This is a genomic window from Streptomyces sp. CB03238 (assembly GCF_002099185.1).
Classification (GTDB): Bacteria; Actinomycetota; Actinomycetes; order Streptomycetales; family Streptomycetaceae; genus Streptomyces.
Window position 1 is genome coordinate 172297 of record NZ_NBCN01000011.1, and the last position, 56154, is coordinate 228450.

The following is a 56154-nucleotide window of genomic DNA, read 5'->3' on the forward strand; positions in this document are numbered from 1 at the left end:
ACGTACTGAGCGGCAAGGAGGACGTCTTCGCACTCAGCTTCATCGAGAACGCCCTCACCTCCCACCCGGACCTCGCGCCACTGGCCGGACGGGACCGCGCCGACCTCGACCTGCTGGTACGCCTCGCCGCCCAGGACCCGACCGCCCGAAGCGACCGGCTCATCCACCTCTACGCCCCCGCCGAACTCGACCGCGTCCTCGCGGTACTGCGCCACCTGCTCGTCGCCCGCGACACGGTCCTCGCCGTCAACGCGGCCTACATCGCCTCCGCCGCCCAGAGCGACGCCACCCGCACCGAGCCGCCCTTCCAGCTGCAGGGCTCCTACCGCAACATGAACAAGATCGCCGCCCGCGTCTCCTCGGTCATGACCGATGACGAGCTCGCTGCCGTGATCGACGACCACTACACGGGCGAAGCCCAGACCCTCACCACCGGAGCCGAGACCAACCTGCTCAAGCTGGCCGCGTTGCGCGGCACACTCACTCAGGCACAGGCGGCGCGCTGGGCGGAGATCACCGCCGCGTACGTCCGTACCCAGTCCCTCGGCGACTCCGGGGACGACGCCCTCGGCCGGGCGGTGGCCGCGCTCGGGCTGCTGGCCGACCGGATAGCGGCCGTAGAAACGGCCATCACCCGCGCCACGGACCCTCGCCACCTGCTGAGCCGCCCGCCCGGCCGACATGCGGCCCGCCCGGGAGGCGGACCGGACTGGTGACACCAGGACAAGACCACCTACAGCAGGACCTCCACCCACTTCAGGTTCAGTGAGACCTCCTGGTGGACGACCGCGTACCGCAGGGGCTACGTCTACTCCTCGAAGTTCTACTGGGGATACTGACCGACCCGCGTCATCAGCACGGGACGGCGTGACCGGCACAACGCCTCAATGCCGTCCGCACATTGCCCGGGCCGCGTGTGAAGGCGGCTCGGGCTCCGCCTGCCCCACCCTTCAGCCACCAGCCAGGAGGGCTGTTGTCCACTTCCACCGTCGGTCTCCCTCTCCAGGCCCTCGGCGCCGCTCTCGCGTTGCTCGGAGCGGCCAGGTACGTGCTCCCCGGCCCTGGTCTACCCGTACTGAGCCTCGGAACCGACGACGGCCGAGCCGACGCCGGAAGGCGCAAGCCAGAACATGAACTTCAGTTGAGGTCAACGGCCCGCCGCGCGAGTCCTGTACGGCGCTCTCACCAGCAGTGGTGCGCCGATGCGAGACGCTCATCCAGCGTGGCGGCGAACTCCTCCGCCCGTGCCAGCTGAGTCCGCAGGTCCGCCATCCGCTGCTGCGCAGCCTCCTGGAACCCGCGCATACGCTCCAGTAGGGCCTCCCGCTCACCGGGTGGCAACTGTGCACCGGAGTCGAGTCGGTCGGTGGCTTCCAGCAGGTCGCGCATCTGCTCCAGGGTGAAACCGAGCGGCTTCATGCGGCGGATCACCATATCGTCACCGGATTCTTCGGCGGCATGGGCGGCTGCGCCATGATCGGCCAGACGATGATCAACGTGAAGGTCTCCGGCGCCCGCACCCGCCTGTCGACCTTCCTCGCCGGCGCGTTCCTGATGGTGCTGTGCATCGTCTTCGGCCCGGTTGTCTCCGACATTCCGATGGCCGCCCTGGTCGCCGTCATGATCATGGTGTCCGTGGCGACCTTCGACTGGCATTCCCTCGCCCCCACGACGCTGAAGCGAATGCCCGCCGGGGAGATCGCCGTCATGGTGATCACCGTCGCCTGCGTGGTCGCCGCCCACAACCTCGCCGTCGGCGTCGTGGTCGGCTCGATCACCGCCGTGGTCATCTTCGCCAAGCGCGTCGCTCACCTCGCGGAGGTCACCGCAGTCACGGATCCCGACCACACCACGGTCGTCTACCGGGTGACCGGCGAACTGTTCTTCGCCTCCTCCAACGACCTCGTCGGCCAGTTCAACTACGCCACCGACCCGAAGAAGGTCGTCATCGACCTGTCGTCTGCCCGCATCTGGGACGCCTCCTCCGTCGCCGTCCTCGACGCGATCGAGAAGAAATACGCCCAGCGCGGCAAGACCGTCGAGATCACCGGCCTCAACGACGACAGCGCCCTCCTTCATGGCAAGCTCACCGGCGAACTCGCAGCCTGCCACTGACGATCAACGCACGCGTAGTTCAGGGGCCCTGGTCATCATCCGGGCCTGTGCGCCTGTGTGCCTGTGTGCCTGTGCGCCTGTGTGCCTGTGTGCCTGTGCGCCTGTGCGGCTCGTGCGGTCCATGCGGCTGTGCGGCTCGTGCGGTCCATGCGGCTGTGCGGCTCGTGCGGCCCGTGTGAGCAAGGTCTCAGGGGCGTACGAGGCCGTCGCGGCGCCGGACCGCCGCGACGGCGAGCAGGGCGCCGACCAGGAAGGCCGCTGCCGCGATACCCGCCGACAGCCGGAGCCCCGAGGTGAAGTCGCCGGCCGAGGCGGTGAGGGTGCCGAACAGTGCGACACCGACCGCGCTGCCGACCTGACGGAAGACGTTGAAGACCGCGGAGGCGATCCCGGCGCTGTCCTCGGGAGCCGCCTCGATGATCGCGGCGGTGGCGGAGAGCGCGGTCATGGTCTGACCCAGTCCGGTGGCGATCAGCGCGAACAGCAGCGTCGTGTACGGGGTGTCCGGCGCGGCGACCAGCCAGCCCAGGAACCCGGTGGTGCCCAGCACGAGGCCGCCGGCCATCGGGACGTACGGGCCGGTGCGCGCGGCGGTCCGGGCCAGCAGCGGGGCGGCGATGAGGCCCATGCACACCGAGGGCAGCAGGGCCAGCCCGGTGGCGAGGGCGTCGAGGCCGCGCTCCTGCTGGAAGTAGAGCGTGGTCAGGAACAGCATGCCGTAGTAGCCGAGGCTGATGAGGAGGCCGATCGCGGCGGCCCCGGCGAAGGCGCTGTTGCGGAACAGCGACGGCGGCATCAGCGGGGCGCGGGTGGGGCTGGTTCCGGTGGCGGTGCGGGTTTCCAGGCGCCGTTCGACCCGTACGAAGGTGACGAGCGCGACCACGCCGACGCCGAGGGCGCCCAGCACCGGTGGGGACGTCCAGCCCTTGGAGCCGGCTTCGTTGAGGGCGCCCGCCAGGGCGATCAGGCCGACGACGCCCAGGACGTGTCCGAGCGGGTCCATCCGGTGGCGCGCGACGCCGCGTGCGGGCGCCGGGACGTGGCGGAGCGTCAGGGCAACGGCCAGGGCGCCCACCGGGAGGTTGAGCCAGAACACCGCCCGCCAGTCGAGCCCGGCCACCAGGAGCCCGCCGACCGCGGGACCGGCACCGAACGCGAGGGACGCCACCGCGCCCCAGACTGCGATCGCCCGCGCCCTTGCGGCACGGTCCGGATACGTCGCCTGGAGCAGCGCCAGCGAGGCCGGCACCAGGAAGGCGGCACCCGCGCCCTGGGCCAGCCGGCCCGCGACCAGGGCGCCGACCGAGGGCGCGATGCCGCACGCGGCGGAGGCGCCGGTGAACACGGCCAGGCCCGCCAGGAACGTCCGGCGGTGGCCGAGCCGGTCTCCGAGACCGCCGCCGAGCAGGAGCAGGCCGGCGAAGGCGGTGCTGTAACCGTCGACGATCCACTGGAGCGCGGAGGTCCCGGTGCGCAGCGCGTCCCGGATGTCGGGGACGGCGACATTGACGACGGTGACGTCCAGCATCACGAGGAAGTAGCCGAGGCTCAGGGCGATGAGGGGCAGCGGGGCGGGCCGGCGCGCGGGCGCGTGAGGTGTGGCGGGCATGGCAGGAGTCTCGGCGCCGGACACTTCGCCGATCGTCGAAGTGTCGTGGTCGTACGATCCGGTCATGGCGAAGGAGACCAGGGGGCGTACGGGCCCGGCGCGGGGCGGGCGTGCGGAGGAGTCGCGCGGGGGCGTGGGGGAGCCGCGCGGGGGAGGTGCGGGGGAGGCGCGCGGGGGCGTGGGGGAGCCGCGCGGGGGAGGTGCGGGCGAGCCGCGCCGGGGCGCGGGCGAGTCGTGCGGGGGTGCGGGCGAGCCGCTCAAGTACCAGACCGACATCGCGCGGGCCGCGGCCCTCATCGCCGACCCGTCGCGCGCCACGATCCTCAAGTGCCTCGCCGACGGCCGGGCCCTGCCCGCGAGCGCGCTCGCCGCGGAGGCGGGCGTCGGCGCCGCCACCGCCAGCGCGCACCTGGCCAGGCTTGTCGCGGGCGAGCTGGTGACGGTGGAACGGCGCGGCCGGCACCGCTACTACCGGTTGGCCGGTCCCGACATCGGCGCCGCGCTCGAAGCCCTCGCCCTGATCGCCCCGCCCCTGCCCCTCACCTCGCTGCGGGACAGCAACCGCACCAACGCCCTGCACCGGTCCCGTACCTGTTACGACCACCTGGCGGGCCGGCTCGGCGTCGCCCTCATGGGCGCCCTCCTGGAACGGGATGTGCTCACCGGCCATGACGGGGTCCACCGCGCCCGGGAGGCGGTCCGGGACCGGCCGGCCTCGTACGGGCGGGACGTGACGTACGTACTCACCGACGCCGGTCGCGAGGAGCTGGCCGCCTTCGGGGTCGACGCCGACCGGTTGCCGCCGCGTCGCCCCGCGATCCGTTACTGCGTGGACTGGAGCGAGCACCAGCACCACCTCGCCGGTGGCCTCGGCGCGGCCCTCACCGCCCGGCTGTTCGGCCTGGACTGGGTACGGAGGGGCACCGGGCCCCGCGTGGTGCATGTGACGGAGGCCGGGGCCGCGGGGCTGGAGCGGGCCTTCGGTGTGGACGCTCAGGCGTTGCGGTTGTAGCGGAGCAGGTAGGCGGCGAAGCGGTCGAGGTCCTCGGTGGACCAGTCGGCGAGGCGTTCCTGGTAGGCGGCGCGGCGGCTGGCGTGGGTGGAGGACAGGACCCGGGTGCCGGCCTCCGTGGGGTGCAGCACCTGGACGCGGTGGTCCGCGGGGTCGGGGCGGCGCTCGACGAGGCCCAGCTTCTCGAGGGTGGCGACCTGCCGGCTGACGGTGGACTTGTCGAGCAGGTAGTGGGCGGCGAGGTCGGTGGCCCGGCAGCCGTGCTGCTCGTCGATGTGCGACAGCAGCGTGTACGAGACGAGCGACAGCTCGGGGTGGAGCCGCGCGGCCGTGGCGCGGGCGCGGCGGGCGAACGCCGTCAGCTCGCGCTGGATGGTGTCGACCGACTCGTCGCGTCCGGCTGGCATGTGTGGGTCACCTTCTTCTTCCGGCTTCAGTTGTATAGTACAACGACAGAGAATGTTGTAAAAGCCAACTGCTGGAGGTTGTCCGTCATGCCGTCCTCGCCGTCCTCACCACCGGCCCCGGCGCGGAGGGCGCACGCCGGTCCCGGCGCCGGTACGGGTACCGCGGGTGCGCTGCGTCATGTGCTCGGTCATCTGCTGACGCCCCTGCTGATGTGCGTGGGCATGGGACTCGCGTACCTCGGGGCCTTCCACGCACCCGAACCGCACGATCTGCGGGTCGATGTGGTCGGATCGGGATCCAGCGCCCAGGTGCTGGCGCAGACGCTGCAGGACAAGGGTGACGGCACCCTGGACGTGCGTACCGTCCCGGGTCGTGACGAGGCGGTCGAGGCGCTGGAGGGGCAGGAGGCCTTCGGGGCGTATGTGCCGGGTCCGAAGCCTGAGTTGCTGGTCGCGTCGGCCGCCTCGGACACCAGCGCCACGGTCGTGGAGAAGGTCTTCACCGGGGTCGCGGCGGAGCAGGGCGCGCCGCTGAAGGTGACGGATGTGGTGCCGGTGTCGGAGGGCGATCCGACGGGGCAGGGCATCTTCTTCCTGCTCGTGGCGTTGTCGATCGGCTCGTACGCGTCGGTGGCGGTGATCGGCGGGGCCGGTGCCGTGCTGCCGCTGCGTCTGCGGGCGCTGCTGGCGGCCGGGATGTCGCTGGTGGTGAGCGTGATCGGCGCGGTGTTCGCCGGGCCGCTGTTCCACCTGGTGGATGAGGGCCTGGGCGGTGTCTGGGCGATGGCCTGGCTGTACTCGGCGGGCATCCTGCTGATCGGTGTCGGACTGCACACGTTCCTGAAGCGGTGGACGACGCTGGGCGTGATGGTGCTGTTCGTGATGCTGAACTTCACCAGCTCGGGCGGGATCTTCCGGCCGGAGCTCCAGCCCGGGTTCTTCGCGTCGCTGCACGCCTTCTGGAACGGCGCCGGGTTCGTCGAGGGCGTACGGGCCCATGTGTACTTCGGCGGGCAGGGCCTCGGCCGCGATGTGCTGGTGCTGGCCCTGTGGCTGCTCGCGGGTGTCGTCGCGGTAGCCGTGGCGGGGGTGGCGGAGGCCGGACGGCGCTCGGTGGAGTCGGGGTCCGGTGCGGAGGAGGAGATGGAGGAGGCGGTCGCCGTCTGAGGGCGGCTCGCGTGGTTGTCCACAGGCCGGGACGGGGCGGCGGTGGCGGAGGTACCTTCTTGGTCAACTGAGCGGCTGAGCGGCTGAGCGGCTGAGCGGCTGGGCAGTTGGGCAGTTGGGCAGTTGGGCGAGGGTGACGGTGAACGGGGGCGGGGCTCATGGGTGACATCCGGACGGGCGACATCCGGGCGGCGGTGCCGGCGCAGCGCGGGGCCGGCGGTGGCGGGCGCATACCGGTGGTGCCGGGGTTCGCCGTCGTGGACCGCGGAGAGGGTTCGCCGAAGGGGCGGGGCAAGGCGCTGCGCGAGCGGGTGCCCCGGTCGTCGCACGGGGTGCTGGAGCTCCCCGAGGGGCGGCCGGATGCCGTGCGGGCGGTGGAGGAGTCGAGCCGGGGCCGGGTGCCGGGGCTGGCGCCGATACGGGTGGGCAGGATGACCGCCACACCGTTCGCGTTCCTGCGCGGCGCCGCCGGGCTGATGGCGTACGACCTTGCGGGTACGCCGGTCACCGGCATCGGCGCGCAGATATGCGGGGACGCGCACGCGGCGAACTTCGGGCTGTACGGCGATGCGCGCGGCCGGCTCGTCATCGACCTGAACGACTTCGACGAGACGGCGGTCGGCCCCTGGGAGTGGGACGTCAAGCGGCTCGCGACGTCTCTGGTGCTCGCCGGGCGGGAGGCGGGTGCGGACGAGGACGTGTGCCGGGCGGCGGCGTTCGACGCGGTGGGCGCCTACCGGCGGACCATGCGGCTGCTCGCGAAGATGCCCGTGCTGGACGCCTGGAACGCGATCGCCGACGAGGAACTGGTCTCGCACACCGACGCCCGGGATCTGCTGGGCACGCTGGAGCGGGTGTCGGAGAAGGCACGGGCCAACACCAGTGCCCGGTTCGCCGCCAAGGCGACGGAGGAGTGCCCGGACGGCGGCCGGCGGTTCGTGGACGCCTCGCCGGTGCTGCGCCGGGTGCCGGATGCGGAGGCGGCGGCGGTCGCCGCGTCGCTGGGCGCGTACGTGGAGACACTGCCGGAGGACCGGCTGCCGCTGCTCGCGCGGTACGCGATCCACGACGTGGCGTTCCGGGTGGTGGGCACCGGGAGCGTGGGGACGCGTTCGTACGTGGTGCTGCTGCTGGACCACCGGGGCGAGCCGCTGGTGCTCCAGGTCAAGGAGGCGCGGCCGTCCGCGCTGCTGCCGTACCTGCCGAGGGTGGGCTTCCCCGTGGGGGAGGTGGCGCACGAGGGGCGGCGCGTGGTCCTCGGGCAGAAGCGCATGCAGGTCGTCAGCGACAACCTGCTGGGCTGGACGACGGTCGAGGGCAGGCCGTATCAGGTGCGGCAGTTCCGCAACCGCAAGGGGAGCGTGGACCCGGCGGCACTGTCGGCCGACCAGGTCGACGACTACGGGCGGATGACCGGGGCACTGCTGGCCCGGGCGCACGCCCACAGCGCCGACCCCCGGATCATCGCCGGATACTGCGGCAAGAACGACGAGCTGGACGAGGCGGTGGCCCGGTTCGCCGTGGCGTACGCGGACCGGACGGAGGCGGATCACGCCGATCTGCTCGCGGCGGTCAGGAGCGGGCGCGTGGCCGCCGAGCTGGGGGTGTGACGGGCCGGGGCCTCTCGCCCGTACGCTGGTCGGGTGACGACCCCGAACGACGACGTGACCGGTGCCCCGACCGCCGACGAGACCGCTCGGACCGCTGAGGCCGCCGAGGCCGCCGAGGCCGCCGAGGCCGCTGAGGCTGCTGAAGCCGCCGATACGGCCGAGCGGCCCGAGGCGCGGCTGGAGCGAGCGGTGCGCGCGGCGGAACAGGCGCTGATCGAGTTCGAGATCGCGGTGGAGACGTTCCGGGTGGAGGTGGAGAACTTCTCCCGGCTGCACCACCAGAAGCTCGGCCCGATGTACGCGCGGCTGGACGAGCTGGACGCGCTGATCGCGGAGGCGAAGGCGGCCCGTACCGGTGATCCGGAGGATGCGCGCAAGGCCCAGTCGGCGCGGGCGCTGGTGATGCCGATGCCGGGCGTCGACGAGCTGTTCAACGACTGGGTGGACTCCGACGGCCTGTCCCCCGAGGCCGCCGCGATGCTCACCGATCAGCCGGTGCAGCCGCCCAGGCGGGTGCGGCCGAGCGACGAGGCGCGCAAGCTCTACCGCGAGCTGGCCCGCAGGGCGCACCCGGACCTGGCGCGCGACGAGAAGGAGCGGCAGCGGCGCGAGGAGTTCATCACCCGGGTCAATGCCGCGTACGGGCGCGGGGACGAGGCGCTGCTGCGGGAGCTGTCCGAGGAGTGGGCGGCGGGCCCGGCGCCTGCGGCCGCAGCGCTCAGCGAGAGCGAGGAGCTGTACGCCAGGCTCGAATGGCTGGCCCGGCGCAAGGAGCTGCTGACCGTGGTGGCGCGGGACCTGGAGGACAGCGCGATCGGCGCGATGCTGCGGATGGCGCCCGACGACCCCGACCGGCTGCTGGAGGAGATCGCCGAGCAGCTGCTGGCACAGGTCGCCGAGCGCGAGGCGGAGCTGGCGGCGCTGGCACGGTAGCGTCGGAGGTATCCGTACCGGCGAGCTCACCGACGAGAGAAGGCCTGACCCATGAACTTCGCACCACTGCCCACCGTGGACGCCGCCTCCGTACCGGCCGACGGGCTGGTGCTGGACGTCCGTGAGGACGACGAGTGGGCGGCCGGGCATGTCGAGGGCGCGCTGCACGTGCCGATGAGCGACTTCGTGGCCCGGTTCGGTGAGGTGACCGAGGCGGTCGCCGACGGGCGCCGTGCCTATGTGATGTGCCGGGTCGGCGGCCGTTCGGCACAGGTCACCCAGTACCTGGTGCAGCAGGGCATCGACGCCGTGAACATCGACGGCGGCATGCTCGCCTGGGAAGGCGCCGGCCGCCCCATGGTCACCGACAGCGGCAGCCCCGCCGTCGTTCTGTAGGCCGTGACCGGCCCGGTTTCAGCCCAGGGGGTGCGCGGCCAGCAGGTCGCCGAGTGCTTCCTCGTGGGCCGCCGCCGGGCCCAGTGACAGTTCCAGCTGCTTGGCCCAGGCGTGGTAGCGGTGCAGCGGGTAGTCGGTGTCGGCGCCGAAGCCGCCGTGCAGGTGCTGAGCCGTCTGCACGACCCGCCGTACGCCCTCGGAGGCCCAGATCTTCGCCACGGCGATGTCCCCGGTGGCGGGCAGCGCCCCGCCGGTGCCCGAGCCGATCCGCCAGGCGGCCTGCCAGAGCGTGGCCTCCATGGCGCGCAGGTCGATGTAACGGTCGGCGGCCTGGACGGCGACGGCCTGGAACGTCGCGATGGGGAACCCGAACTGTTCGCGCTTGCCGGTGTACGCCGACGTCATCGCGAGCACGGCCTCCCCGACGCCGAGTGCCAGCGCACACGTCCCGGTGGCGAGCAGCCCGCGCAGCCACTCCCAGGCGCCCTCGCCGTCGATCACCTCGCGGCCGGTGACCCGCACGGCGTCGAGCCGTACCTCGGCGAGCGGTTCACCGCTCGTGGAGACCTGGTCGGCAAGGGTGAGGCCCGCGTGGCCGCGGGGCACCAGGGCGAGGACCGCACGGCCCTCGGGGGTGTGCGCCGGTATGGCGATACGGTCCGCGCACCGCGCCCACGGGACGCCCGTGTGCATCCCCTCGAGCACCCAGCGGTCGCCGTCCCGGCGGGCCGTCACCGCCAGCTCGGCCGGATCGTGGCCGCTGCGGCCGTTGGCGCCGACCGTGAACACCAGGTCGCCGCGGCCGGCCCGCGGGAGTAGTTCGGCGGCCAACTCCTCGTCGCCGTACCGCTCCAGGGCCATCGCGACCGCGCTGGTCTCCAGCAGCGGCACCCGGGCCAGCACTTTGGCCGACTCGCGCAGCACCAGGCAGAGCGCGATGGGATCCAGGCCGGCGCCGCCGTACCCGGGCGCCAGCACGAGGCTCAGCAGGTCCGCCGCCGCGAGCTTCGCCCACAGCGGCCGGTCGAACTCCTCGGCCACCGCGCCCGGCGTGAGCGCGGGGCTCGGTACGCCGTCGGGTGCGACGCCCGAGAAGACCGCCTTCGCCGCCTCGACGGCCGCCTGCTGCTCCTCGCTGAAGGTGAAGTCCACAGCCCTTTGCCTCCCCGCGCGCCTGCCTCATCTGACGGACCGTCAAGATAGAACAGGTTCTAGGCGAAGGGAATGGGCTTTCAGCGGTCGAAGTCGAGCTCCACCGCCGGCGTCACGGGGTGCGACTGGCACGCCAGTACGTAACCCGCGTCGGTCTCCTCGCTCTCCAGGGCGTAGTTGCGGTCCATCCGTACCTCGCCGGTGACCAGGAACGCGCGGCAGGTGCCGCAGACGCCGCCCTTGCAGGCGTACGGCGCGTCCGCGCGGCTGCGCAGCACCGTCTCCAGCAGCGACTCGCCTTCCCGCACCGGCCAGGTGCCCGACCGGCCGTCCAGGGTCGCGGTGAGCGTGGCGTGCGCGGGTATCGCGGCCGCCCGTACGGCGGCGGGCGCCGAACCGTCGTCCACGTGGAAGATCTCCTGGTGGATCCGGCCACGGTCCACGCCAAGGCCCCGCAGTGCCCGTTCGGCGCCCATGACCAGACCGAACGGCCCGCACAGGAACCAGCCGTCCACCTCGTCGACCGGCACCAACCGCGGTAGTAGCGCGGTCAGCCGCTCCCGGTCCAGCCGCCCGGACGGCAGCCCTGACTGCTGCTCCTCCCGCGACAGGACGGTCACCAGCTGGAAGCGGTCGGGGAACCGGTCCTTCAGGTCGGCGACCTCCTCCAGGAACATCGTCGAGGCGGCCGTACGGTCACTGCGTACCAGGCAGAACCGGGCCTCCGGTTCACGGGCCAGCAGCGTCGAGGCCATGGAGAGCACGGGGGTGATCCCGCTGCCGCCCACGATCGCCGCGAAGTGCCCGGGGCGCGGGGGCAGGAGAAACCGGCCCATCGGTTCCATGACCTCCACCGTGTCGCCGACCGCGAGCTCCTTGAGCGCATATGTCGAGAACTCGCCACCGTCCACCAGCCGGATGCCGACCCGCAGCACCGGGTTCTCGCCCTCGGGGGCGGCGGGGGAGCAGATCGAGTACGTACGCCGGATCTCGTCGCCCGTCGTGCTCCGGCGTCGCAGGGCGAGGTGCTGGCCGGGGGTGTGGCGGAAGGTCTCGCGCAGCTCGGGCGGCACCGTGAAGGTGACGGCGACAGAGTCGTCCGTGAGCCGCTCGACCTCGCTCACCCGGAGCGGATGGAACATCTACAACTCCTTGAAGTGGTCGAACGGTTCACGGCAGGCGGTGCAGCGGCGCAGCGCCTTGCAGGCGGTGGAGGAGAAGCGGCTGAGCAACTCGGTGTCGGTCGAGCCGCAGTGCGGGCAGCGGATGGCCAGTGAGACCGGCACCGGCCCACCGCCGGTGCCCTGGTGGCGGGGCGGCGCTATGCCGAACTCGGCGAGCTTGCGGCGCCCTTCGGCGGTGATGTCGTCCGTCGACCAGGCGGGCGAGAGGACCGTGACGACCGAGACCTCGGCCATGCCGTGGTCGTGCAGCACGCGCTCGATGTCCGAGGACATCGCCTCGACGGCGGGGCAGCCGGTGTACGTCGGGGTCAGCTCGACCCGGACCCGGCCGGGGGCGAGGACGTGCACCCCGCGCAGAACACCCAGCTCCTCCAGCGTCAGTACGGGCAGCTCCGGGTCGGGGACCGAGCCGGCCAGCCGGCCCAGCTCCTCCTCCAGCGCCGTCATCCGCGCCGTGCCGGTCACCATGACGCCCCCGGGTGGCTGCGGTGCAGGTGCTGCATCTCGGCCAGCATCCGGCCGAAGCTCTCCGTGTGCAGGCCCTGGCGGCCCGCACCGGCGCTCCACGCTCCTGTGCGCGGGCCGTCCGGCACGGTGAGCGTGGCCCGCTCCAGGACCGCCGTCACCGACGCCAGCCAGTCGGACTCCAGCTCCTGCCAGTCGACGTCCAGCCCCGCCACCGGATGGAACAGCTCGCCCGTGAAGCGCCACAGCGCCGTGCAGGCCCGCTGCGTCCGCTGATGGCTCTCGGCGGTGCCGTCACCCAGCCGCAGCGTCCACTGCTCGGCGTGGTCCTGGTGGTACGCGACCTCCTTGACCGCCTTCGCCGCGAGCCCGGTGAGCTGACCGGCACCGGCACCGGCACCCTCGCCGGCCGCGGCCAGCCGTCCGTACAGCAGCCGCTGGTAGGTGGAGAAGTACAGCTGCCGGACGATGGTGTGGGCGAAGTCGCCGTTCGGCTGCTCGACCAGCTGGACGTTGCGGAACGCCCGCTCCTCGCGCAGATACGCCAGCTCGTCCTCGTCACCGACGAGGGACAGCAGCACCCGCGCCTGGCCGAGCAGGTCCAGCGCGATGTTGGCGAGCGCGACCTCCTCCTCCAGGACGGGGGCGTGGCCCGCCCACTCCCCCAGCCGGTGCGACAGCACCAGCGCGTCGTCGCCGAGGGCGAGTGCCGCGGCGGTGCTCACGGCGGGCACAGGCTCTGTGGCGGTCACAGGTTCTTCACCCCCTCCGGGACCTCGTAGAAGGTCGGGTGCCGGTAGGGCTTGTCCGCGGACGACTCGAAGAACGGGTCCTTCTCGTCCGGGGACGATGCGGTGATCACCGCGGACGGCACCACCCAGATCGAGACGCCCTCATTGCGGCGGGTGTACAGGTCGCGGGCGTTGCGCAGCGCCATCTGGGCGTCCGGCGCGTGCAGGCTCCCCGCGTGGGTGTGGGACAGCCCGCGACGCGAGCGCACGAACACCTCCCACAGCGGCCAGTCGCTGGTCGTCATGGAGTCGCCTCCCCGTGCTTCGCCGCGTACGCCGCCGCGGCCTCCCTGACCCAGGCGCCTTCCTCGTGGGCGCGGCGGCGCTGGGTGATGCGCTGTTCGTTGCAGGGCCCGTTGCCCTTGAGGACGTCCCAGAACTCGGTCCAGTCGATCGGGCCGAAGTCGTAGTGCCCCCGCTCCTCGTTCCACCGGAGGTCCGGGTCGGGGAGGGTGAGGCCCAGCGTCTCCGCCTGGGGGACGCAGATGTCCACGAACCGCTGGCGCAGCTCGTCGTTCGAGTGCCGCTTGATCTTCCAGGCCATGGACTGCGCCGAGTGCGACGACTCGTCGTCCGGCGGGCCGAACATCATCAGCGACGGCCACCACCAGCGGTTCACCGCGTCCTGCGCCATGGCGTGCTGCTCGGGCGTCCCGCGCGAGAGGGCGAGGAGCGACTCGTACCCCTGGCGCTGGTGGAACGACTCCTCCTTGCAGATCCGGACCATCGCGCGGGCGTACGGGCCGTAGGAGCAGCGGCACAGCGGCACCTGGTTGGTGATCGCCGCGCCGTCCACGAGCCAGCCGATGGCGCCGACGTCGGCCCAGGTCAGCGTGGGGTAGTTGAAGATCGAGGAGTACTTCTGGCGGCCGGTGTGGAGCTTGTCGAGCAGCTCGTCGCGGCTGGTGCCGAGGGTCTCGGCGGCGCTGTAGAGATACAGGCCGTGTCCGGCCTCGTCCTGCACCTTGGCGATCAGGATCGCCTTGCGCCGGAGGGAGGGCGCGCGCGTGATCCAGTTCGCCTCGGGCTGCATGCCGATGATCTCGGAGTGGGCGTGCTGGGCGATCTGCCGGACGAGCGTGGCGCGATATGCCTCCGGCATCCAGTCGCGCGGCTCGATCCGCTCGTCGGCGGCCACGGCGGCGTCGAACACCGCCTCGTATGCCTCCTGCGTGTCCGCAGTCACTGCCGTCATCGGGCCCCCTACCGACCGATCGTTCGGTTGAATGACTTCAATGGTGAGTCGACGGCCCGTATGGTGTCAACCCTGTGGATAACCCGGTGGATCGATGGGGAACGGGAACGGGGCGGGATGGACTCGTACGACAAGGAGGCCGGAGGCCGCGCCCGGCGCGCCACCGGCACGGAAGGCCCCGGCCCGATGACCCCTCCGCCCCCGCCCGGCTCCGAACCGGAATCCGCCCCACAACCAGGCCCCGCGCCCGCGCCGCCGCCCGCCGGCACATCCGCCGCCCCCGACTACGCCACCCGAGCGACCCCCGCGGCCCCCGCACCGGGCTCCGGTTCCGCACCGGGCTCCGGTTCCGTGCCGGGTGCCGCCCCCGCGTCGGACGCCGCCCCCGCGTCGGGTGCGGTGCGCGCGGCGGGGAGTGGGCGGGGTTCGTCCGAGGGAGCGACCGTGTGGGGGGCGGGCCGTGGAAGCGGAGGGGACGATCCGGTGGTCGCGGTGGGGTTCGCCGATGGGCCGCAGGCGGGGCCCGCGTGGGCTGCCGCGGCCGGTGAGCGGGAGGACGCGTCGGGGGGGCCGCCCGGTGGCCGGCCGGGACCGGGGGCGGGGATAGCCGCGTTGTCACTGCCGTATCAGGTCGTGGCGGCCGTTTCGCTCGCTGTCGTCGGGATGTTCGCGTGCGTGCATCTGGCCATGGCGTTCCTGCACGCCGCGCCGTCGAACACGCTCACCAAACAGCACGGCAAGGCCGTGGACGACTGGGTCTTCCCCGAGTTCGAGCAGAACTGGAAGCTCTTCGCGCCCAATCCCCTCCAGCAGAACATCGCCGTCCACGCCCGCGCCGAGGTCGTCGACGGCGACGGCGGGCGCAGGACCACCGGATGGATCGACCTCTCCGGCGACGACGGGGAAGCGATCCGCGGCAATCTCCTCCCCAGTCATGTGAACCAGAACGAGCTGCGCCGGGGCTGGGACTTCTACGTGAACTCGCACACCAACGACAACCGCCCCAACGGTCTGCGCGGGCAGCTCTCCGAGCGCTACATCCGGCGCATCGCCATGCTGCGGCTCGAAGCACACCACCTCGGCGGCAGGATCGAACGGATACAGCTCCGCTCCGCCACGCAGGGCGTCGAGGCTCCGGTGTGGAGCGACGAGAAGACCGACACCCGGCCCTACTACCGGGTGCTTCCTTGGTGGACCGTGACCGCCGCCGACCTGCCAGGTGGCGTCAGCGGCGGCCGTACGGAGGCGGGCCAGTGACGACCCGTACGCGTACCGAGCCGCTCGACCGCCGGCTCGCCCGTGCCATCCAGCGCGTCACCGGCACGGCCCTCGGCCCGTACCAGACCGCCGTCGTACGCATCGGCTTCGCCGGCGCCTGGCTGCTGTTCCTGCTGCGCGAGTTCCCCCACCGCCACGAGCTGTACGGGCCCGACGGCCCCTGGTCCTGGGACATGGGCCAGCAGCTCATCGCGAACAACCACGCGTTCACGGTCCTGATGTGGTCCGACAGCACCCTCTGGTTCGAGACGGTGTACGCCCTCGCCGTGCTGTCCAGCGTCCTGCTGCTGATCGGCTGGCGCACCCGCACCATGTCGGTGCTGTTCATGGTGGGCGTGCTGTCGCTGCAGAATCGCTCCATCTTCATGGGCGACGGCGGCGACAATGTCGTCCACCTGATGGCGATCTACCTCGTCCTGACCCGTTGCAGCCAGGTCTGGTCCGTGGATGCCCGCCGAGCCGCCCGCCCCGGACCGCGGCGCGATGTGCTGGGGCCGGTGATGTGGGCGGTTCTCGCCTTCGGGCTGGTGGCGGCCACACTGTTCATCGACCGGACCGGCGAGACATGGCTCCTGGTGCTGCTGTGGCTGCTGTGGGCCGCGCAGGGCGTGTGGTGGCTGGTGTGCCGGTACGCGCCCGGCGAGCCGCGTGTCCTGGCCGACGTGCTCGCCAACCTCGTCCACAACGCCACGCTCGCCGTCATCATGGCCGAGGTGTGCCTGATCTACGCCACGGCCGGCTGGTACAAGATCCAGGGCTCGCGCTGGCAGGACGGCACCGCGCTGTACTACCCGCTCAAACTGGACTACTTCACCCCCTGGCCGTTCCTCTCCGACCTCCTCGCCGCCAGCGGTGTGATGGTCATGGTGCTGACCTACGGCACGGTCATCGTGCAGGTCGCCTTCCCCTTCACGCTGTTCAACCGCAAGGTCAAGAACGTCCTGCTGGTGGCGATGATGCTGGAGCACGCGGGCATCGCGCTGCTGCTCGGGCTGCCGTTCTTCTCGCTCGCCATGATCGCCGCCGATGCCGTCTTCCTGCCGACCGTCTTCCTGGTCTGGCTGGGCACCCGCGTCCGGCGCGGCCGGGACCGGCTGCTGCCGGGCACCGGGAAGGTGCCGCGGCCGGCGCCCGCCGCCGAGGAGGAGGCGCCCCGTACCCTCGTGGGGTGAGCAGCGAGACCCCCCTGGAGACGCCCCTCCAGTACGACGACGGTTACGGCCCCGAGATCGGTGTCGGCCCGCACCCCCGGCCCTGGCCGGAGGACGAGCGGTACGACCCCGAGCTGCTGGCGGACGGCGACCGGCGCAATGTCGTCGACCGGTACCGGTACTGGAGGCGGGAGGCGATCGTCGCCGACCTGGACACCCGGCGCCATGACTTCCATGTGGCCGTGGAGAACTGGGGCCACGACTTCAACATCGGCTCCGTCGTACGGACCGCCAACGCCTTCCTGGCGCAGCAGGTCCACATCGTGGGCCGGCGGCGCTGGAACCGGCGCGGCGCCATGGTCACCGACCGGTACCAGCATGTGCGCCACCACTCCGACACCGAGTCGCTGACCGCCTGGGCGGCCGCCGAGGGGTTGCCGATCATCGGGATCGACAACCTCCCCGGCGCCGTGCCGCTGGAGCGGACGGAGCTGCCGCGCCGCTGTGTGCTGCTGTTCGGGCAGGAGGGCCCGGGCCTCACAGAGGAGGCCCGCAAGCACGCGGCGATGGTCTGCTCGATCGCCCAGTTCGGCTCCACCCGGTCGATCAACGCGGGCGCGGCCGCGGCGATCGCCATGCACGCCTGGGTGCAGCGGTACGCGGAGATTTCCGGGCCGGAGGCCTGACCCGGAGCCTTACGCCGGGCGGCGCACCTCGACCACTCGGAAGCGGTTCGCCACGAACGCGCTGTCGCACAGGGCGGCGTTCGCCGCCGGGTTGCCGCCCGATCCGTGGAAGTCGGAGAACGCCGCCGTCTGGTTGACGTACACCCCGCCCGTCAGGTTCAGCGAGAGCTGCGCCGACTCCTCCAGGCAGACCTCCTCGACCGCGCGCTCGACGTCCGGCGAGGTCGTGTACGCGCCGACCGTCATCGCGCCCTTCTCGCGCACCGTGCGCCGCAGCAGCTCCAGCGCGTCGGCGGTCGACTCGACCGAGACGGCGAAGGCGACCGGGCCGAAGCACTCCGACATGTACGCCGCTTCCGCGTCCGGCTTGGAGCCGTCCAGCTTGACGAGGACGGGCGTGCGGACCACGGCTTCGGGGAAGTCCGGGTTGGCGACCTCGCGCGAGGCCAGGGCGACCTCGCCGAGCCCGGCGGCCGCCTCCAGGCGGGCCTTCACGTCCGGGTTGACGATGGCGCCCAGCAGGGCGTTGGCCCGGGCGTCGTCGCCCAGCAGCCCGCCGACCGCGGCAGCGAGGTCGGCGACCACCTCGTCGTACGGCTTGGGCCCGGCGTCCGTGGTGATGCCGTCGCGGGGGATCAGCAGGTTCTGCGGGGTGGTGCACATCTGGCCGCTGTAGAGGGACAGCGAGAAGGCCAGGTTGGACAGCATGCCCTTGTAGTCGTCGGTCGAGTCGACGACGACGGTGTTGACGCCCGCTTTCTCCGTGTAGACCTGCGCCTGCCGGGCGTTGGCCTCCAGCCAGTCACCGAACGACGTCGAACCGGTGTAGTCGATGATCCGGATCTCCGGGCGGACGGCCAGGTCCTTGGCGATGCCCTCGCCCGGCCGCTCCACGGCCAGCGCCACCAGGTTCGGGTCGAAGCCCGCCTCCGCCAGCACCTCGCGCGCCACCCGTACCGTCAGCGCCAGGGGGAGCACCGCGCGCGGGTGGGGCTTGACCAGGACCGGGTTGCCGGTGGCCAGGGAGGCGAACAGGCCCGGGTAGCCGTTCCACGTCGGGAAGGTGTTGCAGCCGATCAGCAGCGCGATGCCGCGGGCCACCGGCGTGAACGCCTTGCGCAGCTCCAGCGGGTCCCGCTTGCCCTGCGGCTTGGACCAGTCGGCGACCAGCGGGGTGCGGACCTGCTCCGCGTACGCGTACGCCACCGCCTCAAGGCCGCGGTCCTGGGCGTGCGGCCCGCCCGCCTGGAACGCCATCATGAACGCCTGCCCGCTGGTGTGCATCACCGCGTGCGCGAACTCGTGCGTACGGGCGTTGATGCGGGCCAGGATCTCCAGGCAGACCAAGGCGCGGATCTCGGGACCGGCGTCCCGCCAGGCGCCCATGCCGGCGCGCATGGCGGGCAGCAGGACGTCCACGTCGGCGTGCGGATACTCCACGCCCAGCTCCGGTCCGTACGGCGAGACCTCCCCGCCCGTCCAGCCGTCCGTGCCCGGCTGGTCCAGCTCGAAGCGGGTGCCCAGCGCGGCCTTGTGGGCTTCGAGGCCGTCGGCGGCGCTCAGCGAGCCGTTCTCCCCGTACGCCTTCGGGTGCTCGGGGTGCGGGGACCAGTAGGCCCGTGTGCGGATGGCTTCGAGGGCCTGTTCCAGCGTGGAGCGGTGCCTCTCGGTCAGGTGGTCGGTGGTGAGCTGAGCGGCGGCCATGGCGGACCAACTCCTCGTCGAGCTGGGCAGGGACAGGCGGACAGAGCTAGAGTAACCGAACGATCGGTCGGGACAAGGGGGCCTCCCGAACCTGTGGACAACTCATCGGGGAGGATCACTGTCATGACCGACACCAAGGCCATCGAGCGGAGCCGTACCGTCGCCGTCGTCGGCACCGGAACCATGGGCCAGGGCATCGCCCAGGTCGCCCTCGTCGCCGGCCACCCCGTACGCCTCTACGACGCCGGGCCCGGCCGCGCCCAGCAGGCCGCCGCGGCCATCACCGCACGACTCGACCGACTGGCGGAAAAGGGCCGCCTCGCCGCCGAGGAGCGGGACGCGGCAGCCGGCCGGCTCCACGTGGCCGAGACCCTCGACGACCTCGCCGACGCCGCGCTCGTCATCGAGGCGATCGTCGAGCAGCTCGCGGTCAAGCAGGAGCTCTTCGCCGAGCTGGAGCAGACCGTCGCAGACGACTGCCTGCTCGCCACCAACACCTCCTCCCTCTCCGTCACCGCCATCGCCGGAGCGCTGCGGGTGCCCGGCCGCTTCGTCGGACTGCACTTCTTCAACCCCGCGCCCCTGCTCCCGCTCGTCGAGGTCGTCAGCGGCTTCGCCACCGACGAAACCGCCGCCACGCGCGCGTACGCCACCGCCAAGGAGTGGGGCAAGACGCCGGTGCGCTGCGCCGACACCCCCGGCTTCATCGTCAACCGCATCGCCCGCCCCTTCTACGCCGAGGCGCTGCGCCTGTACGAGGAGCGGGCCGCCGACCCGGCCACCATCGACGCCGTCCTCCGCGAGTGCGGCGGCTTCAGGATGGGCCCCTTCGAGCTGACCGACCTGATCGGGCAGGACGTCAACGAGGCCGTCACCCGGTCCGTCTGGGAGGCCTTCCACCATGACCCCAAGTTCACCCCGTCGCTCGCCCAGCGGCGGCTGGTCGAGTCCGGGCGCCTGGGCCGCAAGACGGGCCAGGGCTGGTACGCGTACGGCGAAGGCGCCGAGCGGCCCGCCGTGCCCACCGAGGCGCCCGCACCCGCGCCCGCGGCGGTCACCGTCCACGGCCGCCTCGGCCACGCCGAGCCCCTGGTCGGCATGGCCGAGCGGGCAGGGATCAAGGTCCGCCGCCGCAAGCACGGCCACCACCTCACCCTTCCGGGCGGCGGCCGGCTGATGCTCGCCCACGGCGAGGCCCTCTTCGAGTACGCGGACCAGGAGGTCGTCTTCTTCGACCTCGCCCACGACTACACGACCGCCACCCGCATCGCCCTCTCCACCTCCCCCGCCGCCTCGCCCGAAACGCTCCAGGAGGCCGTCGGCCTCTTCCAGGCGCTCGGCAAGGACGTCACGGTGATCGGCGATGTCCCCGGCATGATCGTCGCCCGTACGGTCGCCATGCTGGTCGACCTCGCCGTGGACGCCGTCGAGCGCGGTGTGGCCTCCGCCGAGGACATCGACACGGCCATGCGCCTGGGCGTCAACTACCCGGCCGGGCCCCTGGAGTGGGGCGTGCTGCTCGGCTACGAGTACGTGGCCGACGTGCTGCGCGCCCTGCACGAGCGCTACCCGACCGGCCGCTACGCCCCGTGCCTCGGCGTCGTCCGCAAGGACCACGAGGAGGCGGCCGCACTGAAGGACCAGGACGACCGATGACCACCGCCAAGCGCGATACGTACACCCCCGAGACGCTGCTCTCCGTCGCCGTCCGCGTCTTCAACGAACGCGGCTACGACGGCACCTCCATGGAGCACCTCTCCAAGGCGGCCGGTATCTCCAAGTCCTCGATCTACCACCATGTCGCGGGCAAGGAGGAACTGCTGCGGCGCGCCGTCAGCCGGGCGCTCGACGGCCTGTTCGCGGTCCTCGACGAGCCCGGAGCCCTGCGCGGAAGGGCCATCGAACGGGTCGAGTACGTGACCCGGCGCACCGTCGAGGTCCTGATGGACGAACTGCCCTACGTGACGCTCCTGCTGCGCGTACGCGGCAACACCAAGACCGAGCGGTGGGCACTGGAGCGGCGCCGAGAGTTCGACCACCGGGTCGCCGACCTGCTCAAAGCGGCCGCCGCCGACGGTGACCTGCGCGCCGACGTGGACATACGGCTGGCCACCCGGCTGCTCTTCGGCATGATCAACTCGCTGGTGGAGTGGTACCGGCCCCAGCCGGGTGGCGACGCCGAGCGCCGACAGGTCGTCGACACCGTCGTCCACCTGGCGTTCGACGGCCTGCGTACGGCCCCTTAGGTGCCGTCTAGATCTCGTCCGGCGCGATCCGCCGGTTGAGGTCCGTTTCCTCGAAGACCAGCAGCGTGCGCGTGGAGAGCACCTCCGGGATCGCCTGGAGCCTGGTCAGGACCAGCTCGCGCAAGGTGCGGTTGTCCGGCGTGTGCACCAGCAGCAGCACATCGAAGTCCCCGCTGACCAGGGCGATGTGCGCGGCCCCCGGCAGCGCCTGGAGCTGCTCGCGGACCGTGCGCCAGGAGTTCTGGACGATCTTGAGCGTGATGTACGCGGAGGCGCCCTGTCCCGCCCGCTCGTGGTTGACCCGGGCGCTGAAGCCGCGGATCACCCCGTCCTCGATGAGCCGGTTGATCCGCGCGTAGGCATTGGCGCGTGAGACATGGACCCGGTCGGCCACGGAGCGTATCGAGGCGCGACCGTCCATTTGGAGGATGCGGAGGATGTCGCGGTCGATCGCGTCGAGCGGCCGCGCTGCCTGCTGCTCGCCGCTCGACTGCCCCTGCTCCCTGCCGTCGGCCATTTGTTCAGCTGCCATGTCCCCCCGCCTCTCATCCATGGACGACCTGCCTCTATCCCAGGCTGTGGAGAACCGTTTGTCCACAGGCTGAAGGCGCCTGTAGCCAAAATGCCGCCACGACCGAACAATCGGTAGGTGAGGCGCGTCACAGTCGCGTCCCCCCTCGGGTGTTATGCCCGCTCCCACGAGGAGGTGCTGTCATGACGGTCCAAGAGCTGCCCGGTGCCGCCCCTTACCGGCCCACCCCGCCCCCGGCGTGGAAGCCGCGCACCGACCCCGCACCGCTGCTCCCGGACCCCGAGCCGTACCGGGTGCTGGGCACGGACGCCGCGGCCGGCTTCGCGCCCGAGCTGCTGCGCCGGCTCTACGCCGAGCTGGTGCGCGGCCGCCGCTACAACGCGCAGGCGACGGCCCTCACCAAGCAGGGCAGGCTGGCGGTCTACCCGTCGAGCACCGGCCAGGAGGCGTGCGAGGTCGCCGCCGCCCTGGTGCTGGAGGACCGGGACTGGCTCTTCCCGTCGTACCGCGACACCCTCGCCGCCGTGGCGCGCGGCCTCGACCCCGTCCAGGCGCTGACCCTGCTGCGGGGCGACTGGCACACCGGGTACGACCCGCAGGAGCACCGTGTCGCACCGCTGTGCACACCGCTGGCCACCCAGCTGCCGCACGCCGTGGGCCTGGCGCACGCGGCCCGCCTCAAGGGCGACGACGTGGTGGCCCTCGCCATGGTCGGCGACGGCGGCACCAGCGAGGGCGACTTCCACGAGGCGCTGAACTTCGCGGCCGTCTGGCAGGCCCCCGTCGTCTTCCTCGTACAGAACAACGGCTTCGCCATCTCCGTCCCCCTCGCCAAGCAGACCGCGGCCCCGTCCCTGGCCCACAAGGCCGTCGGGTACGGGATGCCGGGCCGGCTCGTCGACGGCAACGACGCGGCGGCCGTCCACCAGGTGCTGTCCGAGGCGGTCACCCGCGCCCGGCGCGGCGGCGGACCGACGCTCGTGGAGGCCGTGACGTACCGCATCGACGCCCACACCAACGCCGACGACGCCACCCGGTACCGGGGCGACAGCGAGGTCGAGGCGTGGCGCGACCACGACCCGATCCGGCTGCTGGAGCACGAGCTGACCGAGCGCGGCCTCCTCGACGAGGACGGCGTACGGCAGGCGGCCGAGGACGCCGAGGCGATGGCCGCGCGGCTGCGGGAGCGGATGAACGCGGACGCCGAGCTCGACCCGATGGACCTGTTCGCGCACGTGTACGCCGAGCAGACGGCACAACTGCGGGAGCAGGCCGCCCAGCTGCGCGCCGAGCTCGACGCCGAGGGTGATGCCTGATGACGACCGTGGCAAACGCGGCACCCAAGCCCGCGACCAAGCCCGCCACCATGGCGCAGGCGCTCCAGCGCGCCATGCGCGACGCGATGGCCGAGGACCCGTCCGTCCACGTCATGGGAGAGGACGTCGGCACGCTCGGCGGCGTCTTCCGCGTCACTGACGGGCTCGCCAAGGAGTTCGGCGAGGACCGCTGCACGGACACCCCGCTCGCCGAGGCGGGCATCCTGGGCACGGCCGTCGGCATGGCGATGTACGGGCTGCGGCCGGTCGTCGAGATGCAGTTCGACGCCTTCGCCTATCCGGCGTTCGAGCAGCTGATCAGCCATGTCGCGCGGATGCGGAACCGGACCCGGGGCGCGATGCCGCTGCCGATCGTCGTGCGTGTGCCGTACGGCGGCGGAATCGGCGGCGTCGAGCACCACAGCGACTCGTCCGAGGCGTACTACATGGCGACTCCGGGGCTCCATGTCGTCACGCCCGCGACGGTCGCCGACGCGTACGGGCTGCTGCGGGCGGCGATCGCCTCCGACGACCCGGTGGTCTTCCTGGAGCCCAAGCGGCTCTACTGGTCGAAGGCCCCGTGGTCGCCGGACGCACCCGACACCGTGGAGCCGATAGGGCGCGCGGTCGTGCGGCGGGCCGGGCGCAGCGCCACGCTCCTCACGTACGGGCCGTCCCTGCCCGTGTGCCTGGAGGCCGCCGAGGCCGCGCAGGCGGAGGGCTGGGACCTGGAGGTCGTGGACCTGCGGTCGCTGGTGCCGTTCGACGACGAGACGGTCTGCGCGTCGGTGCGGCGCACCGGGCGCGCGGTCGTCGTCCATGAGTCGTCCGGCTTCGGCGGCCCGGGCGGGGAGATCGCCGCCCGGGTCACCGAGCGGTGCTTCCACCACCTGGAGGCGCCGGTGCTGCGGGTGGCCGGGTTCGACATCCCCTACCCGCCGCCAATGCTGGAGCGGCACCACCTGCCGGGCGTGGACCGGATCCTCGACGCCGTGGCGCGGTTGCAGTGGGAGGCGCAGAGCTGATGGCCCAGGTGCTGGAGTTCAAGCTGCCGGACCTCGGCGAGGGCCTCACCGAGGCCGAGATCGTGCGCTGGCTGGTGGACGTCGGGGACGTCGTCTCCGTCGACCAGCCGGTCGTGGAGGTCGAAACCGCCAAGGCGATGGTCGAGGTGCCGTGCCCCTACGGGGGCGTGGTGACCGCGCGGTTCGGCGAGGAGGGTACGGAACTGCCCGTCGGCGCGCCCCTGTTGACCGTCGCTGTGGGCGCCACGTCGGTGCCGGCGTCGGTCCCTTCCTCCGGTGCGGCGGGCTCGTCCCGCTCCTCGGGCTCGTCCGGCTCGTCCGGGGAGGGCTCCGGGAACGTACTCGTCGGGTACGGCACGGCCGCCCCGGCGGCGCGGAGGCGGCGGGTACGACGGGAGCCGGTGACTGCGGCGGCCGCACCGTCCGCTCCGGCACCGGCACCGGTCACCGCCCCGGCGGCGGCCGCACCGTCCGCTCCGGCACCGGCACCGGTCACCGCCCCGGTCACCCCCGCGCCCTCCGCCGGGCCCGTGCCGGTGATCTCGCCGCTCGTACGGAAGCTGGCCCGGGAAAAGGGCATCGACCTGCGGCAGTTGCGCGGCTCCGGGCCCGACGGGCTGATCCTGCGGGCCGACGTGGAACGTGCGGTGGCGGCGGCCACCCCGGCACCCGCTCCCGCTCCGGCCCCCGCGACCGCCGCCTCCCTCGCCCCCGCGACCCCCGCGATCCCGGCCGGCGCCGGTGAAAGGGTGCCGCTGCGCGGCGTACGCGGCGCGGTCGCCGACAAGCTGTCCCGCAGCCGGCACGAGATCCCCGACGCGACCTGCTGGGTGGACGCGGACGCGACCGAGCTGATGGCCGCGCGCGCCGCGATGAACGCGGCCGGGGGCCCCAAGATCTCCCTGCTGGCGCTCCTCGCCCGGATCTGCACCGCCGCGCTCGCGCGCCACCCGGAGCTGAACTCCAGGGTGGACACGGCCGCGCGGGAGATCGTGCGGCTGCCCGAGGTGCACCTGGGCTTCGCGGCGCAGACCGACCGGGGCCTGGTCGTCCCCGTCGTCCGTGACGCGCACAGCCGGACGGCGGAGTCCCTGTCGGCGGAGTTCGCCCGGCTGACGGAGGCCGCCAGGGCCGGGACGCTGACGCCCGCCGAGCTGACGGGCGGGACGTTCACGCTGAACAACTACGGCGTGTTCGGGGTCGACGGCTCCACGCCCATCATCAACCACCCCGAGGCGGCGATGCTGGGCGTCGGCCGGATCGTCCCCAAGCCGTGGGTGCACGAGGGCGAACTGGCCGTCCGGCAGGTCGTCCAGCTGTCGCTGACCTTCGACCACCGGGTGTGCGACGGCGGGACGGCGGGCGGCTTCCTGCGCTACGTCGCGGACTGCGTGGAGCACCCGGCGGTGCTGCTGCGGACGCTCTGACGGCCCGGGTGCCGGGCCGGGGGCGCGCACGTCCCCGCCCCGGCTGCCCCGGGGGTGGGCGGGACAGCGCGCCTGGGGATACTGGTGGCGTGACCCCATATGACGTCGTCGTGCTCGCCGGGGGTGCCGCCAGGCGGCTCGGCGGCGCGGACAAGCCAGGCGTGAGTGTCGGCGGGCGGGCCCTGCTGGATCGCGTGCTGGGGGCCTGCCGCGAGGCCGGACGTACCGTTGTCGTGGGCGGGCGGCGGGCCACCGTGCGCCCCGTGGTGTGGGCGCGGGAGGAGCCGCCCGGGAGCGGGCCGCTGGCCGCGCTCGCGGCCGGGGTCCGGCACGTGGAGGCCGACACCGTGGTCGTCCTGAGCGGCGACCTGCCGTTCCTCCGGGACGGCGGAGTACGGAAGTTGGCCGACGCGCTGGCCGGCGGGAGCGCCGAGGGCGTGCTGTCCGTGGACCCCGACGGGCGGGACCAGCCGCTCGTCGCCGCGTACCGCACCGAGCCGCTGCGCCGCGAACTGGCCCTCCTGGCAACGGAGCACGGAAACCTGACCGGGCTGCCGCTGCGCCTGCTCGTGCAGGAGCTGGACGTCCTGCGGATCCCCGCCGAGCCCCTCGCCTCCTTCGACTGCGACACCTGGGAAGACATCGCCACGGCCCGGGCCACGATCAGGGAGCATGGGAACGTGCTGGACGAATGGATCACCGCAGTCAAGGACGAGCTCGGCATCGAACTGGACGTCGACACCGGCGTCCTGCTCGACCTGGCCCGCGACGCCGCGCACGGCGTGGCCCGGCCCGCCGCGCCGCTCACCACCTTCCTGGTCGGTTACGCGGCGGCCCAGGCCGCCGGGAACGGGCCCGAAGCCGTCTCCCAAGCCGTGGCCGAAGCCGCGCGCAAAGCGGCCGCCCTCGCCGACCGCTGGGCGAACGAGGCCGCCGACGGCACCGGCACCGGCAAGGGAACCGGCACCGGCCCGGGCAAGGGGACCGACAACGGGACCGGCAGCGGGACCGACAACGGGGCCGGCGCGGGATGACCGACCCGGAGGTCGACGGCGTCGACGAAGCCCTCGCCCTGGTCGGGCCACCGGCCCCGAAGCAGGAGCAACACCGGGCCACGCCCTGGACCGAGGCCCGGGCCGTCGCCGCACGCCTGGGCACCGCGCGCCCGACCCGCACGCGGCGGGTGGGTCTCGGACAGGCGCTGGGCGGTGTGCTCGCCGAGCCGCTGGCCGCCCTCACCGACCTGCCCTCGTTCGACACCTCGGCCATGGACGGGTGGGCCGTCGCGGGCCCCGGTCCCTGGCAGATCCGCGAAGGCGACTCCGTCCTGGCCGGGCACGCGCAGACGCCCCCGCTCCCCGACGGCGAGGCGGTACGGATCGCCACCGGCGCCCGCGTGCCGCCCGGCGCCACCGCCGTGATCCGCAGCGAACACTCCCGTACGGACACGACCGGCCATCTGCACGCCCAGCGCGAGGTGACCCACGGGCAGGACATCCGGCCACGCGGCCAGGAGTGCCGCTCGGGCGACCAGCTGCTGCCCGCCGGGACACCCGTCACACCCGCCGTTCTCGGCCTGGCCGCGGCCGCCGGGTACGACGAGCTGCACACCGTCGAGCGTCCGCGGGTCGACGTCCTGGTGCTCGGCGACGAGCTGCTCACTGCGGGCCTCCCGCACGACGGGCTCATCCGGGACGCCCTCGGCCCGATGCTGGCACCCTGGCTGCACGCCCTCGGCGCCGACGTCATCGCCACCCGCCGTATCGGCGACGACGCCGACGCGCTGTACGCGGCGGTCACCGACTCCGAGGCGGACGTGGTGATCACCACCGGAGGCACCGCGGCCGGTCCGGTCGACCACGTCCACCCCGTCCTGCGCAAGGCGGGCGCCGAGCTGCTGGTCGACGGCGTGAAGGTGCGCCCCGGCCACCCGATGCTGCTCGCCCGGCTCAGCCCGGCCACGTACCTGGTCGGCCTGCCCGGCAACCCGCTGGCGGCCGTCTCCGGGCTGCTCACCCTCGCCGAGCCGCTGCTCCGCGGCCTCGCCGGGCGCCGGGCCCGGGCGCCGTACACGGCCGCGGTACGCGACGAGGTGCACGGCCACCCGCACGACACCCGGCTGGTGCCGGTCACCCATGCGGCGGGGCGCGCGGCAGGACACGCCACCGGGCGCGCCAGCGGGCGCGCCAGCGGGCACGTCGGCTCCGGGCACGTCGTACCGCTGCACTACAACGGGCCCGCCATGCTGCGTGGGATCGCGGTCGCGGACGGGCTCGCGGTCGTCCCGCCGGGCGGGGCCCGGTCCGGGGACGTACTGGAGATCCTCGACCTGCCCTGGGCGGCGACCACCGAAGGGTGTTTCACGTGAAACTTCCCGGCCAGGACGCGATGGCCCGCCGCGCCGACGAACATCTCGTGGGCGGCCAGATCAGGCTTCCGAACCCGATCGTCCAAAAACCCCTGCGCCAGGTGGGCAAGCGGGTGCTGATGGCCCTGTTCGTCCTCGCGCTGACCGTCTTCATCGTCTACGTCGACCGCGGCGGCTACCACGACAACGCCGACGAGGGCGTCGACCTCCTCGACGCCATCTACTACGCGACCGTGACCCTGTCGACGACGGGCTACGGCGACATCGTTCCGCACAGCGACAGCGCGCGGCTGGTGAATGTGCTGCTGGTGACCCCGCTGCGCGTGCTGTTCCTGATCATTCTGGTCGGTACCACTCTCGAGGTCCTCACCCAACGGACCCGGGAAGAGTGGCGGCTCAAGCGCTGGAGGTCCACGTTGCGCGACCACACCGTCATCATCGGCTTCGGTACGAAGGGCCGGTCGGCGATCCAGACGCTGTGCGCCACCGGCCTGAAGAGGGACCAGATCGTCATCGTCGACCCGAGCAGCAAGGTCATCGAGACGGCGAACGCCGACGGGTTCACCGGCGTGATCGGCGACGCGACCCGCAGCGATGTGCTGCTGCGTGCCGAAGTGCAGCGCGCCCGGCAGATCGTCATCGCGACCCAGCGCGACGACACCGCCGTCCTGGTCGCGCTGACGGCCCGCCAGCTCAACCGCGGGGCGAAGATCGTCGCGGCGGTACGGGAAGAGGAGAACGCGCCGCTGCTGCGCCAGTCCGGCGCGGACGCCGTGATCACCAGCGCGAGCGCGGCCGGCCGGCTGCTGGGCCTGTCCGTGCTGAGCCCCAGCGCCGGCACGGTGATGGAGGACCTGATCCAGCAGGGCAGCGGTCTCGACCTGATCGAGCGGCCGGTCATAAAGGCCGAGGTGGGCAAGAGCGTCCGCGAGACGGACGACCTGGTGATCAGCGTCCTGCGCGGGCACCGGCTGCTCGGCTACGACGACCCCGCGGCCAGCCCACTGCAGTTGACGGACCGTCTGATCACGATCGTACGGGCAGGGAGTGTGGCGCCGCTGAGCACGCCTCCGGAGTAGCCTCGCGGCCATGCATGCGATCACGATTCCCGAACCCGGTGGTCCCGAGGCGCTCGTCTGGGCAGAGGTGCCCGATCCCGTGCCCGGCGAGGGCGAGGTCCTCGTCGAGGTGGCGGCGAGCGCCGTCAACCGTGCCGATCTCCTGCAGCGGCAGGGCTTCTACGATCCTCCGCCCGGCTCGTCCCCCTACCCCGGCCTCGAGTGCTCCGGCCGTATCGCGGCGCTCGGGCCCGGGGTCGCCGGATGGGCCGTCGGCGACGAGGTGTGCGCGCTGCTGGCGGGAGGCGGATACGCCGAGAAGGTCGCCGTACCGGCTGGGCAGCTGCTGCCCGTGCCGGACGGCGTGGACCTGGTGACGGCGGCGGCGCTGCCCGAGGTCACCGCCACGGTCTGGTCGAACGTGTTCATGGTTGCGCACCTGCGGCCGGGCGAGACGCTGCTGGTGCACGGCGGTGCCAGCGGCATCGGCACCATGGCGATCCAGCTCGCCAAGGCGGTGGGCGCCCGGGTCGCGGTGACGGCGGGCGGCCCGGAGAAGCTGGCGCGCTGCGCCGAGCTGGGCGCGGACATCCTGATCGACTACCGCGAGCAGGACTTCGTCGAGGAGCTGCACAAGGCGACGGACGGGGCGGGCGCGGACGTCATCCTCGACATCATGGGCGCCAAGTACCTGGAGCGGAACGTGAAGGCGCTCGCCGTGAACGGGCGGCTCGCGGTGATCGGCCTCCAGGGCGGCCGGAAGGCCGAGCTGAACCTGGGCGCCCTGCTGAACAAGCGCGCGGCGGTGACGGCGACGTCGCTGCGGAAGCGGCCCCTGGACGAGAAGGCGGCGATCATCGCGGCGGTACGCGAGCACGTCTGGCCGCTGATCGGCGCGGGCACGGTCCGCCCGGTGGTGGACCGCACGTTCCTCATGCCGGAGGCCCCGGAGGCTCACCGGACGCTGGAGTCGAGCTCCCACGTCGGCAAGGTCCTGCTGGTCACGCCGACCACCACCTGAGCCCAGCGCCGGACCGCGCCCGCCCGCCCGGGCCGCAAGCGCCGCGCCCGCCCGCCCGGCGCGGGCCTGCAGTCACCGCACGACCCGGCCCCCCGCCCGCGTGGTCATGACCACGCGGGCGGGGGGCCGGGTATGACGGGCCCGGCACACGCGCCGTGTGCCGGGCCTCGGGCGGGCGCGCCGGGTGGGCCTACAGGTACGGCCCGACAAGGTACGGCTACAGGTACGGCCCCGAACGGATCGCGCCGTGTCCGCGCTCGTCGTCGTCATCGGTCGGCGCGCCCGGGGGCAGCGCCCGGCGCATCTGCTCCAGCTGGGCGCGGGCCGCCATCTGCTGGGCGAACAACGCCGTCTGGATGCCGTGGAACAGGCCCTCCAGCCAGCCCACCAACTGCGCCTGCGCGATGCGCAGTTCCGCCTCGGAGGGGATGGCCTCGTCCGTGAACGGAAGGGACAGGCGTTCGAGTTCTTCCACCAGCTCGGGCGCCAGGCCGTCCTCCAGCTCCTTCACCGAGCTGGCGTGGATCTCCTTCAGGCGTACCCGGCTGGCCTCGTCGAGAGGTGCCGCACGGACTTCTTCCAGAAGCTGCTTGATCATGCTGCCGATACGCATGACCTTCGCAGGCTGTTCAACCATCTCCGTCACCGGGACCTCGCGCGACTCGTCGTCACCGTCACCGCCGCCGAGAGCCATTCCGTCCTGTCCTACGACCAGGATCTGGGGGTTCTCGTGCGACCGTTCATTCCTCGGCATCTCCATGCCAGCCATTCTCTCGCACGGGTGCGTCACCAGACGGTCTGCCCCCGTACGCGGGTGATCCACCCTCGTACGGGGGCACAACCGGCCCGACGGCCTCTGTTACGTCGCCGCGCGGCGGGCCACCGCGCCGCGCGAGCGCGTCACCAGAGCGGCGAGGAGCGCGGCACCCAGCGGGACGGCGACCAGCAGGGCGGCCAGCGTCTCCCACGGGACGATGATCGGCACGTGCGGCACGTCCATCAGGCCGCCCTGGTCCCGTGCCGTCTCGTACCAGTTCATCATCTGGCGCCGCTCGGTCAGTCGCAGCCCGACCGCTGGCAGGACCCCTGCCGCCGAACCGAGCAGCACGCCCATCACGGCGACCACCCCGCACTGGAAGCCGCTCAGCGTCCGCCGCACGCGCGGCGGCGCACCGACCGCGGCCAGCGTCTTCAGGTCGGCCTCCGCGTCCGCCTGGGCGAGACCGGTGGCGATACCGGCCGCGCCGATGGTGATCAGTCCGGCGAAGACGGTCAGCGACAGCAGCACGATGTTGTTCTCGCTGACGAAGCCTTCCTCCACATGGAGTTCGACGCCGGCGCCCGTCTGGGCGAGTTCGTCGTCGAGCCGCTGGCGCTGCTCCGTGCTCGGCATCCTGTCCGTCGAGAAGTACGCGCCGAACGGCACCGCCGTGAGACCCGCCGCCTTGGCCGCGGCCGGCGGCACGATGCCCGCCAGGCCGTAGGACTCGGTTCCCCGGGCGGCCTGGTACGCGTCGAACGACACGACCTTGCCCGGCGGCTCCTTGCCCTGCGCCATGGCCTCCTCGGCCTTCCTGGAGTCGGTGATCAGCTTGACGCCGACCTTGCCCCTGGCGTCGAGCAGCGCACGGGAGAAGGACACGACCTTGCCCTCGGCCAGTGCCTTCCCGGCCGCCGCGTCCTTGATCCCCAGCACCTTCAGCAGCTTGTCGTCGGCGACGACGAGCCCGCTCTCGGTGTACCCCATGTCCGGGGATTCCTTGCAGCGCCAGTCCTGCGCGAGCTTGCGCCGCTCGGCCTTGGAGTACTTCTCCGCCGGGTCGGAGCCGTCGGGCGTGGTGGCCCACAGCGGGCACATGTTGGCCTCGGGGATGACGACCTCGTGACGGCCGCAGCCCTCACCCTGCCCGTACATCTCGCAGCTGGCCCTGCCCACCACGATCCGGTCCACATCGGCCCGCACATCGACGGGCAGGTTCTTCTGCACCGCGTCACGTACCACCGGGACGTCCCGGCTGCCGCCGTCCCGGACCATCACGGAGACCGCCCCGTGCGGCAGCCGCGCCTCGTACGCCGCCCGCTGCTGGGCGTCGTCGCTCGCCTGGTACGTCGCCACGGCGACCGTGCCCGCGACCGCGGCCAGCACCGCGGCGACGGCGGGAGCCGTACGCCCCCGGTTGCGCACCGCGTCCCGCAGCGCCAGGCGCGGCGACAGCGGCAGCCAGCGGCCGGTGCGCCCGAACAGGCCCACCAGGGCGGGCGTCATCGCGACGACGCCCAGCTCGGCGAGGGCGCTGCCGCCCGCGACGATGATGAACTGGTCGGAGACCACCGACCCGTACAGCGCGATCGCGGCGCCCAGCAGGACGGCGATCAGGCCCACGACGGGCAGCACCCTGCTGCTGCGGCGCACACCGCGGCGGCCGGTGAGCGAGGCGAGGACCGTCTGACGGGACGCGGTGACGGCCGGTACGACCGCCGCCAGCAGGCCGGTCAGCACGGCGAGCAGCCCGATACCGAGCAGCTCCAGCGGCCGGACGTCGAAGGCGCCGAACCGCTGGCCCATGTAGTCCTCCAGCACCGGCTGGAGGAGGAACGTCAGGATCAGTCCGAGCACCGTGCCGACGACGGCCGCGGCGACACCGATCACCAGACCACCCGCCAGGACGATGGCCCGGATGTGGCGGCGGTCGCCGCCGTTGGCACCGACCAGCCCGAGCTGGCGCCGCGAGCGGCGGGCGCCGACGGCGAAGGCGGGGCCCGCCAGCAGGCAGATCTCCAGCATCGCGAGACCGACGATGGTCCCGGCGGCGGCGAGCGCGGCGGCCTTGGCGGCCGTACTGTCGCCGTATTCGCCCCAGCCCTCGCTCTGGAACAGCGGTACGTCGGAGTCGGCCGGCGGGTCGAGCGCGACCGCACGCGACGTCACCACCACGCCCTTGGTGTTGGCCTCCTTGACCATGTTCCACGTGAAACCATCCGTGCCGCTCGCCGCACGGGGCAGGGTCAGCAGATGCGTGGTGCTCTTGTCCGTCCCGGGCATCCCGGCCGCTTCGAGCGCCTTCCCCAGCGGGTCGAGGAAGGCCCCGGGCAGCGCGTTGACCTGGTCGGTCTTGAGCTGGCCGGGCAGCTCGTAGGAGCCGACGATCCGGTACTCGCGGTCGAGGCCGCGCGCGGTCAGCGTCGAGCCGACCTTCAGCCCGCTGGACTCCAGGAAGTGCGTGGTCGCGGCGACCTCGTCGGCCTTCCCGGGGAACCGGCCGTCCTGGAGGACCATGATGCCCCTGGCCATCGGGTCGGCCGCCTTGAGCTCCCGGATCTCCGTCTGGAGCAGACCATGGGCCGTACGCAGCCTCCCGGCCCCGACCGAGTCCGTCAACACCGTGGAGTTCGCCGGGAAGACCTTGGTGACGTCCGTCTTGCCCTCGGGCCACGGCTTGTTCTCGAAGGCCTCCACCGGGATGGCGGACTCCTCCAGCGGGTGCTGGAGGATCGGCGTACCGCCGTAGCCGGAGTCGGAGATCCGCGCGTCGGCGGCGCCGATCAACCGGGCCAGCCTCTCCTCGGTGGACAACTCCGAGCTGCGCAGCGTCAGGTCGGCCGCGCTGACACCGAGGATCGGCAGGGCGATCATCGCCAGGACGAGGAAACTCCGGCCCTTGTAGCGCCAGGCGTCACGGCGGGCGATGCGCACCGCGGCACGCCAGGAGTGGAACCAGTTGTTCACCGCTCGGCCGCCTGGCCGGTGAGCAGGGAGCCGGCGTCGCTGCGCAGGGTCTGGTCGACCACCGCGCCGTCCCGCAGGAACACCACCCGGTCGGCCCAGGCGGCGAACCGGGGCTCGTGGGTGACCAGGACGCCCGCCGCGCCCGCGTCGCACCGGGCCCGCAGCAGCGCGAGCACGGACTCGCCGGTCTCGGAGTCCAGGGCGCCGGTCGGTTCGTCGGCGAGGACGAGCCGCCGGTCGCCCACCAGGGCCCGGGCTATCGCCACGCGCTGCTGCTGGCCGCCGGACATCTCGTCGGGGAACCGGTCGGCGAGGTGCCCGAGGTCCATCTCCTCCAGCGCGGCGACCGCTTCCCGTCGCGCCTTGCGGGCGGAGGTGCCGTCGAGTTCGCGCGGCAGGGCGACGTTCTCGGCGGCGGTGAGCGCCGGGATGAGGTTGTAGTCCTGGAAGACGTACCCGATGCTGCGGCGGCGGAGGGCGGCGAGCGTCTTGCGGTCGGCGGCGGTGATGTCGGTGTTCTCCACGATCACCTGGCCGGAGGTGGGGCTGTCGAGGCCGCCCGCGATGGTGAGCAGCGTCGACTTTCCGGAGCCGGACGGGCCCATGACGGCGACGAGTTCACCGGGGAAGACATCGAGGTCGATCCCGCGCAGGGCGTGCACCTCGGTGGCCCCTGACCCGTGGACACGGGTCAGGTTCTTCAGTTGCAGCACGGGCTGCGGGGGCTGTTGCGACGAGGGTGATGACATGGACAGGGGTCCCCCCTTGGGCGTACGCGTGCAGGGACAGGCGTACGGAGCGGATGTAAACGGGATGGTGGTGGTGGGTGCGGCGGCGGACGCGGCCGGTCACGTCCCCGGCCGGGACGCCGCCCGGCTCGGCTCGGGAACGTGCGGGGGTACGGCCTGGGCGGTGCCACCGGGATGTGCGGTGCCACCGGGATGTGCGGTGCCACCGGGACTGGCGGTGCCACCGGGACGTGCGGTGCCATCGGGACGTGCGGTGCCACCGGGACCGGCGGCCTGGGCGGCGGCCTGGGCGGCGGCGCCGGCGGAGAGCCGGATGAGCCGGGCCTCGCAGTGGTCGAGCCACCGCGCCTCGGCCTCCGTCCGGAAGATGAGCTGTTCCAGGACGAGCAGCCAGGCCACGTCGTCCCGCTCCCGGGACGCGCCGCTCTCCACGGCGGTGATGGCCTGCGCCTTGAGCCGGGTGTAGTCCTGCATCGCCTTGACGGTGTGGCGGCGCTGCGACTGGATCACGTTCCGGATGTCGACACCGGGCGCCCCGACCGCCATGGCCAGCTTGATGGCCAGTTCGTCACGGGCGGGGCTGGTGCGGTCGACCGGTTTCTCGAACCAGAGCCTGAGCTCCTCACGGCCCGCGTCGGTGATCGCGTAGAGCGCGTGCCCCGCCTCGTCCTCACCGCCCTGCTCGATCAGGCCGTCCCGCTCCAGCCGGCTGAGCGTCGTGTAGACCTGGCCGACGTTGAGCGGCCACGTGGACCCGGTGCGCGACTCGAACTCCGTACGGAGCTGGGAGCCGTAGCGCGGACCGCGTTCGAGAAGGGCGAGGAGGCCGTGGCGAATCGACATACCCAGTATGTATACCGAGTATGCCCACGCCGACAAGGGTCCTCAGAGGGACCTGGAACGTCCGTCTCAAGGCGGACGGGCAGCGGTCAGCGGCGCCTTATGCGCACCCCGAGGAAGCCCAGCCCGAGGCCCATCATGGCGAGCCCGACGCCCAGCGTCAGCACCGGAATCTGCCGGTCAGCGACGGTGTCGGCGGCCCGCGCGGCGGGCTCGTACGCGGCGGCGGGCGGCGAGTGCGGAGGGTCGGCGGCCGCCGGGGACTCCGTCTCAGGTACCGCCTCCTCCTGCGGTTCGTCACCCCACGGAAGGCCCGGCGCTGTTGCCGTTTTGGTACGTGAGGGGTCGGCCGAGCCGGACGGCGAGCCCGGCGACACGGCATCGGAGGGGCTCACGGACGGCGACGTGGGCCGCCCGGGCCGCTGCCGCCCCTCCCCGGCCGGCCGCCCGGCCAGGGACGGCGAGGCGGCGGCGTGCCGCGTCGGCCCGAGGACGGAACCGGGCCCGGTGCCGACCCCGGAGCCCGTACCGGAGCCCGTACCGGAGGCCGAGGGCGACGCGGAAGGAGAAGCGGTGGCGGGTGCGCCGGAGGCGTCGTCACTCGGCCGGACGATCCCCACGCCCGAGTCGGCGGCGGGCGCCGTCTCCTCCGCGTACGCCGAAGAGACCGAACCTGCGGACACGGTCAGCACCAGAACCGCGACCGCCGTCGCACACCGTGAGTCGAGTCTTGGAGCCACCGGGTGACCCCCTCCCGTGCGAACCGCCAGGAGCCGTCACTGTCCACGGCCCCACAACGCACTCAGCGTCACACGGCGGACGCGCTCCGGCATCCCGGGCGGTCCCACAGCCACCCACAGGGGTTACTCGCCCGGGTCACCCGTCGCGACGGTCAGCTCGAACGTCTGGTTGCCGGGCACCACGGCCGTCCCCTCCGTGGGGAACTGGGAGATCACCTGGTCCTCGACGTACTGCGGGTTGTCCTCTTCCTTGATCGTGTACTTCCAGCCCGCCGCCTGGAGGCAGCTCTTGACCGAGATGACGTCCTTGTAGGTGAAGCTCGGCGCCTGCACCTTCGCCGGGTCGTCGCTGTCCTCCGAGGCGTCCGTGCACTTGGTGGTCTCGATCGTCCGGTGCCGCTCCGGCGGCTTGTGGCCCGCCTCGGCCGACGCGCTCGCGCCGCCGCTCGCCTCCGGGGCCGGGTCCTCGTCGTCGCCGCCGCTCAGGGAGATCGCCGCGACGAGGCCGCCGATCGCGAGCAGGGCGACCACGATCGCGCCCACGACGACCGGCATGTTGCTCTTGCCCCCACCGCTCGACGGCGCCGGAGCCGCGGTCTGCGGGGAGATGGTGTACGGAGGCGGAGCGGGCGTCTGGTACGCCGGAGCCGGGGTCTGCTGCGGGTAGCCGTACGAAGGCGCGGGCGTCGGAGCAGGCGTCCCGTACGGCTGGTACGGCGTCTGGACGCTGTGCGGCCCCGGCGCCGGGGTGGTGTGGTCGACCGGCGGGAACACCGCCGAACCGACCCCCGCGCCGCTGCTCGCGTGCGGCGCGCCCTGCACGATCACCGGCGCGCCCGTCTGGCCCTGCCCCGCCGACAGCAGCCGCAGGCACTCGTCCCGCATGGCGGCCGCGCTCGGGAAGCGCTCGTTCGGGTTCTTCTTCAGCGCACGCGCCACCAGCGCGTCCATCGCCGGCGTGATCGACCGGTTGATGGAGGACGGCGCGACCGGCTCCTCCTGCACATGGGCGTACGCGATGGCCAGCGGCGAGTCCGCGTCGAACGGGATGCGCCCCGTCAGCAGCTGGAACAGCATGATGCCGACCGAGTACAGGTCGGAACGCGCGTCCACGCCCCGCCCCAGCGCCTGCTCGGGCGACAGGTACTGCGGCGTGCCGACGACCATGCCGGTCTGCGTCATCGACGTGACGCCCGACTGCATGGCGCGCGCGATGCCGAAGTCCATGACCTTGACCACACCGCGCTTGGTCATCATCACGTTGCCCGGCTTGATGTCGCGGTGGACCAGGCCCATCTCGTGGCTGGTCTCCAGCGCGGCCAGCACGTCGGCGGTCACCTTCAGCGCCTTGTCGGCCGGCATGGCGCCGAACTGCTGGATGTCCGCCTGGAGCACCGAGCCGAGGGGCTGGCCCTCCACGTACTCCATGACGATGTACGGCATCAGCGAGCCGCCGAGGTCGTCCTCGCCGGTGTCGAAGACCGACACGATGTTGGTGTGCTGGAGCTTGGCGACGGCCTGCGCCTCGCGGCGGAAGCGCTCGCGGAACGACTGCTCCCGCCCCAGCTCGGTGTGGAGCGTCTTGATGGCGACCTGCCGGTCCAGCGCACTGTCGTACGCCAGATAGACGGACGCCATACCGCCTTCGCCGAGCAGGTCGCGAAGCTGGTACCGGCCGCCCGCCACCGAGCCGCCCGCATAGCGGCCCTGTGCGCCGTCCTGGCTCATGTCTTGCTCCCCCGTGCGCGCGCCCGTGGCCGCGGTGATGCGGTGATCCGGTTTTACGGCCCCAGTCTGCCCCAGGGCCGGGACACGTCAAGCCGGGTGCCCGTTCCGTGACCGTACGCACAGCAAGCGTCTCGGAAGCGTTACACGCCGGGCATGGAATTTGCACAGGTGTACGGGGAACCGGTTGGATGGCCGGTCCATCTCGAACCGGCGCGGCGCGCGAAGGCTGTAGCGTGACGTGGCGTAGTACCCCTTAAGACACGGCGGCACACCGCACGCGCACAGCAAGCGGACAGAAACGACGGCGAGGACTGATGGCATCCGAATCCGAGGCAGGCGGCGGCGGAGTGCCGGAAGCCGCCGAGTGGGGCGCCGACGGACTCGTCGGAGACGGCCGCTACCGGCTGACCCATCGTCTCGGCCGCGGCGGCATGGCCGAGGTGTTCGCGGCGGAGGACGTACGGCTGGGCCGCACCGTCGCCGTGAAGCTGCTGCGCGCGGACCTCGCCGAGGACCCGGTCTCCAAGGCCCGCTTCACCCGCGAGGCGCAGTCGGTCGCCGGGCTGAACCACCACGCCATCGTGGCCGTGTACGACTCCGGCGAGGACGTCGTGGGCGGCCAGTCCGTCCCGTACATCGTGATGGAGCTGGTCGAGGGCCGCACCATCCGTGACCTGCTGATCAACGCCGAGGCGCCGCCGCCCGAGCAGGCGCTGATCATCGTCTCCGGTGTGCTCGAGGCCCTCGCCTACTCGCACCAGCACGGCATCGTGCACCGGGACATCAAGCCCGCGAACGTGATCATCACGCACAGCGGCGCCGTCAAGGTGATGGACTTCGGCATCGCGCGCGCCCTGCACGGCGCGCAGTCGACCATGACCCAGACCGGCATGGTCATGGGCACCCCCCAGTACCTTTCCCCCGAGCAGGCCCTCGGCAAGGCCGTCGACCACCGCTCGGACCTGTACGCCACGGGCTGCCTGCTGTACGAGCTGCTCGCGCTGCGGCCGCCGTTCACCGGCGAGACACCGTTGTCGGTGGTCTACCAGCACGTCCAGGACACCCCGGTGCCGCCGTCCGAGGTCTCCGACGTCGCCCCGCCGGAGCTGGACGGCCTGGCCATGCGCGCCCTCGCCAAGGACCCGGACGACCGGTTCCAGAGCGCCGAGGAGATGCGCGGGCTGGTCCAGTACGGGCTCCAGATGCTCCAGCAGCAGGGCAGCCACACCGGCACCTGGAACACCGGCCCCGTCGACATGCACGAGGGCGGCCGCACGCCGGCCGGCGGCGTCGCGGCGACCACCGCGATGGGCCACCCGATGCACGGCGACACCTCGCAGGGCCCGATGCTGCCGCCGTCGAACCCGGACGACGGCGCGTACGCGTACGACGGCGGGCAGGGCGGCAGGCGCGGTGGCCGCGGCAAGATGTGGCTGTTCGCGGCGCTCGCGCTGATCGCGATCCTGGCGGGTGTGGCGTACGCGCTCGACCAGACCAGGACGACGCCGGACGAGAAGAACAAGAAGCCGCCCGCCACCACCGCGCCGTCCAAGCCCGGTGACACCACCAGCCCCTCGCCCTCCGACAAGGAGACGGACGACCAGACACAGGACCCGGGCGGTTCGACGGGCGGCGGCGGCAGCAACGGCGGCAACTGGAACAACCAGACGCCCGACACGCCGTCGCATCCCCAGACCGACAACCCGACGCCCCCGACCGGCGCGCCGTCGACCCCCGGCACCACCGAGGGCACCGACCAGGGTGGGACGACGGACGGCACCGATCAGGGCGGGACCACGGACGGTGGCACCGACCAGGGCGGGACGACCGACGGTGGCACCGACCAGGGCGGGACGACCGACGGTGGCACCGACCAGGGCGGGACCACCGACGGCGGGACGACCGACGGTGGCACCACCGACGGCGGGACGACCGACGGTGGCACCACAGGCAGCACCGACCAGGGCGGCGCCGCCGCCGGCAGCGGCGTCTGACCCGCACGGGCAGGGGCGTCCGGCCTGCCCGACCAGGGCCCCGGGACCGCTCACCCCGCGAAGGCGTCGCACACCGCCTCGTACTCCCGCGTCCACCACACCGCCAGGGCCGACGCCGCAGGAAACTGCGGGTCGGCCCTGCCGTCGTGCAGCTGGTAGCGCCAGCGCAGTATCCAGAAGTCGTTCAGCCGCTCCCACCACACCCGGTGCACCGCCGCCGCCAGCTCGGCCGGGTCCGCCCCCGCCGCCCGCCGGTACGCGCGCGCGTACGCGCGTACCTTCGCCAGCTCCAGGCCACCGGCCGGCTGGACGAAGAAGATCGCCGCGGCCCGTACCGCCTCCTCCGCCCGTGGCTGCACGCCCAGCCGGTCCCAGTCGATGATCGCGGCGGGCTCCGCGCCCCGGTAGAGCAGGTTCAGCGGGTGGAAGTCCCCGTGCACCCAGCCGCCCGCGTCGGCGGCCAGCGGGCGCCGGTGCGCGTGCTCGGCCAGCAGCCGCCGCCGCTCCAGCAGCCGGTGCTCGGCGAGCTCGTCGAACGCGTCCCGTGGGCGGCGGGCGCGGGCCAGGGCCAGCAGTCGGTCGATGACCCGGAACGTCTCCTCCGGGTCGGCGCTGCGGTACTGGTGGCCGCTGTGGGGCTCCATGACCTGCTCCAGGCAGGTGTGCACGAGCCCGAGCAGCGCGCCGAGGCGGCGGGAGCCGACCGTCGTCAGCTGCGCGCCGGCCCGGTGGCGCCCCTCGATCCACGGGTGCAGGGCGTAGCAGCGCCCGCCGATCTCCGCGACGGTGTCGCCCTCCGCGTCGGGCAGCGGCGGGGCGACGGGTACGCCGAGGTTGTGCAGCCGCTGGGTGGCGCGGTGCTGGCGGACGATGGTGTCGCGGTCGGCGGTGGGCGCGTCCAGGTGCTGTTTCAGGAAGTAGGCGCCGTGGGTGGTGGCCAGGCGGTAACCGCGGTTGAGCAGGCCCTGGGTGACCGGTACGCAGGAGAGGGGCTCGCCCGGGTTGTCGTAGCGGCGCAGGAGCGCACTCACGGGTGGGGCGGCGGTTGCAGATGAGCGCGGCACTCACCAAATGTTAGATCACGGAGCGTGGTGAGAATGTCGCTCGGCGGAACAGTCCAGTGAGTGGACGGTGGCGAACCGCGGTTCGATCCGCAGGTACGCCGGGTCGAACGGCTCGCCGTCCATCCGGTGCGGCACCGGCCCCAGCAGCGCCAGCTCGCTCTCGGTCGGCCGGTCGACGACGTGCGCGGTGCCCGTCAGCTGCACGGACCACAACAGGTCCGCGCCGGAGCCGAAGTTGTCCGCGCCGTACGTCACGACGCCGCCGTCACAGGTCCGGTGGCAGCCCAGGCCGCGGTGCAGCAGCAGGACGACGCGGCCGTCGGCCAGGACGTGCCGGGCGGGCGCCATGAACGGCATCGCCCGCATGCTCGTCGCGACCCGGCCGTAGCGGACCCGGCCGAGCAGTTCGAAGGCGTCGGGCGCCTCGATCGCATCGGTGGAGGGCATGCCTCCACTCTCGGCGACGCCCCCCACCCCTGAAAGAGGCCGCCCGGCCCCCCGCGCCGGGACCTAAGTCCCGTGTAGGCGTACGTCAGTGCTTGGCGACTGCGTCAGTGCTGCCGCTCGGCCTGCATCCGGGCCACGTACGCCGCCGCCTGCGAGCGCCGCTCCATGCCCAGCTTCGACAGCAGGCTGGACACGTAGTTCTTGATCGTCTTCTCGGCCAGGTGCAGCCGCTCGCCGATCGCACGGTTCGTCAGCCCCTCGCCGATCAGGTCGAGGATCTTGCGCTCCTGTTCGGTCAGCGCCGCCAGCCGGTCGTCGCCCTTCGGCCCGTTGCCGTCCCGCAGTCGCTCCAGCACCCGCGCGGTGGCCACCGGATCCAGCAGCGACTTGCCGGCCGCCACGTCCCGTACCGCCGTCAGCAGCTCGTTGCCGCGGATCGCCTTCAGGACGTACCCGGACGCACCGGCCATGATCGCGTCGAAGAGGGCCTCGTCGTCCGCGAAGGAGGTGAGCATCAGGCACTTGATGGATTCGTCCCGGGCCCGGACCTCCCGGCACACCTCGACCCCGCTGCCATCGGGGAGGCGTACGTCGAGGACGGCGACGTCCGGACGGGTCGCCGGGATCCTGACCAGGGCGTCCGCCGCCGTGCCGGCCTCCCCGACGACCTCGATGTCCTCCTCGACGGAGAGCATTTCGTGGACCCCGCGCCGGACGACTTCGTGGTCGTCCAGCAGAAATACCGTGATTTTTCCGTCTTCGCGCACGGAATCAGTCTCACATACTCACTCTTCCCGTGCCCGGGGTGCGCGGGATAACGTGCCCCCTGTTCCGGCGGCTCACAAGGCTGTGACCAGTCATTTGTCCACCCCTTTGCGATTTACTTGGAAATCCAAGCAAAAACGCAGGTCAAAGGGGGTTTCGCAGTAATGCGGTGCACTGGGTAACGTGCCTATGACAGGGGGCTCGCCGGGGCACCTGTCACGCCTGTTCCCGGCCGAGGGCACCCACCCCGTGCACACGTACGGAGACAGGCGAGCCGCACTGGCCTACCCGGCAGACCCCGGGGGCCGGACAGACGGAGGAGCACGCACGTGACCGTGGAAGGCACTGCCGCGCGCAAGCCGCGACGCAGCAGTAAGCGCACCAGCGCGAGCGCGAGCGCTCACGCGAACGAGCCCCAGCTCGTACAGCTGCTGACGCCCGAGGGTGAGCGCGTCCAGCACCCGGAGTACGACATCGACCTCAGCCCCGAGGAGCTGCGCGGCCTGTACCGCGACATGGTGCTGACCCGCCGGTTCGATGCGGAGGCGACCTCCCTCCAGCGACAGGGCGAGCTGGGCCTGTGGGCCTCGCTCCTCGGCCAGGAGGCCGCCCAGATCGGCTCCGGCCGCGCCCTGCGCGACGACGACTACATCTTCCCGACCTACCGCGAACACGGAGTCGCCTGGTGCCGGGGGGTCGATCCGACCAATCTGCTCGGAATGTTCCGTGGCGTGAACCACGGTGGCTGGGACCCGGCGAGCAACAATTTCCACCTGTACACGATCGTCATCGGTGCACAGACCCTGCACGCCACCGGCTACGCCATGGGCATCGCCAAGGACGGGTCGGACAGCGCGGTCATCGCGTACTTCGGGGACGGCGCCTCCAGTCAGGGCGACGTCGCCGAATCGTTCACCTTCTCCGCGGTCTACAACGCCCCGGTCGTCTTCTTCTGCCAGAACAACCAGTGGGCCATCAGCGAGCCGACCGAGAAGCAGACCCGCGTCCCGCTGTACCAGCGCGCGCAGGGCTTCGGCTTCCCCGGCGTCCGCGTCGACGGCAACGACGTCCTCGCCTGCCTGGCCGTGACCCGCTCCGCCCTGGAGCGCGCCCGCCGCGGCGACGGCCCGACGCTCGTCGAAGCCTTCACCTACCGCATGGGCGCCCACACCACCTCCGACGACCCCACCCGCTACCGGCTCGACGACGAGCGGGCGGCGTGGGAGGCCAAGGACCCGATCCTGCGGCTGCGTATGTACCTGGAGAAGCAGGGGCTCACGGACGCGGCGTACTTCGAGGAGCTGGAGACGGAGTCGGAGACGCTCGGCAAGCGCGTCCGTGAGGCCGTTCGAGCCATGCCCGACCCCGACCACATGGCGATGTTCGACCATGTGTACGCCGACGGGCACGCGCTCGTCGACGAGGAACGCGCGCGGTTCGCGGCGTACCAGGCATCCTTCGCGGACGGGGAGGTCAAGTAACCATGGCTGTACAGAAGCTCCCGCTCGCGAAGGCGCTCAACGAGTCGCTGCGCACGGCCCTGGAGACCGACCCCAAGGTCCTCGTCATGGGCGAGGACGTCGGAAAGCTCGGCGGCGTGTTCCGCGTGACCGACGGGCTGCAGAAGGACTTCGGCGAGGACCGGGTCATCGACACCCCGCTCGCCGAGTCGGGCATCGTCGGCACGGCGATCGGGCTGGCTCTGCGCGGCTACCGGCCGGTCGTGGAGATCCAGTTCGACGGGTTCGTCTTCCCCGCGTACGACCAGATCGTCACGCAGCTCGCCAAGATGCACGCCCGCGCGCTCGGCACGATCAAGCTGCCGGTCGTCATCCGCATTCCGTACGGCGGCGGCATCGGCGCCGTCGAGCACCACAGCGAGTCGCCCGAGGCGCTGTTCGCGCACGTCGCGGGCCTCAAGGTGGTCTCGCCGTCGAACTCGTCGGACGCGTACTGGATGCTCCAGCAGGCCATCCAGAGCGACGACCCGGTGATCTTCTTCGAGCCGAAGCGGCGCTACTGGGACAAGGGCGAGGTCGACACCGAGGCCATCCCGGGCGAGCTGCACAAGGCCCGCACCGTGCGGGAGGGCTCGGACCTGACCCTCGTGGCGTACGGCCCCATGGTGAAGCTCTGCCTGGAGGTGGCCTCGGTCGCCGCCGAAGAGGGCCGGTCCGTGGAGGTCGTCGACCTGCGGTCGATGTCCCCCATCGACTTCGACGCCATCCAGACGTCGGTCGAGAAGACCCGCCGGCTGGTCGTCGTCCACGAGGCGCCGGTCTTCTACGGCTCCGGCGCCGAAATCGCCGCACGCATCACCGAGCGGTGCTTCTACCACCTGGAGGCACCGGTCCTGAGGGTGGGCGGCTACCACGCGCCGTATCCGCCGGCCCGGCTGGAAGAGGAATACCTGCCGAGCCTGGACCGGGTGCTCGACGCCGTCGACCGCTCGCTCGCGTACTGAGGAGAGCCGCTGTGATCCGCGATTTCAAGATGCCGGACGTCGGCGAGGGGCTCACCGAGGCCGAGATCCTCAAGTGGTACGTCCAGCCCGGTGACACCGTCACGGACGGTCAGGTCGTCTGCGAGGTGGAGACGGCGAAGGCGGCGGTGGAGCTGCCGATCCCGTACGACGGGGTCGTGCACGAGCTGCGCTTCCCGGAGGGGACGACGGTCGACGTCGGACAGGTGATCATCACGGTCGACGTCGCGGCGGGCGCCGCCGCCCCGGAGAGCCCTGCGGCCCCGGCCGCCGAGCCGGCCGCCGAGGCCGCCGAGCCGACGGGCCGCCAGCCGGTCCTGGTCGGCTACGGCGTCGCCGAGTCGTCCACGAAGCGCCGCCCGCGCAAGGGCACCACGGCGCCGTCGCCGGAGCAGGCGGCCGCCGCCCGGACCGCCCAGGGCGCCGTCCAGGGCGAACTGAACGGCCACGCGGCACCGGCCCCGGCGGCCCCTGCCCCGGCCCCCGCCGCCCCGGCGGGAGCTCCCGGCTCCCGGCCCCTCGCCAAGCCGCCCGTGCGGAAGCTGGCCAAGGACCTCGGGGTCGACCTGGCGACCGTGACGCCGACCGGACCGGACGGGATCATCACCCGCGAGGACGTGCACGCGGCGGTGTCCCTGGCCGCCGCCTCGGTCGCCGCGCCCGCCGCCGTACCCGTACCGCCGCAGGCGCCGCACGCCCCCCGGCCGGAGGCACCGGCACCGGAACCCGCGGCGACCGGGCTGCGCGAGACCCGCATCCCCATCAAGGGCGTACGCAAGGCCACCGCCCAGGCGATGATCGGGTCCGCCTTCACCGCGCCGCACGTCACCGAGTTCGTCACGGTCGACGTCACGCGCACGATGAAGCTCGTCGAGGAGCTCAAGTCCGACAAGGACATGGCCGGGCTCCGGGTGAACCCGCTCCTGCTCATCGCGAAGGCGCTGCTCGTCGCGATCAGGCGCAACCCGGAGATCAACGCCTCCTGGGACGAGGCCGCCCAGGAGATCGTGCTCAAGCACTACGTCAACCTGGGCATCGCGGCCGCCACGCCGCGCGGCCTGATCGTGCCGAACATCAAGGACGCGCACGACAAGACGCTGCCCGAACTGGCCGCCGCCCTCGGTGAGCTGGTGTCCACGGCCCGCGAGGGGAAGACGACCCCGGCGGCCATGCAGGGCGGCACGGTGACCATCACCAACGTGGGCGTCTTCGGCGTGGACACCGGTACGCCGATCCTCAACCCGGGCGAGTCCGCGATCCTCGCGGTCGGGGCGATCAAGCTCCAGCCGTGGGTCCACAAGGGCAAGGTGAAGCCGCGTCAGGTGACCACGCTGGCCCTGTCGTTCGACCACCGGCTGGTCGACGGGGAGCTGGGCTCCAAGGTCCTCGCGGACGTCGCCGCGATCCTGGAGCAGCCCAAGCGGCTGATCACCTGGGCCTGAGCCCGTCCCACGATGATGCGGAAGGGCCCGGACGCGACGGCGCGTCCGGGCCCTTCACCGTGTGCGTGCCGGTCAGTCGCGCTGGGCACCCGCCGGGAGGGAGCGCAGCTCCATGGTCCTGGCCGTCGTGGAGCCGAAGCCGAAGTCCAGCAGCTTGGCCGCGTCGTTGAAGCGGTCGGGGGCGTTCAGGACGACGCCCACGTACGTCTGGGTGCCGCGGGTGGCCGCGAAGACCAGGCACGGGCCGGCGGCCGTACCGGTGCCGGTCTTGACGCCGACGGCGCCGCTGTAGGAGCCGAGCAGCTTGTTGGTGTTGTACCAGGTGTACGTGCGCGTCGCGCCGGTGCTGGTGGTCGCCGGGGCCTTGTACGACGTCGCCTTGACGATCTCGCGGAAGACGGCGCTGCTGAAGGCGTGGCGGGCCATCTTCGCCAGCTCGGGCGGGGTCGTGTAGTTGTTCCCGGTCGTCGAGATGCCGTCGAACGAGTCGTAGACCGTGTTCGTCAGCCCGAGCTGCTTCGCCTTGGCGTTCATCTTGCCGACGAACGACTTGGTGCGGGCGGCGGTGGTGGTGCCGGTGCCGAAGGTGTCGGCCAGGGCGTACGCGGCGTCGCTGCCGGACGGCAGCATCATCGCTGACAGCAGCTGGCGGACGGTCAGCTTGTCACCGGTGCGCAGGTCGGCGGTGCTGGCGCCGTTGCGGGTGACGTAGTCGCGGTACTCCTGCTTGATGGTCACCTTGCGGTTGAGGTCCACGCCCGATGTGGTGAGGACCACGATCGCGGTCGTGACCTTCGTCGTGCTGGCCATCTGTCGGCGCGTGGTGTTCGCCTTGCCGTAGATGGCCTTGCCGGTCGCCTGGTCCACCATGAAGCCGCCCTTGGCGCTGATGGAGGGGATCGGCGTGGCCGCCGCGGCCGGTGCGGCGAGCGGGGAGGCGGTCAGCAGGAGACCACCCGTGAGGACAACCGTGGCGGTGCGGCGCACGGCCGTGTTCATCGATATCAAAAGAAAACGCTCCGAGTTCGAGTCTCAAGTGCGTCGAAAACGCCTCAACCTGACGGGCTGGAAAACCAGTGCCCATGAGAAGACCTCCGAACCGGCCCAAGGGATGTACGGGAATCCGGGATTCCGGAGGATGAGCGGTACGTGTGACACGGGCCACGTGACGTGGGACACAGGGGGCCCCTGGGGCCTGTGAGTTCCGTCCTACATCCCCGCAGGCGGCCCATGATGCACCCCTCTTGTATCTATGCTGTGTGCATGCCTTCCGCCCCTCCCGCAGCCGACCGTGTCTACACCCATGTCAAGCAAGCCGTCCTCGACCGCCGTTACCAGGGCGGGACGCTCCTCACCGAAGGGGAGCTCGCCGAGGCCGTCGGGGTGTCCCGTACGCCCGTACGCGAAGCGCTGCTCAAGCTGGAGATGGAAGGGCTGCTGAAGCTCTACCCCAAGAAGGGCGCCCTGGTCCTCGCCGTCTCCGCGCAGGAGATCGCCGACGTCGTCGAAACCCGGCTCCTCGTCGAGGAGTTCGCCGTACGCAAGGCGATCCCCGCCCCGGCGCCACTGCTGCAGCGGCTGGAAGAGCTGCTGGACGAGCAGCGGCGGCACGCCGAGGAGGGCGACCTGGCCGCCGTCGCCGTCACCGACCGGACCTTCCACGCCGAGATCGTCCGCCACGCCGGCAACGAGATCCTCTCCCGCCTCTACGACCAGATGCGGGACCGGCAACTGCGCATGGGCGTCGCCGTGATGGAGGCTCACCCCGACCGCGTCGCCAAGAACATCGCCGAGCACGCCGAGATCCTCGACGCCCTCCGCGCCGGCGACGCCGAGGGCGCCGCCCGGTGCGTGCACCGCCACGTCAGCCGCGTCAAGGTCCTGGTCAGGGGTGAGGACCGGTGAGCCACGTCGCCCTCCCGTCCGATCCCCCCGGCGGCCGCCGCGCCGCCCTCGTCTGGGGCGTCGGCGTCTGCGTCTACCTCGTCGCCGTCATCTTCCGTACGTCCCTGGGCGTCGCCGGCCTCGACGCCGCCGACCGCTTCGGCGTCAACGCCTCCGCCCTGTCCACCTTCTCCATACTCCAGCTGCTGGTCTACGCCGGCATGCAGATACCCGTCGGCCTGATGGTCGACCGGCTCGGCACCAAGAAGGTCCTCACCCTGGGTGTGGTGCTGTTCACGCTCGGCCAGCTCGGCTTCGCGCTCTCCCCCTCGTACGGCATGGCGCTGGCCTCCCGCGCGCTGCTCGGCTGCGGCGACGCGATGACGTTCATCTCCGTGCTGCGGCTCGGCACCCGCTGGTTCCCGGCCCGGCGCGGGCCACTGATCGCGCAGGTCGCGGGGCTCTTCGGAGTCGTCGGGAACCTCGTCTCGACGATCGTGATCGCGCGGACCCTGGACGGGCTCGGCTGGACGGCGACGTTCGCGGGCAGCTCGCTGGCCGGCGTGGTCGTCCTCGTGCTGCTGGTGCTGTTCCTGAAGGACCACCCCGAGGGGTACGAGCCGGAGCCCGCGCCCCACGCGGGCGTGGCGTACGTCCGCCGCCAGATCGCCCAGTCCTGGCGCGAGCCCGGTACCCGGCTCGGCATGTGGGTGCACTTCACCACCCAGTTCCCGGCGATGGTGTTCCTGCTGCTGTGGGGGCTGCCCTTCCTCGTCGAGGACCAGGGCCTGTCCCGGGGAGCGGCCGGCGACATGCTGACCCTGACGGTGCTCTCCAACATGGTCTTCGGCATGACCTACGGCCAGATCATCGCCCGGCACCACGGGGCCCGGGTGCCGCTCGCGCTCGGTACGGTCGCGGCCACCGCCGTCGTGTGGGCGGCCACCCTCGCCCACCCGGGCGAGCACGCCCCGATGTGGCTGCTGGCCACCCTGTGCGTGGTCCTCGGCGCCTGCGGGCCCGCCTCGATGATCGGCTTCGACTTCGCCCGGCCGGCGAACCCGCCGGAGCGGCAGGGCACGGCGTCCGGCATCGTCAACATGGGCGGCTTCACCGCCTCCATCACCACTCTGCTCGCCGTCGGCGTGCTGCTGGACGCCACCGGCGACGACTACCGGATCGCCTTCTCGTCCGTCTTCCTGCTGCAGGCCCTGGGAGTCGCGCAGATCCTGCGCCTGAGGGCGCGCACGGCCCGGCGGGAACGGGACCGGCTGGTGGCGAGCCGGGTGGAGGCCGTGCACGTACCCGTGTGACGCCACGAAGTGACCGCTGACGCTACGGCGTCACCGCGAAGTTGCGGAGGATCGCGTCCGCCAGCTCCGTGTCACCCTCGACCTTGACCCGGTCGGCGACGGCCGCCGACCGCACCCGCCCGCAGGCGAGGCGTACGTACGTCTCCCAGTCCATCGCGATCGTCACGGCGGGGCCGAGCGAGGGCGCGCCGTCGACGGAGCCGCGGCCGGCGGCGTCGACCCGTACCGTCCGCAGGAACTCCACCGGGCCGTGGACGTCGAAGACGACCGCGCTGTTCGGCGGGGCGCCCGCGTCCTTGGCGACCACCTTCGGCAGGACGGTCAGGAAGTTGTCGCGCGCGACGTACGCGCCGGGGGAGTCGAGGTTGCCCGGCTTGCCCAGCGCGGTGCGCAGGTCCTGCTCGTGGCACCAGACGTCGAAGGCCCGCATCCGGTAGGCCAGTTCGAGGGACTGCTCGGCGCCCAGCGGCGCGCGGATCAGGGTGTCGGGGGAGCGGTTCTCGTTGCGCAGCTGGCGGGCGCGGCGGATGAGGGTGTACTCCAGCTCGGCGGTCATCTCCGGCCCGGTGTGGTGCCGGCGCACATCGACCTGCATCTCCATGTAGCGCGCGAAGTCACTGCGTACGTGGTAGAGGTCGCGCGGCAGCGAGTGGATGGGGCGCGGGTCGCCGAGCATCTCGCACTCCATGCCGATGATGTGCGACACGATGTCGCGCACCGACCAGCCGGGGCAGGGCGTGGCTCGATTCCACTCGCCTTCGACGAGTGGCTGCACCAGCTCGGATATCGCTTCGATGGAGTGGGTCCAGGCGTCGGCGTAGGGCTGGAGGCTGGGATGGACGGTCACGGGACCCCTCGGGCGGTTCGTACGCGGGCTGGGTGCTGTGGCAGCTAAGTTACGCTGCGATCAGGCACCCCGGCAGTGCTTTCGTGTGACGATCGTAGGCCCGTGTTGACGGCTCGAATGCCAGGACGGTGGTAGTGTGCGCGCCTCGCTGATCCAGATCGCAGTAGACCCGGACGAATCCCCCAATTCCCGTCGTGCTCGTGTCACTTCCCTGGTGGCCGGACAGCGTGGGGTGGCGGACCTGGTGATCCTCCCCGAGCTGTGGCCGGTGGGAGCCTTCGCGTACGAGTCGTTCGAGGCGGAGGCCGAGCCGCTGACCGGCCCGACGCACGAGGCGATGGCGAAGGCCGCCGCCGAAGCGGGTGTCTGGCTGCACGCCGGCTCCATCGTGGAACGCGCCCCCGACGGCGCCCTGTACAACACCGCCCTGGTCTTCTCCCCGTCCGGCGACCTCGTCGCCTCGTACCGCAAGATCCACCGCTTCGGCTTCGACAAGGGCGAGGCCACGATGATGGCGGCCGGCGACGAGCTGGTCACCGTCCCGCTGCCCGGCCTCCCCCTGGGCGTCGCCACCTGCTACGACCTCCGCTTCCCGGAACTCTTCCGCGGCCTGGTCGACGCCGGCGCCCTCGCCTTCGCCATCCCGGCCGGCTGGCCCGCCCGCCGCCGCGACCACTGGACCCTGCTGGCCCGCGCCCGCGCGGTCGAGAACCAGGCCTACGTCCTCGCCTGCTCCACCGCCGGCACCCACGCGGGCGTCCCCCAGGCCGGCCACAGCCTCGTCGTCGACCCCTGGGGCGAGGTCCTCGCGGAGGCGGGCGAGGCGGAGGAGACCCTCACGGTGGACCTCGACCCGGCGAAGGTCACCACCACCCGCACCCAATTCCCCGCCCTCAAGGACCGCGTCCTCGGCACCCCGCCGCCCCGCCTCTGACCTCCCGGCCGGGCGCGCGTCCGGGCCCCCGCCCAGGGCTCACCCGCCCGGCGCTCGAGCACGGCCCTTCCCGGCCGGGCGCCCAGCCGGACGGCGCCCGGCCCGGTGCCCGGCGCGGGATGCCCGGGCGGGGCACCCGGCCGACGGTGCCGGGCGGGACAGGGCGTACCGGCCGGTCAGTCCTTCTCCGCCATCCGGACCACGCACACCGCCACCGAGATCAGCAGCGCCGCGTCCACGCCCGTGTCCTCCCGTACGACATCGACGGTGTACGTGTCGCGCACCCGCAGCCACTTGCGCGAGATGCGCGCCAGCACCTCCCCGTCCCGCTCGACGCCGAACTCCCGGTCCAGGATCCGGCCGCTCACGTCCAGTCCGGGCCCCTCGGCCAAGGACACGTGGTAGTGGTTGCGCAGCAGTGACAGCCGCTTGCGCCGCACCGTGGCGAGGGTCTCCCCGTCCCGCTCGACGGTCATCGCCCCGCGCAGGCTCAGTACCTTGCCCCGCAACGTCACCAGCACCCGCCCCGCCGGATCCTTCAGCTCAAGCGTGTCGCGCAGCCGCAGCGCCTTCCCGTCGACGAGGAACGCCTGCCGGCCGTCCTCGTCCTCGATCCAGTAGTCGTCGCCGATGGCGAAGATCTTGTCGCGTACCAGGTATCTCATGGGGGATGGGTACCCCGGGCGGGGTACCTCAGGACCCCCGTACCCGGATGGCACCCTTGAATCATGAACGATGCCGCTTCCGCGCCCCGGTCCGCCCGTCCCCGTGTCCGTGCCCCCGAGCTGATCGGCAAGGGGGCTGGCTCAACACGGGGGGCGAGCAGCTCACCCTCGCCGGCCTCCGAGGGCACATCGTCGTTCTCGACTTCTGCAAATAGACAACAGAGCACCGAACTCTTCGCCACAGGAAGTGTGTGCACCAAGACACGATCTGTGATCTCTACCTTCGCCTGTCCCTCGACCGGGACGGCAAGACCGCAATCGAACGGCAGGAAGCCGACTGCCGTGCCTGGGCCGAACGCAACGGACTGACCGTCCGCAAGGTCCACATAGACAGAGGGCGCTCCGGTTACAAGACCGTTGAGCGCAAAGGCTTCGACGCCGCGCTGGCGGCCGTCACGGCGGGCGTCGTCGGCACGCTGATCGTCTGGAAACTGGACCGCCTCTCCCGCAAGGGCATCGGCCAGGTGGGCAAGGTGCTGGACGACGTCGAGAAGGCCGGCGGCCGTCTCGTCTCAGTCGTGGACGGCCTCGACACCTCGAACGACTCGGCGCGCATGGTCGTCGCGATGCTCGCTGAGCTCGCCCGGTCCGAGTCGAAGAATCTCGGCACGCGTGTCGGGCACGCGAAGCGCTACCTCCGCAGCAAGGGGCAGTGGATCGGCGGACAGCCTCCGTACGGGCTGCTCATCGACCCGAAGACCAAGAAGCTCGTTCACGACCCGGAGCACGCTGTCTACGCCCGCCTGATCGCGGATGAAGCGCTTGCCGGGACATCGTTGGTCAAGATCGCCCGACTCCTCAACGAGTACGAGATCCTCTCGCCCAGGGGCGGGCAGTGGAACGCGGCCAGCATCATGCAGCTCCTGCGTTCCCCTGCGTTCGCCGGCCTGATGCCGGAGACCGAGACCGTCGAGACGGATGACGGTGAGCGGAAGTACACGGGCAGGGTCTTCCCGTACCGCGATCCCGAGACGCTGGACACTGTCGAGATCGGCGAGGGGATCATCACGGTCGGAGAGCGTGAACAGATCATCCGCACCCTGGAATCCAGAACGTTCGTGCACGCAGGAAAGCGGCGGCCGAAGCCCGAGGGGACGGCGCTGCTCACAGGACTCGTCTACTGCGCGGTTCCTGGCTGCGGTCGCCGGATGCACCGTGTGGGCGGCAGCTATCAGTGCATGGCTCGCCGCGCGGGCAACCAGTGCACCGGAGCGTCAGCGCTGGCTGAGGCGGTTGACCAGCACGTGACGGAACAGTTCCTCACCAAGCTACCGGCGCTCGAACCGGATGATCCGCTGCTTGTCGCAATCGCGGATCGCTGGGTGCACCGCGTGGATCCGGAGACCTTCGCGAAACGTGATGCGCTTACTGCCGAGATCCAGGATGAGGAAGCCCGCTTGGCCGACCTGGAAGACGCTCGCTATGTGCGTGGCGAGTTCAGTGGTGCCGCAGCCGTGGAACGCTACAACCGGCTTTCAGAGCGGCTGAGGGGGCGCATCGAGGGGCTTCGCACCGATCTCCGCAAGCTCCCCATGCCGTCCGTGGACGTGTCACCGATGCTCGACGGCCTCACCCTGCGTGAGGCGTGGGCTGATGCGACCAACGAAGACCGGCGCGGTCGATTGTCGCTCGCCATAGACCGGGTTGAGGTGAGCAAGGGAGTGCGCGGCCAGAGGATCATCCCCGAGCAACGCATCCAGATCCATTGGGCGAAGCTGGCGGGCACGGACACCGCCACCTGAGCACCCGGCAAGCGTTCCGGCTGGCAGCGGACAGGCGTGACGAAGTGACGGAATGACGCTCTCGTTCGGTTACCTCTTAATAGAAGTGTTTTTGTTTCCATGGGTGGATCAGAAGTAATCGTCATTCCGTCACTTCGTCACCTGAGACGTGCAAGGTTCAGGCGAATCCCTCCTGGCGGCCCCGGCCCCAGCTCCGAAGGCACGTCCTGGGTGCAGCTTCGTTTTTTGGGCAGCCGTACCGCTCTGACCTCAATGAATCCACCCCACAGAGGGTGAGAATGTGCCTGCCGACATACCTCAAAGCGCGTTGAACACCCTCAATGTCCCTGCCTGACGGCCCTTTTGCGCCGGTTGGCCGCGGGGGTGAGGCTCGTGCACGCTGATGCAACCGCCTCGACACCGGGAGCGATCGTGACACTCAGGTTTCTCGGCATCGTCCCGAACACGCCGACCGACGAGTCCCCGACGATCTGGCTTGATGAAGAGACCGGTGACCTGCTGATTCAGTCGTACAAGGCGACTGAGGAAGAGGTGAAGGCGTGTCAGGAGGTGGGCTCGATCCCCGGACACTCCACGGATGTGCCGGACCACGAGACCATCATCAGGCTTCCGGCGGTGATGCTGAAGTTCATCCCGCGCCCGGACGACAACGGAGAGGCAGGAAGTGCAGCCACCCGCGCGTAACGCACTGGTCCAGGCCCGGCACTCGGCGGTGCATCTTGAGCTGCGAGACAGCTACATGCGCGACGATCCGGAGTTCATCGCGTGGCAGCAGGGAAAGCGCCTTGACCCCGCCGACCGGCCGTCGTGGTGGGGTGGCTGGCACGACGCGGTGAGCGCTGCTACGGCGCGCGGAGTGGTGGTCCGCCGGGCCCGGATCGTGTCCGAGCCGATCAGCGACTACGTGCGCTACGAGTACGACTGCACGTTCACGAACCTCGCGGCGGGTGAACTGGTCCGGTGGCTGCCCCGGCGGCAGACGACGGATCTCGCCTTGCCAGGTACGGACTTCTGGGTCTTCGACGGCGTGCAAGCCTCTTCCACCATTTCACGGGGGACGGGCAGTTGGACGAGGACGGGCGGGAGTACACCGACGACCCCGCGCGAGTCGGCCTGTGCGTCGCAGCCTTCGAAGCCGTGTGGCAACGGGCCGTTCCGCACGAGGAGTACAAGCCGCGCTGACCGGTCACGACCATGGCTGTCTCTCCGTCTTCGAGCGCCCAGCAAGCCCGGCAGGCTCTGGCGAATCGACTCGCTGAGCTCTGCCGGGATGCCGGGCTGACCGGGCGCGAGATCGCCCGCCTGTGTGGCTGGCACCCGTCGAAGTCGTCCCGGATCATGAATGCCCGTACGCCCCCGTCTGCTGACGACATCCGGGCGTGGTGCCGGGCGTGCGCTGCCGAGGGGCAGACAGACGATCTGATCGCCTCCCTGCGGACCGTTGAAGACATGTGGATCGGCTGGCGGCGCATGGAGCGCGCCGGCCTCAAGCAAGCCCAGGAAGCCCGACTCCCGCTCTTCGAGCGCACCCGCCGGTTCCGCGCCTACTCCTCGTGGTTCATCCCGGGCCTGATTCAGACCTACGGCTACACCGAAGCCGTCTTGCGCGCCGTGCGGCGAAGGCGTGTGGAGGTCGACGACGTAGCCGACGCCGTAGCTGTGCGCATGGAGCGCCAACGCGTGCTCTACGAGGGTGACCGGCGGTTCGCGCTGCTGGTTGAGGAATCCGTCTTGCGGAACGGGATCGGTGGGCCGGACGTGCAGGAGGAACAGCTCCTCCATCTGCGTTCTCGGGCGGATGGCAAGCTTGAACCATGAACGATGCCGCCCCGGCGCCCACCCCCGCGCCCGCGCCCCGCCGCCGTGCCCGTGTCCGTGCCCCCGAGCTGATCGGCAAGGGCGGCTGGCTGAACACCGGAGGCAAAGAGCTGACCCTCGCCGACCTGCGAGGTAAGTGCGTTGTTGTTGATTTCTGGACCTTCTGCTGCGTCAACTGCCTCCACGTCCTCGACGAGCTGCGCGAGCTGGAGGAGAAGCACCGGGACACCGTCGTCATGGTCGGCGTCCACTCGCCGAAGTTCGTGCACGAGGCCGAGCACCAGGCCGTCGTCGACGCCGTCGAGCGGTACGAGGTCCACCACCCCGTCCTCGACGACCCCGAGCTCGCCACCTGGAAGCAGTACGCCGTGCGGGCCTGGCCCACGCTCGTCGTCATCGACCCCGAGGGGTACGTCGTCGCCCAGCACGCCGGCGAGGGGCACGCCAAGGCCATCGAGACGCTCGTCGAGGAGCTGGAGGCCGAGCACGAGGCCAAGGGCACCCTGCGGCGCGGTGACGGGCCCTACGTACCGCCCGAGCCCGTCGCCACGCACCTCCGGTTCCCCGGCAAGGCGCTCCTGCTCGACAGCGGCAACCTCCTGGTGACGGACACCACCCGCCACCAGGTGGTGGAGCTGGCGGCGGACGGCGAGAGCGTCGTACGCCGGTACGGCACCGGCGAGCGCGGGTTCACCGACGGGAAGGGCGACGAGGCGCGGTTCAACGAGCCGCAGGGGCTGTGCACGCTGCCCGACGGTCGGGTCGTGGTCGCCGACACGGTCAACCACGCGCTGCGGGTGCTGGACCTCGGCACCGGTGAGGTCGGCACGCTCGCCGGAACCGGCGCGCAGTGGTGGCGGGGCTCCGCCACCGCCGGGCCCGCCCGCGAGGTAGCCCTGTCGTCGCCGTGGGACGTCGCCTGGTGGCGCGGCGAGGTGTGGATCGCCATGGCGGGCGTCCACCAGCTGTGGGCGTACGACCCCGAGCAGGGGACGGTGCGCGTGTCGGCGGGCACGGCGAACGAGGGGCTCCTCGACGGGCCCGTCGACGAGGCCTGGTTCGCCC

Annotated in this window: 51 protein-coding genes and 4 pseudogenes (2 of these 55 cut by a window edge); 32 read left to right on the forward strand and 23 right to left on the reverse strand. The window is 71.9% G+C overall.

The window, feature by feature from the left end; all coding sequences use genetic code 11:
* On the forward strand, positions 1-716 hold the end of the coding sequence (locus BKD26_RS21850; RefSeq protein WP_084900782.1) for a DNA repair ATPase. It extends 4120 nt beyond the left edge of the window; 716 of the gene's 4836 nt are visible here — the last part of the coding sequence; its start codon lies beyond the left edge, outside the window; the stop codon is at positions 714-716.
* A gap of 466 nt (positions 717-1182) precedes the next feature.
* On the opposite strand, the pseudogene BKD26_RS21855 reads toward BKD26_RS21850, so the two are convergent.
* Positions 1183-1434 (reverse strand): annotated as a pseudogene (locus tag BKD26_RS21855) (MerR family DNA-binding protein); the annotation flags it as partial.
* Between BKD26_RS21855 and BKD26_RS21860 the strand changes: the two are divergent.
* A pseudogene (locus BKD26_RS21860) lies at positions 1432-2115 on the forward strand (STAS domain-containing protein); the annotation flags it as partial. The pseudogenes BKD26_RS21855 and BKD26_RS21860 overlap by 3 nt on opposite strands.
* Before the next feature lie 187 nt (positions 2116-2302).
* Here BKD26_RS21860 and BKD26_RS21865 read toward each other — a convergent pair.
* The gene (locus tag BKD26_RS21865; RefSeq protein WP_084901194.1) at positions 2303-3724 is read right to left on the reverse strand and encodes a DHA2 family efflux MFS transporter permease subunit; all 1422 of its coding nucleotides are present in this window, start codon (positions 3722-3724) and stop codon (positions 2303-2305) included.
* A 64-nt stretch (positions 3725-3788) separates the two neighbouring features.
* Between BKD26_RS21865 and BKD26_RS21870 the strand changes: the two genes are divergently transcribed.
* Positions 3789-4736, forward strand: coding sequence for a metalloregulator ArsR/SmtB family transcription factor (locus BKD26_RS21870; protein ID WP_206603697.1), 948 nt, complete (start codon positions 3789-3791; stop codon positions 4734-4736).
* On the opposite strand, the gene BKD26_RS21875 is transcribed toward BKD26_RS21870, so the two are convergent.
* On the reverse strand, positions 4718-5143 hold the full coding sequence (locus BKD26_RS21875; RefSeq protein WP_084900787.1) for a MarR family transcriptional regulator: 426 nt from the start codon (positions 5141-5143) through the stop codon (positions 4718-4720). The genes BKD26_RS21870 and BKD26_RS21875 overlap by 19 nt on opposite strands.
* Before the next feature lie 87 nt (positions 5144-5230).
* Between BKD26_RS21875 and BKD26_RS21880 the strand changes: the two genes are divergently transcribed.
* The 4 genes from BKD26_RS21880 (at position 5231) to BKD26_RS21895 (ending at position 9249) form a co-directional block, all read left to right on the forward strand.
* A complete protein-coding gene (locus BKD26_RS21880; protein WP_084900789.1) occupies positions 5231-6310 on the forward strand; it encodes a hypothetical protein in 1080 nt (359 codons plus the stop codon).
* A 158-nt stretch (positions 6311-6468) separates the two neighbouring features.
* On the forward strand, positions 6469-7920 hold the full coding sequence (locus BKD26_RS21885; protein ID WP_084900790.1) for a DUF2252 domain-containing protein: 1452 nt from the start codon (positions 6469-6471) through the stop codon (positions 7918-7920).
* 177 nt (positions 7921-8097) lie between these two features.
* Entirely contained in the window at positions 8098-8853 is a 756-nt protein-coding gene (locus tag BKD26_RS21890) for a hypothetical protein (protein WP_241518783.1), read from the forward strand.
* A 51-nt stretch (positions 8854-8904) separates the two neighbouring features.
* A complete protein-coding gene (locus tag BKD26_RS21895) occupies positions 8905-9249 on the forward strand; it encodes a rhodanese-like domain-containing protein (RefSeq protein WP_084900792.1) in 345 nt (114 codons plus the stop codon).
* 18 nt (positions 9250-9267) lie between these two features.
* On the opposite strand, the gene BKD26_RS21900 is transcribed toward BKD26_RS21895, so the two are convergent.
* From BKD26_RS21900 to paaA, 6 genes are all read right to left on the reverse strand, one after another.
* Positions 9268-10401 (reverse strand): acyl-CoA dehydrogenase family protein, encoded by a 1134-nt coding sequence (locus tag BKD26_RS21900; RefSeq protein ID WP_084900795.1) that lies wholly within the window; start codon positions 10399-10401, stop codon positions 9268-9270.
* An 80-nt stretch (positions 10402-10481) separates the two neighbouring features.
* Entirely contained in the window at positions 10482-11543 is a 1062-nt protein-coding gene (locus BKD26_RS21905) for a 2Fe-2S iron-sulfur cluster-binding protein (RefSeq protein WP_084900798.1), read from the reverse strand.
* A complete protein-coding gene (gene paaD, locus BKD26_RS21910) occupies positions 11544-12053 on the reverse strand; it encodes a 1,2-phenylacetyl-CoA epoxidase subunit PaaD (RefSeq protein ID WP_084900801.1) in 510 nt (169 codons plus the stop codon). It abuts the gene before it with no gap.
* Positions 12047-12775, reverse strand: a complete 729-nt coding sequence (paaC, locus tag BKD26_RS21915; protein ID WP_084901201.1) for a 1,2-phenylacetyl-CoA epoxidase subunit PaaC — start codon at positions 12773-12775, stop codon at positions 12047-12049. The genes paaD and paaC overlap by 7 nt, the downstream gene beginning before the upstream one ends.
* Before the next feature lie 23 nt (positions 12776-12798).
* Positions 12799-13086 carry a 1,2-phenylacetyl-CoA epoxidase subunit PaaB gene (paaB, locus tag BKD26_RS21920; RefSeq protein ID WP_084900804.1) on the reverse strand — a complete coding sequence of 96 codons (288 nt, stop codon included), beginning with the start codon at positions 13084-13086 and terminating at the stop codon, positions 12799-12801.
* Positions 13083-14036, reverse strand: coding sequence for a 1,2-phenylacetyl-CoA epoxidase subunit PaaA (paaA, locus tag BKD26_RS21925; protein ID WP_084900807.1), 954 nt, complete (start codon positions 14034-14036; stop codon positions 13083-13085). The genes paaB and paaA overlap by 4 nt, the downstream gene beginning before the upstream one ends.
* Before the next feature lie 444 nt (positions 14037-14480).
* Here paaA and BKD26_RS21930 point away from each other — a divergent pair, with 444 nt between their 5' ends.
* From BKD26_RS21930 to BKD26_RS21940, 3 genes are read left to right on the forward strand one after another with little or no spacing between them, the layout of a single operon-like run.
* Positions 14481-15293 carry a DUF5819 family protein gene (locus BKD26_RS21930; protein ID WP_241518784.1) on the forward strand — a complete coding sequence of 271 codons (813 nt, stop codon included), beginning with the start codon at positions 14481-14483 and terminating at the stop codon, positions 15291-15293.
* Positions 15290-16486 (forward strand): HTTM domain-containing protein, encoded by a 1197-nt coding sequence (locus BKD26_RS21935; protein WP_084900811.1) that lies wholly within the window; start codon positions 15290-15292, stop codon positions 16484-16486. Before BKD26_RS21930 ends, BKD26_RS21935 begins: the two co-directional genes overlap by 4 nt.
* Positions 16483-17151: a TrmH family RNA methyltransferase gene (locus BKD26_RS21940; RefSeq protein ID WP_084900816.1), complete on the forward strand. Its 669-nt coding sequence runs from the start codon at positions 16483-16485 to the stop codon at positions 17149-17151. The genes BKD26_RS21935 and BKD26_RS21940 overlap by 4 nt, the downstream gene beginning before the upstream one ends.
* A 9-nt stretch (positions 17152-17160) precedes the next feature.
* Here BKD26_RS21940 and paaN read toward each other — a convergent pair whose 3' ends face one another.
* A complete protein-coding gene (gene paaN / locus BKD26_RS21945; RefSeq protein WP_084900819.1) occupies positions 17161-18855 on the reverse strand; it encodes a phenylacetic acid degradation protein PaaN in 1695 nt (564 codons plus the stop codon).
* A 123-nt stretch (positions 18856-18978) separates the two neighbouring features.
* Between paaN and BKD26_RS21950 the strand changes: the two genes are divergently transcribed.
* Together BKD26_RS21950 and BKD26_RS21955 are read left to right on the forward strand one after the other, a co-directional pair.
* Entirely contained in the window at positions 18979-20511 is a 1533-nt protein-coding gene (locus BKD26_RS21950) for a 3-hydroxyacyl-CoA dehydrogenase (protein WP_084900821.1), read from the forward strand.
* Positions 20508-21101, forward strand: coding sequence for a TetR/AcrR family transcriptional regulator (locus BKD26_RS21955; protein WP_084900824.1), 594 nt, complete (start codon positions 20508-20510; stop codon positions 21099-21101). The genes BKD26_RS21950 and BKD26_RS21955 overlap by 4 nt, the downstream gene beginning before the upstream one ends.
* 7 nt (positions 21102-21108) lie before the next feature.
* On the opposite strand, the gene BKD26_RS21960 is transcribed toward BKD26_RS21955, so the two are convergent.
* Entirely contained in the window at positions 21109-21618 is a 510-nt protein-coding gene (locus tag BKD26_RS21960) for an Lrp/AsnC family transcriptional regulator (protein ID WP_084900827.1), read from the reverse strand.
* Positions 21619-21815: 197 nt separating this feature from the next.
* Between BKD26_RS21960 and pdhA (BKD26_RS21965) the strand changes: the two genes are divergently transcribed.
* The 7 genes from pdhA (BKD26_RS21965) (at position 21816) to BKD26_RS21995 (ending at position 29848) form a co-directional block, all read left to right on the forward strand.
* On the forward strand, positions 21816-22949 hold the full coding sequence (gene pdhA / locus BKD26_RS21965) for a pyruvate dehydrogenase (acetyl-transferring) E1 component subunit alpha (protein ID WP_084900830.1): 1134 nt from the start codon (positions 21816-21818) through the stop codon (positions 22947-22949).
* The gene (locus BKD26_RS21970) at positions 22949-23974 is read left to right on the forward strand and encodes an alpha-ketoacid dehydrogenase subunit beta (RefSeq protein ID WP_084900833.1); all 1026 of its coding nucleotides are present in this window, start codon (positions 22949-22951) and stop codon (positions 23972-23974) included. Before pdhA (BKD26_RS21965) ends, BKD26_RS21970 begins: the two co-directional genes overlap by 1 nt.
* Positions 23974-25401, forward strand: coding sequence for a dihydrolipoamide acetyltransferase family protein (locus BKD26_RS21975; RefSeq protein ID WP_084900836.1), 1428 nt, complete (start codon positions 23974-23976; stop codon positions 25399-25401). The genes BKD26_RS21970 and BKD26_RS21975 overlap by 1 nt, the downstream gene beginning before the upstream one ends.
* 89 nt (positions 25402-25490) lie before the next feature.
* Complete coding sequence (locus BKD26_RS21980) at positions 25491-26435, forward strand: NTP transferase domain-containing protein (protein ID WP_107417943.1); 945 nt, start codon at positions 25491-25493, stop codon at positions 26433-26435.
* Positions 26432-27769 (forward strand): molybdopterin molybdotransferase MoeA, encoded by a 1338-nt coding sequence (locus BKD26_RS21985; protein WP_107417944.1) that lies wholly within the window; start codon positions 26432-26434, stop codon positions 27767-27769. The genes BKD26_RS21980 and BKD26_RS21985 overlap by 4 nt, the downstream gene beginning before the upstream one ends.
* Positions 27766-28848 (forward strand): potassium channel family protein, encoded by a 1083-nt coding sequence (locus BKD26_RS21990; protein ID WP_241518771.1) that lies wholly within the window; start codon positions 27766-27768, stop codon positions 28846-28848. Before BKD26_RS21985 ends, BKD26_RS21990 begins: the two co-directional genes overlap by 4 nt.
* 10 nt (positions 28849-28858) lie before the next feature.
* Complete coding sequence (locus BKD26_RS21995) at positions 28859-29848, forward strand: NAD(P)H-quinone oxidoreductase (protein WP_084900846.1); 990 nt, start codon at positions 28859-28861, stop codon at positions 29846-29848.
* A gap of 217 nt (positions 29849-30065) precedes the next feature.
* Here BKD26_RS21995 and BKD26_RS22000 read toward each other — a convergent pair whose 3' ends face one another.
* The 5 genes from BKD26_RS22000 to BKD26_RS40425 form a co-directional block, all read right to left on the reverse strand.
* The gene (locus BKD26_RS22000; RefSeq protein WP_073756622.1) at positions 30066-30608 is read right to left on the reverse strand and encodes a bacterial proteasome activator family protein; all 543 of its coding nucleotides are present in this window, start codon (positions 30606-30608) and stop codon (positions 30066-30068) included.
* A gap of 99 nt (positions 30609-30707) precedes the next feature.
* Positions 30708-33575, reverse strand: a complete 2868-nt coding sequence (locus BKD26_RS22005) for an ABC transporter permease (protein ID WP_107417945.1) — start codon at positions 33573-33575, stop codon at positions 30708-30710.
* Positions 33572-34324, reverse strand: a complete 753-nt coding sequence (locus BKD26_RS22010) for an ABC transporter ATP-binding protein (protein ID WP_084900848.1) — start codon at positions 34322-34324, stop codon at positions 33572-33574. The genes BKD26_RS22005 and BKD26_RS22010 overlap by 4 nt, the downstream gene beginning before the upstream one ends.
* 99 nt (positions 34325-34423) lie before the next feature.
* A complete protein-coding gene (locus BKD26_RS22015; protein ID WP_241518772.1) occupies positions 34424-35167 on the reverse strand; it encodes a PadR family transcriptional regulator in 744 nt (247 codons plus the stop codon).
* A gap of 86 nt (positions 35168-35253) precedes the next feature.
* On the reverse strand, positions 35254-35559 hold the full coding sequence (locus BKD26_RS40425; RefSeq protein ID WP_179166639.1) for a hypothetical protein: 306 nt from the start codon (positions 35557-35559) through the stop codon (positions 35254-35256).
* A 112-nt stretch (positions 35560-35671) separates the two neighbouring features.
* On the opposite strand from BKD26_RS40425, the gene BKD26_RS40430 reads away from it, so the two are divergent.
* Positions 35672-35911 (forward strand): hypothetical protein, encoded by a 240-nt coding sequence (locus BKD26_RS40430; RefSeq protein ID WP_179166640.1) that lies wholly within the window; start codon positions 35672-35674, stop codon positions 35909-35911.
* 116 nt (positions 35912-36027) lie between these two features.
* Here BKD26_RS40430 and BKD26_RS22025 read toward each other — a convergent pair whose 3' ends face one another.
* On the reverse strand, positions 36028-37632 hold the full coding sequence (locus tag BKD26_RS22025) for a protein kinase (protein WP_084900853.1): 1605 nt from the start codon (positions 37630-37632) through the stop codon (positions 36028-36030).
* 314 nt (positions 37633-37946) lie between these two features.
* Between BKD26_RS22025 and BKD26_RS22030 the strand changes: the two genes are divergently transcribed.
* Positions 37947-39626 (forward strand): protein kinase, encoded by a 1680-nt coding sequence (locus BKD26_RS22030; protein WP_084900856.1) that lies wholly within the window; start codon positions 37947-37949, stop codon positions 39624-39626.
* A 50-nt stretch (positions 39627-39676) separates the two neighbouring features.
* On the opposite strand, the gene BKD26_RS22035 is transcribed toward BKD26_RS22030, so the two are convergent.
* From BKD26_RS22035 to BKD26_RS22045, 3 genes are all read right to left on the reverse strand, one after another.
* A complete protein-coding gene (locus tag BKD26_RS22035) occupies positions 39677-40690 on the reverse strand; it encodes a phosphotransferase (RefSeq protein WP_084900860.1) in 1014 nt (337 codons plus the stop codon).
* A gap of 15 nt (positions 40691-40705) precedes the next feature.
* Positions 40706-41137, reverse strand: coding sequence for a pyridoxamine 5'-phosphate oxidase family protein (locus BKD26_RS22040; protein WP_084900863.1), 432 nt, complete (start codon positions 41135-41137; stop codon positions 40706-40708).
* A 104-nt stretch (positions 41138-41241) separates the two neighbouring features.
* Positions 41242-41904 (reverse strand): response regulator transcription factor, encoded by a 663-nt coding sequence (locus BKD26_RS22045; protein ID WP_084900866.1) that lies wholly within the window; start codon positions 41902-41904, stop codon positions 41242-41244.
* Positions 41905-42231: 327 nt separating this feature from the next.
* Between BKD26_RS22045 and pdhA (BKD26_RS22050) the strand changes: the two genes are divergently transcribed.
* The 3 genes from pdhA (BKD26_RS22050) to BKD26_RS22060 are packed head-to-tail and all read left to right on the forward strand — an operon-like array spanning position 42232 to position 45826.
* Positions 42232-43383, forward strand: coding sequence for a pyruvate dehydrogenase (acetyl-transferring) E1 component subunit alpha (gene pdhA / locus BKD26_RS22050; protein ID WP_084900868.1), 1152 nt, complete (start codon positions 42232-42234; stop codon positions 43381-43383).
* A gap of 2 nt (positions 43384-43385) precedes the next feature.
* Positions 43386-44366, forward strand: coding sequence for an alpha-ketoacid dehydrogenase subunit beta (locus BKD26_RS22055; protein WP_084900871.1), 981 nt, complete (start codon positions 43386-43388; stop codon positions 44364-44366).
* A 29-nt stretch (positions 44367-44395) separates the two neighbouring features.
* Positions 44396-45826, forward strand: a complete 1431-nt coding sequence (locus BKD26_RS22060; protein WP_084901208.1) for a dihydrolipoamide acetyltransferase family protein — start codon at positions 44396-44398, stop codon at positions 45824-45826.
* Between the two features lie 72 nt (positions 45827-45898).
* Here the strand turns inward: BKD26_RS22060 and BKD26_RS22065 are convergent, their stop codons facing one another.
* Positions 45899-46825, reverse strand: coding sequence for a serine hydrolase (locus BKD26_RS22065; RefSeq protein WP_179166641.1), 927 nt, complete (start codon positions 46823-46825; stop codon positions 45899-45901).
* Positions 46826-47089: 264 nt separating this feature from the next.
* Between BKD26_RS22065 and BKD26_RS22070 the strand changes: the two genes are divergently transcribed.
* Together BKD26_RS22070 and BKD26_RS22075 are read left to right on the forward strand one after the other, a co-directional pair.
* A complete protein-coding gene (locus BKD26_RS22070) occupies positions 47090-47731 on the forward strand; it encodes a GntR family transcriptional regulator (protein WP_179166642.1) in 642 nt (213 codons plus the stop codon).
* Positions 47728-49023, forward strand: a complete 1296-nt coding sequence (locus tag BKD26_RS22075; RefSeq protein ID WP_084900877.1) for an MFS transporter — start codon at positions 47728-47730, stop codon at positions 49021-49023. The genes BKD26_RS22070 and BKD26_RS22075 overlap by 4 nt, the downstream gene beginning before the upstream one ends.
* A 22-nt stretch (positions 49024-49045) precedes the next feature.
* Here BKD26_RS22075 and BKD26_RS22080 read toward each other — a convergent pair whose 3' ends face one another.
* On the reverse strand, positions 49046-49870 hold the full coding sequence (locus tag BKD26_RS22080) for a maleylpyruvate isomerase family mycothiol-dependent enzyme (protein ID WP_084900880.1): 825 nt from the start codon (positions 49868-49870) through the stop codon (positions 49046-49048).
* A 136-nt stretch (positions 49871-50006) separates the two neighbouring features.
* Here BKD26_RS22080 and BKD26_RS22085 point away from each other — a divergent pair, with 136 nt between their 5' ends.
* Positions 50007-50804, forward strand: coding sequence for a carbon-nitrogen family hydrolase (locus BKD26_RS22085; protein ID WP_084900883.1), 798 nt, complete (start codon positions 50007-50009; stop codon positions 50802-50804).
* Positions 50805-50980: 176 nt separating this feature from the next.
* Here BKD26_RS22085 and BKD26_RS22090 read toward each other — a convergent pair whose 3' ends face one another.
* Positions 50981-51469, reverse strand: coding sequence for an LURP-one-related family protein (locus tag BKD26_RS22090; RefSeq protein ID WP_084900886.1), 489 nt, complete (start codon positions 51467-51469; stop codon positions 50981-50983).
* 251 nt (positions 51470-51720) lie between these two features.
* On the opposite strand from BKD26_RS22090, the gene BKD26_RS22095 reads away from it, so the two are divergent.
* From BKD26_RS22095 to BKD26_RS22115, 5 genes and pseudogenes are all read left to right on the forward strand, one after another.
* Entirely contained in the window at positions 51721-53271 is a 1551-nt protein-coding gene (locus BKD26_RS22095) for a recombinase family protein (protein ID WP_084900888.1), read from the forward strand.
* A 411-nt stretch (positions 53272-53682) separates the two neighbouring features.
* A complete protein-coding gene (locus tag BKD26_RS22100; protein WP_084900890.1) occupies positions 53683-53955 on the forward strand; it encodes a hypothetical protein in 273 nt (90 codons plus the stop codon).
* A pseudogene (locus BKD26_RS22105) lies at positions 53936-54453 on the forward strand (DUF6879 family protein). Before BKD26_RS22100 ends, BKD26_RS22105 begins: the two are co-directional and overlap by 20 nt.
* Before the next feature lie 12 nt (positions 54454-54465).
* Positions 54466-55062, forward strand: a pseudogene (locus BKD26_RS22110) (Scr1 family TA system antitoxin-like transcriptional regulator); the annotation flags it as partial.
* A 23-nt stretch (positions 55063-55085) separates the two neighbouring features.
* Positions 55086-56154, forward strand: partial view of an NHL domain-containing thioredoxin family protein gene (locus BKD26_RS22115; protein WP_084900896.1) — the 5' portion only. 782 nt of this gene lie beyond the right edge of the window; the window shows 1069 of its 1851 coding nt (coding positions 1-1069); it begins with the start codon at positions 55086-55088; its stop codon lies off the right edge, out of view.

Bases quoted from the DNA above. Each gene is read 5' to 3' on its own strand.
- BKD26_RS22070 (WP_179166642.1), top strand. From the start codon at position 47,090: ATGCCTTCCGCCCCTCCCGCAGCCGACCGTGTCTACACCCATGTCAAG.
- BKD26_RS22040 (WP_084900863.1), bottom strand. From the start codon at position 41,137: ATGCCCTCCACCGATGCGATCGAGGCGCCCGACGCCTTCGAACTGCTC.
- paaD (WP_084900801.1), bottom strand. From the start codon at position 12,053: ATGGTGACCGGCACGGCGCGGATGACGGCGCTGGAGGAGGAGCTGGGC.
- BKD26_RS21995 (WP_084900846.1), top strand. From the start codon at position 28,859: ATGCATGCGATCACGATTCCCGAACCCGGTGGTCCCGAGGCGCTCGTC.
- BKD26_RS21975 (WP_084900836.1), top strand. From the start codon at position 23,974: ATGGCCCAGGTGCTGGAGTTCAAGCTGCCGGACCTCGGCGAGGGCCTC.
- BKD26_RS21870 (WP_206603697.1), top strand. From the start codon at position 3,789: ATGGCGAAGGAGACCAGGGGGCGTACGGGCCCGGCGCGGGGCGGGCGT.
- BKD26_RS21875 (WP_084900787.1), bottom strand. From the start codon at position 5,143: ATGCCAGCCGGACGCGACGAGTCGGTCGACACCATCCAGCGCGAGCTG.
- BKD26_RS21960 (WP_084900827.1), bottom strand. From the start codon at position 21,618: ATGGCCGACGGCAGGGAGCAGGGGCAGTCGAGCGGCGAGCAGCAGGCA.
- BKD26_RS21905 (WP_084900798.1), bottom strand. From the start codon at position 11,543: ATGTTCCATCCGCTCCGGGTGAGCGAGGTCGAGCGGCTCACGGACGAC.
- BKD26_RS22030 (WP_084900856.1), top strand. From the start codon at position 37,947: ATGGCATCCGAATCCGAGGCAGGCGGCGGCGGAGTGCCGGAAGCCGCC.
- BKD26_RS22000 (WP_073756622.1), bottom strand. From the start codon at position 30,608: ATGGAGATGCCGAGGAATGAACGGTCGCACGAGAACCCCCAGATCCTG.
- BKD26_RS21895 (WP_084900792.1), top strand. From the start codon at position 8,905: ATGAACTTCGCACCACTGCCCACCGTGGACGCCGCCTCCGTACCGGCC.
- BKD26_RS22025 (WP_084900853.1), bottom strand. From the start codon at position 37,632: ATGAGCCAGGACGGCGCACAGGGCCGCTATGCGGGCGGCTCGGTGGCG.
- BKD26_RS22055 (WP_084900871.1), top strand. From the start codon at position 43,386: ATGGCTGTACAGAAGCTCCCGCTCGCGAAGGCGCTCAACGAGTCGCTG.
- BKD26_RS21950 (WP_084900821.1), top strand. From the start codon at position 18,979: ATGACCGACACCAAGGCCATCGAGCGGAGCCGTACCGTCGCCGTCGTC.
- BKD26_RS21985 (WP_107417944.1), top strand. From the start codon at position 26,432: ATGACCGACCCGGAGGTCGACGGCGTCGACGAAGCCCTCGCCCTGGTC.
- paaB (WP_084900804.1), bottom strand. From the start codon at position 13,086: ATGACGACCAGCGACTGGCCGCTGTGGGAGGTGTTCGTGCGCTCGCGT.
- pdhA (WP_084900830.1), top strand. From the start codon at position 21,816: ATGACGGTCCAAGAGCTGCCCGGTGCCGCCCCTTACCGGCCCACCCCG.
- BKD26_RS21970 (WP_084900833.1), top strand. From the start codon at position 22,949: ATGACGACCGTGGCAAACGCGGCACCCAAGCCCGCGACCAAGCCCGCC.
- BKD26_RS21885 (WP_084900790.1), top strand. From the start codon at position 6,469: ATGGGTGACATCCGGACGGGCGACATCCGGGCGGCGGTGCCGGCGCAG.
- BKD26_RS22010 (WP_084900848.1), bottom strand. From the start codon at position 34,324: ATGTCATCACCCTCGTCGCAACAGCCCCCGCAGCCCGTGCTGCAACTG.
- BKD26_RS22015 (WP_241518772.1), bottom strand. From the start codon at position 35,167: ATGTCGATTCGCCACGGCCTCCTCGCCCTTCTCGAACGCGGTCCGCGC.
- BKD26_RS22090 (WP_084900886.1), bottom strand. From the start codon at position 51,469: ATGAGATACCTGGTACGCGACAAGATCTTCGCCATCGGCGACGACTAC.
- BKD26_RS22065 (WP_179166641.1), bottom strand. From the start codon at position 46,825: ATGAACACGGCCGTGCGCCGCACCGCCACGGTTGTCCTCACGGGTGGT.
- BKD26_RS21955 (WP_084900824.1), top strand. From the start codon at position 20,508: ATGACCACCGCCAAGCGCGATACGTACACCCCCGAGACGCTGCTCTCC.
- BKD26_RS22060 (WP_084901208.1), top strand. From the start codon at position 44,396: ATGCCGGACGTCGGCGAGGGGCTCACCGAGGCCGAGATCCTCAAGTGG.
- BKD26_RS21880 (WP_084900789.1), top strand. From the start codon at position 5,231: ATGCCGTCCTCGCCGTCCTCACCACCGGCCCCGGCGCGGAGGGCGCAC.
- paaA (WP_084900807.1), bottom strand. From the start codon at position 14,036: ATGACGGCAGTGACTGCGGACACGCAGGAGGCATACGAGGCGGTGTTC.
- BKD26_RS21865 (WP_084901194.1), bottom strand. From the start codon at position 3,724: ATGCCCGCCACACCTCACGCGCCCGCGCGCCGGCCCGCCCCGCTGCCC.
- paaN (WP_084900819.1), bottom strand. From the start codon at position 18,855: ATGGCCGCCGCTCAGCTCACCACCGACCACCTGACCGAGAGGCACCGC.